Origin of the sequence: Bordetella sp. 02P26C-1, from assembly GCF_009763255.1 — a bacterium.
Taxonomy (GTDB): Bacteria; Pseudomonadota; Gammaproteobacteria; order Burkholderiales; family Burkholderiaceae_B; genus Bordetella_A.
Map to the genome: position 1 here is coordinate 1 of NZ_WSJB01000026.1, position 46,770 is coordinate 46,770.

Genomic DNA, 46,770 nt, shown 5'->3' on the forward strand with positions numbered 1-46,770 from the left:
GGTGTGGGCCGCGCCGGCAGAGGGTTCCCTGACGCAAACGCACGCCGGAACTGGTGATGGCGGCAGCGTCACGGTCGAAGTGGCGGGTAGCGTGCGCACACGAGGGGACAACTCGGCTGCCGTCTTTGCACAGAGTGTAGGCGGAGGCGGCGGTATCGCCGACGGCATCGCGGGCCGCGCCGGCCAGGATGGCAAGGGCAGCGGCGGCGCGGTGACGATAAAGATCAACGGGCTGGTCGAGGCCACGGGCAAAAACGCCCACGGCGTTTTCGCGCAAAGCGTGGGGGAGAATAACGGCAATATCCAAGTGACCTTATCCGGCACAGGCCTGGCTCAAGGCGGCTCTGGCGAGGCCGCGGGTATCCGCCTGTCGGGCGGCAAGGGTAACCAGATTCGGATCGGCGAACAGGCTCGCGTCGGGGCGCTGTCGGATATGGCGATCCGGACGGCGGGCGGCGACACGGAAATCACCAACGCTGGCAATATACGGGGGTCGGTATGGTTGCAACAGTCGAGCCCTGGCAAATTGACCAACAGCGGATCCTTGGCGGCAGGCAGCCGGCTGGATCTGGCGGGGGGCGATTTAATCAATAATGGCGTACTCACGATTGGCACCGGCGACGCCCTCGCCTCCAGCACGCTGTCCGGGAATCTGCGCCAAGGCGTGAGCGGCACTTATGCGCCGCGCGTGGATTTCGCGCTGGCGCGCGCCGACATGCTCGCCATCACCGGCGAAGCCCATCTGAACGGCAAGCTGGCGATCAACGGGATGAATCACCAACCCATGCAGCGGGACATCGAGGTCCTGTCCGCACAATCGGCCTATCGTGTGGATCCGGCGTTCCAAGTGGTGGATAACGCCGTGTTCCAGTACCCCACCGCATGGCGCGACAACCGCTTGCACGTGGGCATCAAGGCCGATTTCTCGGCCCATAACGACGTCCTTTCGGAAGACCAGGGGCAACTCAGCTCGTACCTGGGCCGTCGCTGGAAGGGCCTGGAACAACAGTTGGCGCAGAGCGACGCACCCGCCCAGGTAAGCGCGCCGGCCACGCAAACGGCGTCCAGTACGACAGGCTCACGCTCTTTGAGCACCCTCACCCGCGTCGCGCCCACGGCGGCCGCGACCCGGGCCGTCTCATTGGGGGTCGCCCCGCCAGAGGCCACCTCGCGAACCCCGACGGTGGCTGCATCCACGACCTCGGTATCGTCAGGCACTGCCGCGCCCTCTCCTATCGCTCGAGAGGCTGCAAAGTACACACCGGTTTTCGACACCATCGCGCAAGCCCCGGACGCCGAGGCCTACGCCGACGTGCTGGATCAGATCGCCAACGACGCGATACAAGCTCCGGTCACCGTCATGCCCCTGGCGCACCGCATGTTTCTGAATCGCAGCTTGTCGTGCCCGATGGCTGGCGGCGCGCAAGCAAAGCCGCTCGACAGCGCATGTATCTGGGGAGACATCGAAGGCAACTGGCTGGACCGGGGCGATCAGCATCACGACACGGGCTTCAGTTATGAGTCGGTGCGGTACATGCTAGGCGCGCAGCACCCGCTGGGGCGCGGCTGGGTCGTGGGCGGCGGCGTGTCGTATGAAGACGCGCGCAGCAAGACCGACGACAGCATCCTCAAAACGACAGGCCATAGCGTCAGTGGCATGGCGTTTCTGCGCAAGATCGACGGGCCATGGACGGTCACCGGCGCGCTCAGCGCGGGCTATGGCAGCTACGACACCCACCGGGCCATCTCGACCGTCTCTGGCGTACAAAGGCCGAATTCCGACTGGAACACGCATTTCGCCTCCGTTCGAGCGCAGGTCGCCTACACCCATCAGCGGGAAAGCTACTACCTCAAACCCGCCCTCGATGTGGATGTGATCTATCAGCGCGTGCCGGCTTATTCCGAGAAAGGCGGCGGTGCGTTCGATCTGGCATTCGACAGCGCGAGCGCCGTACGCACCATGATCAGCCCGTCAATGGAATTCGGCGGCACCCTGGAGGTCGCCCAGATCACCATGCGGCCATTCGTTAATGTCGGGCTCAACTGGATGCCGGATAACGACTGGAAGACCGATGCGCGGCTAAAGGCCGATCGCTCGGGCGACAGCTTCCGCTTATCCGGTAGCTTGCCGGACGTGTTCGCCGAATATCGCGTCGGCATGGAGCTGGAAACCCGCGAGGGCTTCGTGCTGCGTACCGAATGGCGACAACGGTTGGCTGACCGCTATAACGAGCGCTCGGCGCAGCTGCGGCTGGGCATGCGGTTCTGATTACGCGACACGCTCGTTATTGCCGTATTGGCGAGCGAGTCGCTCATCGGCCCAATGCGCATAAGGCGCCAGGCCCACGGCGTCTGCGACCATTCGCGCTTGTTGCCAGCACCCTTGCGCGCCAATCACATCGCCCTGCGCGGCAAGGCTGTCGCCGCGCAAGCAGAGGATCTCGGGCTGCAGGCTGCTGGATCCATGCGCCGCACCCAGCGCCTGCGCCTCGTCAAGCAGGTCCCGCGCGCGGTCGAGATCGCCCATCGCGATGTACGCGCGCGCCAGCAGACATAGATGGCCGTCAACGGATACGGGCATCCCGCTGCGGATAAGAGGCAGCGCGGCCTCCATGGCTTCAAGCGCCACCGCCGCATCCGCAGCTCGCAACACACGTCCCAACATGGCGTAGCCCGTCGCGATAGCGTGCCATGTCGTCAATTGGCTTTGGCCGCCCGTGCACGCCATCAGGTACTCGCCCGCTTGAACCGCTTGCTCCATATCACCGGCCAGATAGTGGATGCGCGCCTGCGCCAGCTGGCATAGCAATACCGCCACCCAGGCATTGCTGCGCATTGCCTCCGCTGTCGCCCGTTCGATCATGCTCAGAGCAGGCGCATACTTGCCTTGCAACCCGTACGCCATCGCCAACGAGGCCGGCACCAGCGCGGAAGTCTGAATGCCGAACGGCGAGGGCGCCGTGAGCGGCACCTCTCGCAACAACTGACCCGCCTCGCACAGCAAGGTTTCCGCTTCCCCCCCCAGGCCACGCCACAAATAATGCTGCGCGATCGCATACGCCGCCCACCCCTGCAGACTGGCATCCTGCAAGGACTTCGCTGTCTGCATCAGCTGCTGCGCCAGCCGCAAGGCCAGCGTATGGGCGCCCGTATTCTGCGCCGTGGTCCAGCGCGCCCACAGGGCGACGATCATGGTTTGCACATCGCCCGCGCGGCGCATCTCGGCGGCCATGCCATAGGATGACATCGCTTCGGGGTGCGCGGGTCCGGACAGCGCGGACACGACCGCGCCGCGCAGCAACTGGCACTCGAACACGAACTGCTCGCGCTCGGTTTCGTCCGCGATCGCATCCTTGGTGCGCAACGCGCGAGCCACCAGCTCCCCGGCCTCGTGCAACTGCCCCGTGTGCAGTGCATCCATGGCGGCGCCTCGCCACCACAGTGGTGCGCGTCTGTCGCCGGCGCGTTCCAAAAAGGGCGCCACGCGAATCTGCGGCTCGTCTTGCTCCAACAGATATTGCGCGATGCGCTGACTCAATTGCGCCGCTTGCGCCGGCGCCATCAGGCTCTCAATTGCGTGTTTGACCAGCACAGGACACACCAACGCATCGTCCAGATGGGGAAGCAGAATGCTGGCGGCGCGCAAGCCTGACGCGATGTCCGCCACGACTTTCCGATCATAGTGCACCAGCTGCGCTGCCAATTCAATGGGCAACGGTGCATCGTACAGCGCGCAGAGATAGGCAATCTGACGCGCCTGGGCGTCCACATCCCACAGTTGCGCGCAGACGATATCGCGCATGGCCGGCGGGCGCTCGATATCATCCTGGCCAGCAGCCTGATCTAGCATCAACGCAGCCAGGCGAGGATTGCCGTGCGCCTGGCGGCCAATCGCCTCATGCAGATCGCGGCCCAGCTTGGTGGCGCGCGCATGATGGCTCAACAGGTTGGCCACATCGCGGGCATCGAGAGGCGCAAGGTCCAAGCGCGCGTTCGCGGCGATGGCGGCGCCATCCGGTCGACGCACCACCAAGACCATCATGGGACACGCCAGCTGCATATCGGCGGCCACGCGCATCCAGCTCTGTGTAATGGAGTCCGCCCAATGCGCGTCGTCCAGCACGATCAACAACGCTCCCGGGTCGCGCGTGATACTCATCATGGCCATGCTCGCCAACCGTGGAATGTCCGCGGCCAGCGCCGCGCCCGCGATATCGGGCTCGCACAGCAGCCAGGAACGCAAAATACGCGCGTTATGCACAGGCCAGTTCAGCACCGCGGCCAGATCCTCGTCGGACGCTTCGTCCATTACCTCGGGCAGATGCTCCAGCAACCATAAGCGCAACGGATGTAGCGGCTGTTCTTGCAGGTCTTGGAAGCATCGCAACCAGATCACGCGTGCCCGCGCCTGTCCCGCCTGCGCTGCTAGCGCCGCGGCCAATAAGGATTTACCGTAGCCCGCCACGCCGCACAGGGTCAGGGTAAGCGTGCGCCTGTCTGTCAGGCAGCTGCGCCATGCCGAAACCAAGGCCGTGAACTCGCGCGTGCGGCCGACCATGCGCGATACCGATTCCAGCCGCGGCTGCCCCAATACCCGGCACAATACCCCCTCGCGCTGGACGTCATGGATGTCATAGCCGGGCAAGCGTCGTTGCGCCTGCGCACTGATGATTACCTCGCCCGGCTGCGCCTGCGCCAAGACAGCCAGCGCGGTCTGCGCCAGTAAATAACCATTATCGGGGCGCATGCCACCTGGGCTGCATAAACCCAGGTCGGCATGCAAGCCTATACGCATCCTCATGCCGGCGGGCAGCTCCCGGCGCAGCAATGCCCGTGCCAGCTCCGCGGCGCGCATTGCGGGCACTGCCGACACACCCGGGTACCCCAGATAGGCGATGAACTGATTCGCGCCGCTGGGAGCCATCCATCCACCATGCTGCTGCACGCGGCGTCGAATGGCGGCACAGGCGCGATCCAGTCTTTGCAGCGCATCGCTATCGGCCAGTAGCCCCGCATCCTCGAATTGCCAGTCCAATGCGATGGCCAGCACGGCCAGCGGCCGGAAACGGGGTGGCGTGCCGTCACTATCGACCTCCGCATGCAAGGCATGCGATAGCGGCAGGTTCGCAATCAGCGCCTCTAGCGCCGGGTCCGGCGACGTGGCCAAATCGGCCGCCAAGGTCGCGCGGCATTGGCCATATACCTTGCGCGCCTCCTCGTAGCGGCCAGTACGCACCAGCACTTCGATCAGGATGCGATAGCAACTTTCTTCCCGCGGCCACACCTGCACCCAATGCCGCGCATGACGCAAGGCATCGCGCAACTGGTTGCTGGCCAGCCAACCGCTCACCAGCCGCGCGCGGCACTGATCCATGCGCGCGCTCAAGGCCTGACGCCAGGGCTCGAACCATTCGTCCAGTGGACCGACGATGCGAGCCCGTAAATCGTCCAGCAACTCGCCTCTGAATAGCGCCAGGCACAGTTCATCATCGATCGCGCCCGGCCCATCGTCCAGCATAAGCGCAATATCGACCTGCACGCCAGGCATGTGCAAGGCAAGCCGGTCGCTGTGGACAACCAGCAGGTCGGCGCAAGGCGCGAGCGCCTGACGCAGCACGTGCAGGGCATGCCGCATGCGCGCCTTGCCCTGCGTCTCGGAAAGCTCTGGCCAGAGCAATTCGACGAGCTTGCCGCGTGCAATCGGATTGCCGCCCGCCAACGCCAGCATCGCCAGCAACAGACGCGGCTTATCGTAAGTCAGCAGATGCGTGCGGGCTTGTCGTTGCACTTTGACTTCAAATTGGCCCAGCACCTGCAACTGAATTGGCGGAACGGGTAGATGCACCGCACTCGCTGTCTCTTGCTTCCCTACCATGACGTCCCGCCGTTTCTTATGAGATCTCAGGTTGCAGTTTTACCATTTGAAACTTTTTATGCCTACCTGGAATTGTTGCGGCGTAAAGGCTGCGCTTTTCTGTGGGCCCTAGATTTTTATCGTCTTCCAGCGTAGTGTTAGGCCTACCTCCACGGTCACGTTTCGGGGTTTGGCTATGCCGTCTTTCTCCAGGCTGGGCGGATTGCTGTTGTGCGTGCTGGCGCCCTTTTTATTGGCTGGCTGCGATGCCGTGCTGCTATCGCCATCGGGCGACATCGCGCTGCAACAACGCAATCTCATCATCATCTCGACGGTACTGATGCTGCTGATCATCGTGCCGGTGATCACGCTGACCTTGCTGTTCGCATGGCGTTATCGCGAATCCAACACGTCAGCCAAATACGATCCGGAATGGCATCATTCCACCGTACTGGAATTGCTAATCTGGTCTGCTCCGCTACTTATCATCATCGCACTGGGCGCAATCACTTGGGTCAGCACGCATCTGCTCGATCCGTATCGCCCCCTGGCGCGCATCGACTCGCAACGCGCAATTGCCGCTGACACCAAACCTTTGGTCGTCGAAGTCGTCGCCATGGATTGGAAATGGCTGTTCATCTATCCCGAACAAGGCATTGCCACGGTCAACGAGATGGCCGCCCCGGTAGATCGTCCGATTCACTTCAAGATCACCGCAACTTCCGTTATGAACACATTTTTCGTGCCCGCCATGGCTGGCATGATTTATGCCATGCCAGGCATGCAGACGACCTTGCATGCAGTGATTAACCGCCCGGGCGAGTATGAGGGATTTTCCGCGAACTACAGTGGCGAGGGGTTCTCGGACATGCGCTTTCGCTTTTATGGCGTCGATGATGCCGGCTTCGAGAAATGGGTGTCCGACGTACGCGCCGCTGACGATACGCTCAGCCGTCAGGTCTATTTGAAACTTGAGCAGCCCAGCGAACGCAATCCCGTGCAGCGGTTCAGCAGTGCGGCGCCTGGTTTGTTTGAAGCCATCGTCAACCGTTGTGTCGAGCCGAATCGTATGTGCATACGCGATGTCATGGCCATCGACGCCCAGGGCGGGCTGGGCAGATTGGGCCTGTACAACGTGACCACACTGGACCCGACCGTCCGAGAACGGCTGGGCCTGACTACCCCGCCACGAAAGTATGTGGGTGCCATGTGCACATCTCCGGACGAGCTGCTGTTATAGCGGCCAGTCATGTGGGATAGACAGGGAATTGCGAAACCGATGGTCTTTAGCCTGAGATCGAGATGACGGATCAAACTGACTTAACCAAACTGATCTTCGGACGCCTGACCTGGGAGGCCATTCCCTATCACGAGCCTATCCTCATTGCCACCTTTATTGTCGTGGCGCTCGGCGGCATAGCGGTCCTGGGCGCCATCACGTATTTCGGCAAATGGGGATATCTCTGGCGCGAGTGGTTCACCAGTATCGACCATAAAAAGATCGGGATCATGTACATGGTCTTGGGCATCATCATGCTGCTGCGCGGCTTTGCGGACGCCATCATGATGCGTATCCAACAAGCCATCGCGTTTGGCGATTCGGCAGGCTATCTGCCACCGCATCATTACGATCAAATCTTCACGGCGCACGGCGTGATCATGATTTTCTTTGTCGCCATGCCGCTGGTGACAGGGCTGATGAACTATATCGTGCCCCTGCAGATCGGCGCGCGCGATGTGGCGTTTCCGTTTCTCAATAACTTCAGCTTTTGGATGACCACGGGTGGCGTGGTCCTCGTGATGCTGTCGCTATTTATTGGAGAGTTCGCGCGGACCGGGTGGCTTGCATATCCGCCTTTGTCGGGCATCATCAGCAGTCCCGACGTGGGCGTGGACTATTACATATGGGCGCTACAGATCGCGGGCGTCGGGACATTGCTATCGGGCGTGAATCTGCTCGTCACAATCGTCAAGATGCGCGCCCCCGGCATGACGCTGATGCGCATGCCGATTTTCACCTGGACGTCCTTGTGCACGAACGTGCTGATTGTCGCGGCGTTCCCGGTGTTGACGGCGGTGCTGGCCATGTTGACCATGGACCGTTATCTGGGCACGAACTTCTTCACCGCGGATTTTGGCGGCAACGCCATGATGTATGTAAATCTCATCTGGATCTGGGGACATCCGGAGGTATATATCCTGATACTGCCGGCCTTCGGTATTTTCTCTGAAGTCGTCGCCACCTATTGCCGCAAGCGCCTGTTCGGCTACGCATCGATGGTCTATGCCACCGTGGTGATTACGGTGTTGTCGTATCTCGTATGGCTACACCACTTCTTTACGATGGGATCGGGTGCGAGCGTGAACTCGTTCTTTGGCATCACGACCATGATCATCTCGATTCCGACCGGGGCCAAGGTCTTTAACTGGCTCTTCACGATGTATCGCGGGCGTATCCGGTTTGAAGTGCCCATGTTGTGGACCGTAGGGTTCATGGTCACGTTTGTGATCGGTGGGATGACAGGCGTGCTGCTCGCCGTGCCGCCGGCTGACTTTGTGCTGCACAACAGCTTGTTTCTCATCGCGCACTTCCATAACGTCATCATCGGCGGTGTGTTGTTTGGCCTGATGGCGGGCATCACGTATTGGTTCCCTAAAGCCTTTGGCTATAAGCTCGATCCGTTCTGGGGCAAGTGTTCGTTCTGGTTCTGGCTGGTGGGCTTTTGGGTGGCGTTCGCCCCCGTCTATGTTTTGGGGCTGATGGGCGTCACGCGCCGCGTGAATCACTTTGACGACATGTCGTTGCAGATCTGGTTTCAGATCGCCGCGGTGGGCGCGTTCCTGATTGCCATTGGCATCGCGTGTTTCTTGATTCAACTGGTGGTGAGCTACCGTCGGCGCGAGTCGCTGCGTGACGTGACGGGCGACCCCTGGAATGGCCGCACGCTCGAATGGTCGACCTCCTCGCCGCCACCGCCGTACAACTTTGCCTTCACGCCACGCGTGCATGACCAGGACCCCTGGTGGCAGATGAAGCAATATGGATATGAACGGCCGACCGACGGATTCCTGCCGATACATATGCCGCGCAATACGTGGGCAGGCATTGTGCTGGCCGGACTCAGTGTGGTGCTGGGCTTTGCGCTGATTTGGTACATGTGGCCCCTGGCGATCATTTCATTCGTGACGTTGATCGCGGTGGCCATCTTCCATACCTTCAACTACAACCGTGAGTACTACGTGCCTGCCGAAGAGGTCGAGCGCACCGAAGCCACGCGCACAAGGTTGCTGGAGCAACATGTCTGATACTCTGAATCCCACCGTTCCCGACCGCGGATCGCCCGTCGAGGCGCCCATGTTCTACGTGCGCGGTGAATACCACCCGCAAAATGGCACACTGCTCGGGTTCTGGATGTACCTGATGAGCGACTGCTTGATCTTTGCGTGCCTGTTCGCCACGTATGGCGTACTGGGCCGCAACTATGCAGCGGGTCCGTCCGGGGCCGATCTGTTCGATTTGCCGCTGATCGCCGCCAACACCTCCTTGTTGTTGCTGTCGTCGATCACGTATGGCTTCGCCATGCTCGAAATGCGCAACCGGCGCACCGGTGTCATGCAAGCCTGGCTCGGCATCACGGGGATTCTCGGCCTGGGCTTTTTATCGCTGGAAATCTACGAGTTCTGGCATTTGATCTCCATCGGCGCCGGGCCGCAGCGCAGCGCATTTCTGACGGCGTTTTTCACCCTCGTTGGCACCCACGGCCTGCATGTGACGTTCGGCGTGATTTGGCTCGTCACCATGATGGTGCAGGTACACAAACATGGACTCATCCCGGAGAACCGGCGCCGGCTGATCTGCTTGTCCATGTTCTGGCATTTCCTGGATCTGATCTGGATCGGTGTCTTTACCTTTGTCTATCTCATGGGAGTGCTGCCATGACTTCGCATGCTCCTCACCCCACGCAAAGCGCTATCCCCCACGAGCTCGACCATCACGACGAAGACGAGTATGTCGTGCACGGCACGGTGCGCAGCTATCTGACCGGATTCGTGCTGGCGGCGATTCTGACTGTCATTCCATTCTGGATCGTGATGGGAGACGTGATCCAGACGTCGCGCACAGCGGGTCTGGTGCTGATGGGCCTGGCCATCGTGCAAATCGTGGTGCATGTCGAGTTTTTCCTGCATCTGGATACCAAGGGCGAGAGCGGCTGGAACATGCTGGCCTTTCTCTTTACGCTCATCCTCGTTGTCATCACGCTTAGCGGCTCGATCTGGATCATGTACCACCTGGATTCGAATATGATGCCCATGTCTCCCCATGACATGCGTAAGATGCCTTGATGACCCCCGCTACTCACCACACGACTACCCCACCTGCCCGCCCTCGCAGCACCCTCACGTTAGTCCTGTTGGGACTGATCGCATTTATCGTTTTTGCCACCACCTGCGCGCTGGGCGTGTGGCAGGTTCAGCGACTGGCCTGGAAGACGGATCTGATCGAGCGCATCGAGTCGCGGGTTCATCAGCCTGCCGCACCCGCCCCGCTCGCACCCCAATGGCCTGCCCTCACGGCGGACAATGCCGAATATCGGCATGTCACCGTCACGGGCGAGTATCAATACGATCGTCAGACCCTGGTCCAAGCCGTGAGCGACCTGGGCGGCGGCTACTGGGTCATGACCCCATTACGCTTGCGTGATGGCAGCACCATCCTGGTCAATCGTGGTTTCGTGCTACCGCAATGGCGCAAAACCGCCGACACGTCATCCGGTCCCGCAGGCCCCGTCAAGGTCACGGGATTGCTGCGCATGGGCGAACCCAGCGTCATGTTCCTGCGCGACAACGATCCGGCCGCGGACCGCTGGTACACACGCGACCTGCCCGCTATTGCGGCCAAGCGCGGGCTGGGGGAAGTAGCGCCCTACTTTATCGATGCCGATGCCGAAAGCGCGGGCAATAACCGCGATCCCGCCATCGCGCCGGTGGGAGGACTGACGGTAATCAGCTTTCCGAATAACCATCTGGGCTATGCCCTTACGTGGTTCGCCCTGGCCGCAATGGTATTGATCGCTGTCGTAATCGTCACACGCGAGGAAAAGCGCCGGCGTCGCCAGAATACATGACGGTGCCGCGCACACTGGCATGCAGCGCCATCCAATGCGCACTGTCTTTGTGAGCTCAAGGAACAAAACACACGGGAGCGGGAGACGCGAGCGGCAGCGCGGCCGCCGTTCCCCGACCCGCTCGCGACGCTCGTGTCAGGTCAGCGGCTTCAGCGCCCACGTCACGGCCAACCACACCGCTGACAACAGCGCCGCGCCGATGAACACCGCATTCGCGCTCATGCTGCTGGCCAGCCACCCGCCCAGCGCGCCGCCACAGAATAGCCCCGCCGCCTGCGCCGTGTTGTAAAAGCCCAGCGCCAGCCCTTTGTACTGCGCCGGCGCCACACGCGACACCAGCGAGGGTTGCAGCGCTTCCAGCACGTTGAACATCACAAAGAAAGCGGTCATCACAACCGCTAGCGGGTAAAAGCTCAGACTGGCCAACGGCAGCAGCGCACAGACCATCACCAGTCCCGCCACTGCCCCACGCAGAGCGCCGCGATGCGCGCGGTGACGCTCGGCCACGAAGATCACCGGCACCATCAACACGAACGACACCAGGATGATAGGCAGATAAACTTTCCACAATGACTCGGTGCTCAATCCGCCGCTCTGCGCCAACAGGGTAGGCACAACGACAAACAGCGCCACCTGAATGCAGTGCAGGACAAAGACACCGAAATTCAAGCGCAGCAGGTCTTTGTGAGCTAAGACCTCGCCCGGCCGCGCTTCCTTCATGCTGCGCGCCGCCGTGCGCGGCACTACCGGCACAATATAGGCGGCCACCGCCAGACTCGCCACGCCCAGACAAGCAATCGTCCAGAAAAGCCCAGCCAGCCCCCACCATCCCACCAATAACGGGGCGAGCACCAATGACAGCGCAAACGACAATCCGATCGAAGCACCCACCATGGCCATGGCGCGCGTACGCACTTCATCGCGCGTCGCATCGGCCAACCATGCCGTCACTGCCGCTGATATCGCGCCTGCGCCCTGTATGGCTCGCCCGATCGTGATCCAAAACACATCATCGGCCAGCGCACACACCACACTGCCGCCGACAAACAGCAACAACCCCGCGATCACCACCGGCCGCCGCCCATAACGGTCGGACGCCAGGCCAAACGGAATCTGCATAAAGGCCTGTGTCAGCCCGTATATGCCCAAGGCCAACCCCACCCGCATGGGATCGTCGCCCCCCGGCAGGCCACGCGCCGCGATGGCGAACACCGGCAGCAGCAAAAACAGGCCCAGCATCCGACAGGCAAATAGCCCCGCCAACGCCACGCTCGCGCGACGCTCGGATGGAGTCAACTTCAGTTTAGGTTCAGCCGGCATGCCTCGGAACAGGGGAAAAAGGCTCAGCGCGCTATAGTACCAAGTTGGCCTTCAAAACTGCTGAATCTGCCTGATGAACGCGATACGCATCCGGGGTGCTCGCACCCACAATCTCAAAAACGTCTCGCTGGACCTGCCGCGCCACAAACTGGTGGTGGTCACCGGTTTGTCCGGCTCAGGCAAATCGTCCCTGGCGTTTGACACTCTGTATGCCGAGGGCCAGCGTCGCTACGTCGAAAGTCTCTCTGCCTATGCCCGGCAGTTTCTGCAGTTGATGGACAAGCCCGATGTGGATCTGATCGAGGGCCTATCGCCCGCGATTTCCATCGAGCAGAAAGCCGCCGGCCACAATCCGCGCTCGACCGTGGGCACCATCACCGAGATCCACGACTATCTGCGCCTGCTCTACGCCCGCGTCGGGACCCCCTACTGCCCGGTGCATGGTTTGCCGCTACAGGCCCAAAGCGTCAGTCAAATGGTCGATGCCGTCTTGGCCTGGCCCGCCGAAACCAAGCTGGCCGTGCTCGCCCCCATTGCGCGCGCACGCAAGGGCAGCTTTGAAGACGAATGCGCGAGCCTGCAAGCGCAAGGGTACGTTCGCCTGCGCGTAGACGGCCAGATGCAGGAAATCAGCCACATGGCGCCGCTGAAGAAAACCGAAAAGCACGACATCGACGTGGTCATCGACCGCCTGCGCATCCGCCCGGAAAGCAAACAGCGCCTGGCCGAAAGCTTCGAGACCGCGATGCAGCTGGCCGATGGCCGCACCGTGGCATTGGATATGGATAGCGGGCGCGAGCAAGTGTTCTCCAGCCGCTATGCCTGCCCGGTCTGCAGCCACAGCTTGCCCGAGCTCGAGCCACGCTTGTTTAGCTTTAACAATCCCATGGGCGCGTGTCCCTCCTGTGATGGCATCGGCCAAGTGGGCTTTTTCGATCCCAAGCGCGTGGTCGCGTTTCCGGAGCTGAGCCTGGCTGCCGGTGCCGTGCGTGGCTGGGATCGCCGCAACGCATTTACCCATTCTCTGTTAACGAGTCTGGCCGCGCATTACGAGTTCGACATTGAAACGCCATTCGAGGAACTCCCCGAGGACGTTCGCGAGAAAGTGCTGTACGGATCCGGCGAGGAAGACATCGCCTTTCTCTATCTGAACGAAAAAGGCCGTAGCACCGTCAAGCGCCATCCCTTCGAGGGCATCATCCCCAATCTCGAACGTCGTTGGCGCGAAACCGATTCGCCCACCGTGCGCGAGGAGCTGGGTAAATATCGCAATATCAAGACCTGCCCCGATTGCGGCGGCTCGCGCCTGCGCCCCGAGGCTCGCCACGTCCTCATTGGTAATGATGTGCGCGAAGGCGAACGCCGTGGCCAGGCGATATACGAAGTCGAGGCCATGCCCTTGTCGCTTTGCCTGGACTGGTTCCGGGCGTTGACGCTGACCGGCGCCAAGCAGGAAATCGCACAGCGCATCGTACGCGAAATCGAGGCACGCCTGAGCTTTCTGAATAACGTCGGCCTGAATTATTTGTCCCTGGACCGCAGCGCCGACACTATCTCGGGCGGCGAGGCGCAGCGCATACGACTGGCCAGTCAGATCGGGTCCGGCCTGACGGGGGTCATGTATGTGCTGGACGAGCCTTCCATCGGCCTGCATCAGCGCGATAACGACCGGCTCATTGGCACCCTGCAGCACCTGCGCGACCTGGGCAATAGCGTCATCGTCGTCGAACACGACGAGGACATGATCCGTCTAGCCGACTGGGTCGTGGACATGGGCCCGGGCGCGGGCGAACACGGTGGCGAGGTCGTAGCGCAAGGCACCCCGGAAGAAGTACAGCAAGATCCCGCCTCGCTCACCGGCCAGTACCTCAGCGGCAAGCGCGCCATCGAAATCCCCAAACGTCGTCCCATCAACGACGAACTGCCCTGGCTGGTCCTGGAAGGCGCCAGCGGCAATAACCTCAAGCACGTCGATCTGCGCATCCCCGCCGGCCGCCTCGTTTGCGTGACCGGCGTGTCTGGCTCGGGCAAGTCCACGTTGGTCAACGATACGCTGGCTGTCGCCGTCTCGCGTCAGCTGCACAACGCACAAAGCGAACCCGCGCCGTACGTCAGCCTGAATGGTCTAGAACATTTCGACAAGATCATCAGCGTGGACCAAAGCGCCATCGGTCGCACGCCGCGCAGTAACCCGGCGACCTATACCGGCCTCTTCACTCCCATCCGTGAACTGTTCGCGGGCGTACCCGAGGCACGTGCACGCGGTTACGACCCGGGACGGTTCAGCTTTAACGTCAAGGGCGGCCGTTGCGAGGCTTGCCAAGGCGATGGCGTGGTCAAGGTGGAAATGCACTTTCTCCCCGACATGTACGTGCCTTGCGATGTCTGTCACGGCAAACGATACAACCGCGAGACGCTGGAAATCCGCTATCGCGGCCGCAATATCAGCGAGGTGCTGGACCTGACCGTGGCGCAGGCACTGGAGTATTTCGAATCCGTGCCCGCCATCGCGCGCAAACTGCAGACTTTGATGGAAGTCGGTCTGTCGTATATCCGTCTGGGGCAAAGCGCGACCACGCTCTCGGGCGGCGAAGCGCAACGCGTCAAGCTATCGTTGGAACTCTCGCGCCGCAGTACCGGCCGCACGCTCTACATCCTGGACGAGCCCACCACAGGCCTGCATTTCCGTGACATCGAAATGCTGCTGCAGGTGCTGAATCAGCTCGTCGATAGCGGCAATACCGTGCTTATCATCGAGCACAATCTCGATGTCATCAAAACCGCCGACTGGCTCATCGATATGGGGCCCGAGGGCGGCGATGGCGGTGGCCGCGTGGTGGCCATCGGCACGCCCGAAGACGTGGCGGCAAATCCTGAGAGTCATACCGGTCACTATCTCGCGCGTGTACTCGAACGCACACGCGACGCAGACACTCCGCAATGACACACGCTACGCCGCGCGATCAATACGAGCGCGGCCGTAGCGACAGCACGTCCCTTGCCGTATCAACAGTACGGATCTGCTGTTTCAAATACCCGAGCTAAGCCCGTTCCCTATGCCAGCGCGGCGGCTTAGCTCATGTCGAACAGACGGCGATGTTCGCGGATCGCGTAGCGATCCGTCATACCGGCGATATAGTCGGAAATCGCCCGGGCCTGCTCGGGCTCATCGCGCCGATGATCCGGCGGCAGCAAGCGCGGCTCGTCCAAGAAGGCCTGAAACAGCTCGCGTACGATGCGGCGTGCCTTGTTCGTCATCCGCATCACGCGGTAATGACGATAGAGATTGTCGAACAAGAACTTCTTCAACTCATCGGCCTCGCGCCGCACCGACGCCGAAAAGCCCGCTAACGGCGGCGCCTGGCGCACCGCATCGCTATCGCGCGGCGCCACCTCGGCCAGCCGCGCCAATGTGGTTTCAGTCAGATCCACGATCAAGGTATTGATCATGCGACGCACGGTCTCGGCAATGGCGCGACGCTGAGCCAGCTGCGGATACCGTTGGCTCACCTCATGATAATGACGCGCGAACAGGGTCACGTCCTGCAGTTGATCGATGGTGATCAAGCCCGATCGCAAGCCATCATCGATATCGTGATTGTTATAGGCAATCTCGTCGGCGAGATTCGCCAACTGCGCCTCCAGCGAGGGCTGCGTGCGATTCAAAAAGCGTTCGCCCACATCGCCCAACTGACGCGCATGCACCACCGAACAATGCTTAAGAATGCCCTCGCGCGTTTCAAAACAGAGATTCAGCCCGGCGAACTCGGCATAGCGTTCTTCCAGCTCATCGACCACGCGCAGGCTTTGCAGATTGTGCTCAAAGCCGCCTGCATGCGGCGCTAGTTCGCGCATGCAAGCATTCAATTCGTCCTGCCCCGCATGACCGAACGGCGTGTGTCCCAGATCATGCGCCAGCGCAATGGCTTCGGTCAGATCCTCGGACAATCGCAGGCTGCGCGCCAGCGTGCGCGCGATCTGCGCGACCTCCAGACTATGCGTCAGACGCGTGCGAAACAGATCGCCTTCGTGGTTAACAAAGACCTGGGTTTTGTATTCGAGGCGTCGAAACGCCGTGCAATGAATAATCCGATCCCGGTCGCGCTGGAACTCGGATCGGTTCTGCGGCGGCGGTTCAGAATACCGCCGCCCGCGGGTTGCTGAGGGATGAGATGCAAAACAAGCCAATTCGGTCATTCAGGCATCCTCCCTGCGGATCACTGTGTGGTGCGCGCCAAGACGCGGTGTACGGCCTCTGTCGGGGCGGAGCGGGTGACCGCCTCCCCAATACGCGGCATGAGCACAAACCGGATCTCGCCGCCTTCAGTCTTTTTATCGACCTGCATCAAGGACAGCCAGCGCTGCGCCCCCAGATCGGGCGCCACGACGGGGCAACCTATTGCCTCGACCAACGCCCGCACGCGCGCGACATCGCCCTGCGCAAAACCCAGCACTTCGACAGACAGCTCGGCCGCCTGCACCATGCCGCAACCGACAGCCTCGCCGTGCAGCCACTCCCCATACCCCAGCCCGGACTCGATCGCGTGCCCAAAGGTATGACCCAGATTCAAAATCGCGCGCAAACCCGATTCGCGCTCGTCCTTGCCGACCACCTCGGCCTTGAGCTCGCACGAACGGCGAATCGCGTAGGTCAATGCCTCGGGCTCCAGCGCGCTCAACGCGGCCGCGTTGTCCTCGCACCAGCGCCAGAAATCCGCGTCCAGGATCAAGCCATACTTGATCACTTCGGCCAGACCCGCCGACACTTCGCGCGCGGGCAGCGTCTTTAACACATCGGTGTCGATCTCCACCGCGATCGGCTGATAGAACGCGCCGATCATGTTCTTGCCCAGCGGATGATTCACTGCGGTCTTGCCACCTACCGACGAATCCACCTGCGCCAGCAGCGTGGTGGGCACCTGCACGAAGCGGATACCCCGCATATACACCGCGGCCGCGAAACCGGTCATATCGCCGATCACGCCCCCGCCCAGCGCCACCAGCACGGCGCGACGATCCAGGCGGTGCGTCAGCAGCGCATCGAAAATCTGATTCAGCGTCTGCCAGTCCTTGTGCGCCTCGCCATCGGGCAGCTCAATACGCAACACCCGACGCCCCGTGCGCGCCAGCGCCGCCTCGACGCGGTCGCCATACAACGCCGCCACCGTCGGGTTCGTCACCACCGCGATCGCGGTCGCGTCGGCGGGAATGGCCTGATCCAACGCATCCAGCCGGCCAGATCCTATATGGATGGGATAACGTCCGCCCGGGGTATCGACATCTACAACCGTCATATCGTTTTCTCGTAAGCTTGCAGCAAAGGCAAAATCGATTTCACAAGGTGCGGTACAGGCGTCGTGCCCGTATCGATCACCAGATCGGCCACTTCTTCGTAAAGCGGCGTGCGCTTGACCATCAGATCGCGCAGCGTGCCGCGCGGGTCCGGGTTCGCCAAGAGCGGCCGGTTACGGTCGCGGCTGGTGCGACGAAACAGCTCGTCCAGGCTGGCGCGCAGATAGATCACGATGCCCCGCTCGCGCAGCAGGCGCCGATTTTCCGGCGCCAGGATAGCGCCCCCGCCCGTGGCCAGCACCACGCCGGGTTTGCGCGTGCACTCGTCCAGACAGGTCGCCTCGCGCCGGCGAAAACCCGCCTCGCCTTCGATTTCGAAAATCACCGGCACCCGCACGCCACAGCGCGCCTCCAGCTCATGATCCAGATCGATGAATTCACGTCCCAGCGCCCGGGCAATGCCTCGGCCGATAGTGGTTTTGCCCGCGCCCATCATGCCGACCAAAAAAATCGGCAGATCATGCGGCAGGCTCACGCAGCACCCCGCCTCCTGGGCGGTACAAGGGGTCTGGGCAGGCTCCGTACTGGGAGCAGATGCTATATTGGCGGGAACGTTCATCCCGGCATTATCCCATTGCCAGAGGTTGCCCGCTTACCACAGTGAACGAATTTGTTACCGAAACTGCGCATCGACTAACAAGCGGGTAGGCTCTTACCCGTAAAATCGCCGCGATGAGCAAGTCGCATACCCCTTCCAAAAAGTCTCCTCCGTCACAAAGCGGGTCCTCCATCTTGCGGTTTTTCGTCAAGATGGGCATTTTCTGTGGCGGTCTCGTACTGTGCGGCCTGCTCCTGGCGGGCATGGCGTTGGCGCTGGCCTGGCCGAATCTGCCTGATCTGCACGCCATGACCGATTACCGGCCACGTGTGCCCTTGCGCGTCTACACCGCCGACAACGTACTGATCGGCGAATTCGGCGAAGAACGCCGCAACGTGCTGCGTTTTGACGAAATCCCGGACGTGATGAAATCGGCGGTGCTCGCCGCCGAGGACGACCGCTTCTACGAGCATGGCGGCATCGACTGGATGGGCGTGGCGCGCGCGGGCCTGACCAACTTGGTCAGCATGTCCAAGTCGCAGGGCGCCAGCACCATCACGATGCAGGTCGCGCGAAACTTCTACCTGTCGTCGGAAAAGACCTATTCACGCAAGTTCTACGAACTGCTGCTGACCTTCAAGATCGAATCCGAGCTCACCAAGAATCAGATTCTTGAGCTCTATATGAATCAGATCTATCTGGGCCATCGCGCGTACGGCTTTGCCGCCGCGTCGCGGACCTATTTCGGCAAGCCGCTATCGGAGGTCACCGCCGCCGAAGCTGCCATGCTGGCAGGTATTCCCAAAGCGCCATCGCGCTATAACCCCATCGCGAACTACAAGCGCGCCGAGATCCGCCAGCACTACATCTTGGGGCGCATGCAGTCGCTCGGCTATTTGACCCACGCCGAGTACGAACAGGCCATGGCTCAGAAAATTGTCATGAAGCCCGCCGAGGGGACTCCGGCAGGCGGCTATGCGATTCATGGCGAGTATGTGGCCGAACTGGCGCGTCAGCTGCTCTACGGTATCTACCAGGACGAGCTGTACTCGCGCGGCATCAACATCTACACCACAGTGCTGTCCAAAGACCAGGAAGTCGCCTACGACGCCGTGCGCGATGCCGTATTGCAATACACGCGCCGCGCCGTCTACCCGGGCCCCGAGGCGCAGTTGGATATGCCGGAAGGCATCGAGAACAATCCGGAGGCGCTGGACGAATTCCTCGATGCCGCCTTCGAGAAATACACGGATAGCGACGATCTGCTGACCGCCGTGGTGCTCTCGGCCACGCCGAATGAAATAAAAGTCATGCGTAGCGCCAGCGAGGTCATTTCCATCACCGACAAGAAAGTCCTGAACGTGGTGGCCCGCTCGCTGAATCCGAAAGCCGCCGAGGACAAACGCCTTAAGCGCGGCTCGGTCGTCCATATCCGCAAGTTCGGTGACGGCTGGGAAGTCATCAACATGCCCGCCGTGCAAGCGGCGTTCGTGGCCTTGTCCCCGCAAGACGGCGCCATCCGCGCCATGGTGGGCGGTTTCGATTTCTATCGCGGCAAGTTCAACCGCGTGACCCAGGCGTGGCGCCAACCAGGCTCGAACATCAAGCCCTTTGTCTATGCCGCTTCGCTGGAGCGTGGTCTCACCCCGGCGACGCAGATCTCGGATCAGCCCTTCCAGCTGACCGCGGCGCAAACCGGGTCCAAGCCGTGGAGCCCGAAAAACTATGGCAACACCTACGAGCCCATGCTGACCATGCGTCAGGCTTTGTATAAATCCAAGAACATGGTGTCGATTCGTATTCTGCAGGCCATCGGCCCGCAATACGCGCAGGAATATCTGACGCGCTTTGGCTTTGACAAGGCACGCCAACCCGCCGTGTTGCCCCTGGCCCTGGGTGCGGGTTCCGTCACGCCTTTGCAGCTGGCCGGCGCTTACGCCGTCTTCGCCAATGGCGGCTATCGTGTCGCCCCGTATCTGATCGACCGTGTGACCGATAGCAGCGGCAAGGTACTGATGCAGTCCAAGCCGGTGGTGGCGGGCGACGAGGCCGCGCGCGCCATCGATCCGCGCACCGCCTTTGTGATGGACGACATGCTACGCGGCGTCGCCACCAGCGGCACGGCAGCGCGTGCGCGCGCCATCCTCAAGCGCTCTGATCTCGCGGGTAAAACGGGCACGACCAACGAATCGGTGGATGCCTGGTTCTCGGGTTACACCCCGTCCTTGGTCGCCACGGCATGGATGGGCTTCGATCAGCCCAAATCCCTGGGTTCGCGGGAAACCGGTGGCGGCGTTGCGATGCCAATCTGGGTGGAATACATGAGCCACGCGCTCAAGGGTGTGCCCGAGCAGAAACAGCGCCCCCGTCCCGAGGGCCTGATAGTCGATCGCGGCGAATACTATTTCTCGGAATTCCCGCCGGGTCAGGCGGTCGCCCGCCTCGGCCTGTCAGCGCCAGCGCCGGCCGAAACCGATCAATTGGGTGACTTCCTGAACGATCTGGTGGGCGGCTCGGACAAGAGTATCCGAGTTTCGCCGAATGTGGGCGCGAGTCAGCAAGCACCCTGGACGCAGCAAATTCCGTTTTGATGAGACGATAGGCGCCCGACACTCGGGCGCCTGGTCGTTACAGCCGTACCGTCACCGGCACGCCGGCGGCCTCGGAGCAGATTTGCGACAAGGTATCAGCTAAGTCCGGGCCGCCGCGGGTGTTGACCCAGCGCCCGCCCTCGTGGCGGAAATGAAAGCCCCCGCTACGCGCTGCGACCCAGATTTCCTGCATCGGGGCCTGGCTGTTGACGACAACGTGGGTGCCATCTTCGAAAACCAGCGTCAGCACATTACCGCTGCGGCTGGCCTCGACATCGACATCCAGCGATGCCATCCAGTCGTCGGCCTGACTTTCGATGCTGTCGAGTATTTGGTCAACCAACGCAAGGAATTCGGTTTCGGTCATAATCGAGCCTGCAAGAATTACGGAGTTTCGAGGTCCACATGGCACATCGCCGCATGGTTTTACGCATTGTAGCCACGCTTGCCACGTTCAGCCTGATCGCGGCCTGCGGCTATAAGGGCCCACTATACTTGCCCCCTCAGGAGCCGGCTCCGAACGCGTCCGCCCAATCCGAGCCGCCCCCATCCCCTTCTGTTTCGCAGCATCCATGAACTCCCTCAACGAGCCGTCCGCCTTAGTCGGACATCCGCACTTTCACTATAAAGACGGCGTACTGCACGCCGAGAATGTCGCTCTCGACCGTTTGACCACGCAGCTGGGTACGCCGCTCTACGTGTACTCGCGCGCTGCACTGGCCCAGGCCTGGGCGAGATACCGCGATGCCATCGGAGAGCGTCCGGTTTTGGTCTGCTTTGGCATGAAAGCCAATTCCAACCTGGCCGTGCTCAAAGAGTTTGCGCGCCTGGGCGCGGGCTTTGACATTGTGTCGGGCGGCGAACTGCACCGCGTACTCACCGTGGGCGGAGACCCGGCCAAGATCGTGTTTTCCGGTGTGGGCAAGCAAGTCTGGGAAATCCGCGCGGCACTCGAAGCCGACGTGAAGTGCTTTAACGTCGAATCACAGGCCGAATTGCAACGTATCTCGGATGTGGCCCACGCCATGGGCCGCCGCGCTCGGGTGTCGCTGCGCGTCAATCCCGATGTCGATGCGCAAACGCACCCCTACATCTCCACAGGGCTAAAGGAAAACAAGTTCGGCATCGCCATCGAGTCGGCCCTGGACGCGTATCGCACCGCTGCCGCGCTGCCCGGTCTAGAGATCGTCGGCGTAGACTGCCACATCGGTTCGCAGCTGACCGATATCAGCCCGTATTTCGATGCGTTGGAAAAGCTGCTGGACCTGATCGATCAGCTGGCTCAAAACGGCATCACCATCCGGCATCTGGATCTGGGCGGTGGCCTGGGCATCCGTTATACCGACGAAGTCCCGCCCTCGCCCAAGGCGCTGCTGGATCAGGTATTCGAGCGCCTGCAGGCGCGTGGCCTGGACCATCTGCATCTGGTCCTGGAGCCGGGCCGTTCGCTGGTGGGTAACGCCGGTGTCCTGCTCACGACGGTGCAATACCTCAAACACGCCGAGGCCCGCAATTTCGCCATCGTGGATGCCGCGATGAATGACTTGATGCGCCCGGCGCTGTACGACGCCTATCATGGCGTGCAGCCGGTCGTGCCGCGCAAAGGCGTTGCGGAACAATACGATATCGTCGGCCCCGTGTGCGAAAGCGCAGACTGGCTGGCGCGCAATCGTAGCTTGTCGGTGCAAGCCGGTGACGTCCTGGCGCTGGAATCCGCGGGTGCCTACGCCATGACCATGGCCAGCAACTACAACACGCGTGCCCGCGCAGCCGAAGTCATGGTCGACGGCGATAAGCACTACGTCGTGCGGCAACGCGAAACGCTGGACGACCTGCTGCGCGGCGAATCCATGCTGCCCTGATCCGCGCGTCGCACAGAGCAACGAAAACCCGGTGGCATGTCGTGCATGTCACCGGGTTTTTTATGCGCGTATCAAGCTTGGTAGCGCGAGTCTGCGGACGGCTAGCCAGAGGGTGGATGGTGGCACCACGCAGCTGCTACAGAAGCGGATAGTGACATCACACTGCCGCCATCAAAGCTCGCCATAAGAATGCAGCCCCGACAGGAACATATTCACACCCAGAAACGCAAAGCCCGTGATCAGCAACCCGACCAGCGCCCAATACGCCGCCAGATGCCCTCGCAGGCCCTTGATCAACCGCATGTGCAGCCACGCCGCATAATTCAGCCACACGATCAGCGCCCAGGTCTCTTTGGGATCCCACTGCCAGTAAGCGCCCCACGCATCGGCCGCCCATAGCGCGCCCAGGATCGTGGCCACCGTAAAGAACGCAAAGCCCACCGCGATGGCCCGATACATGATGTCGTCGAGCACCTCCAGCGACGGCAATGCCTGCGCAATGCGCCGACGCCCCAGCAAGATCGCACCTACCACCACCGCGCCCACTCCAAAATAAACCATCCACGTCGCCGACAATCCATCGGTACGAAACACCATGGGCTCCGCACACAACAGCACCCCCAGGATGAACAAAGGCGCGAGCTTCACCCACGAGGTTGTGGTGCCATGTTGTTTGATCAGATAGGCAAAGCCCACCATGGCCGCGAGCGAGAACGTGCCATAACCAATAAAGTTCGCCGGCACATGCAGCTTCATCCACCAGCTCTTCAGTGCCGGCACCAGCGGCTGGATCTGACCCGCATCCCGCGTAAACGCATACCAGAGCAGAAACACAATCGCCGACGAAATCACGAGCAGGACGAATCCACCCAGCGCGCGCGTCGCATATTTGCGTTCGTAATACAGATAAAACAGCGCCGTCACCAACGCGAACAGCACAAAGACTTCGTACAGATTGCTGACCGGGATATGCCCGAGATCGGGGCCCATCAAATGGCCTTCACGCCACCGCACCAACAATCCCGTCACCCCGGCGAACACCGCCCCCCAGGTCAACGCCGTCCCGAGCCATGCCGCCGTCGCACTAACAATACCGGCCCAATAGCAGATCGTCGCCAAGATGAACAAGGCACACATCCACAGAATCGCCGATTGCGACGAGAACAGATACTTGAGAAAAAACACCTGCTCGGCGCGCGCCAGATCCGCCTGGTAGAGCCATAGCGCCAAGCCCGTGGCCAACGCACACGCAATCATCAGACGGCGCAGCGGCCGCCATAACCAGCCTAGCCACGTCATCGCGAAGACCGTGCCACCCAGGATGACTTTTTCATAGCCATCCATGGCGTGGCCATACCGGTTCAGCGCGAACCCCGCCCCCATCGCCAACAACAGAAAAAAGACGATATCGGTCCAGTCGGGCCTGCCACGCTCGGCGCGTGCATCGCCTGTCGCTGACAGCGGGGGCTGCCACATCGCGTTATGGGACGTCGTGGTTGTACTGACGGACATACTCACCTCATGGCCGGTTCCGGCGCGTCAACGCCTCTTTAAAGCGCTCGAATTCCTGCTGGAAGTCCAGTGTACGCTTCTGCGACGTCATGGCCGCATACACCTCGCTGCCGGCGCCGCCAGCGGCGGGTTTCACCCACGCCCATACCCGTCGATCACGAATATAAAACATCGAGAACACGCCCAGCACGAGCAGCAGACAGCCGATATACACCGCCGTCTTGCCCGGCGTGCGGCTGACCTGGAAAACACTGGCCTGCACGTGCTTGAAATCGCTCAGACTCAAAAACACCGGGGCGGGATACACGTTCAGATCCGACAGCGCCGCGACCGCCAGCCGCGACCATTGCGCCGCCTGTTCGGCCTCGGGCCCCGTCTCGGCGATCGCCGGCATGCCGGCCCGATCGCGCGCCACCCCGCGCAGCTCGTTCATCGATGCGCCCAACAGACGAATCACCACATCGGCCGCCCGTTCCAGCTCCGCTGGCGGCGTATTGGTCTGCAGAAAATTCGCGATGGCCTGCAAGCCGCCGGTGGAAAACGTATCCAGCGCGCGTTCCGCGGCCGTCTGTAGCGAGGACTGTTCCGCGCTGGACGGACTGTTACGCTCGGCAAAGCGACGCGCGGCCTCGCGGCGTTGCTCGGGGTCGGCCAGTGCGGCGCGCAGCCGCATGAACTCCGCCGGCGACCCGTCGGCATCGGCCGGGATACGCAGATAGCGATAGTTTTCGCCCGCGTTATTGCGCACGCCCGCCAGGAACACCGATGCACCGTCGAGCTCCACGGGCAACATATAGTTCATGAATTCGTGCGCCTGACCGGCCTGGTCGATCAGGCGGTACTCGATACTCGGACCGACATTACGCAGATGGTCGTTCTTCTTGCCCGCCGCGCTGCCGGCCACGGATGCCACATGGTCGCCGAAGCTCATCGGATTGCCGCCAGGCGCGCCGCCTTGCAGATCCTCCACGTTAATGGGCCGCAGCGCCGTGATCTCCACCCGCAGATCGCGCGGTGCGCCATCGCTGCCATGTGCCGTGATCTCGGCGGGCTTACCCACCTCGCCGTCGACCGTAAACGGTGCGCTACCGTGACCCACCAACGGATAGCCTTTCAGGCTGACCGTGCTGCCGCCATCGTCAAAGCTCGACTGATAGACCGTCACGCCTTTGAAGTGCAGCGGTTCGTTGACCTCGATCGTGGCGTCGAATGTCTTGCCGGTTTCCGGATCGGTGACTTCCACTTCGCTGGCGAATCGACTCGGCATGCCGGTGGAGTAATAGTCGACCAGGAATTTCTTGAGCTTTAACGCAAACGGCAACGGCTGCACCAGCGCACCATCGCCCACCATCACGATGGCCGTGCTTGCCTGCCCGCCCTCGGGGACGAGCACGCTGCCGCGGAAGCTGGGATTCGAGATCGACAGGCGGCCAGTGGGCGGCACCTGCGAGATCAACATGTTTTCCACAATCGGGTGCTTGCCGCCCAGCAGTACTTGCAATCGCACCATCAGCTCGCTATCGAGCAAGCCACCGATGCAGATAATGACCATCGCCGCATGGGCGCAGATATAGCCCAAACGATTGGCGCTGCCCTTCTTCGCTGCAACCATGATGCCATCGCCATCGACGCGCTCACGCACCGCATAGCCTTGACGCACGAGCAGGGCTTTAACGGCCTGCGCCGCCTCCGGCACGGGTGCCGCATCCTGCATTTCCACACGATGCGGGAACGCGCGCAAACTGCTGGCGCGCACATGCTCGCGAAACGAGCGCGCCTCGCGCAGCATCTTGGGCGTATTGCGGATCAGGCACACCGAGGTCGAGACGACCAAAAACCCCATGATGGCCAGAAACCACCAGCTGTTATACACATGCCAGATCGAGAACTTGTCGAACACCTCGAACCAGAACGGGCCGAACTGATCGATATACGTATTCGACGGCCGGTTCTGCGCCAGCACCGTGCCAATCAAGCTGGCGATACAGATAAACATCAACAGGCTGACCGCAAAGCGCATCGAGCCGATCAGCTCGAATACATCGCGCGGCAGATTGCTTAATGGGTAACGAGTCGTCTGTTGAGTATTTGAAGTCATGAACAAAGGGGCCGCGTTACAAACCGGCCCCTACAAGAGCGGCGGCGCTGGAAATCATTCCAGCGCGCCATAACGCTGCGCGCGTCTCGCGCAGATCGAGGCCAACGCGTAGCTTAGCGCAGGCCTGCGGCGTAGTCCGATACCGCCTTAATATCGGCATCCGACATACGGTCCGCGATCTCGTGCATGATGGGACTGTTGGCGCGGTCATTGCTACGGAAGAGTTTCAACTGCTCTTCGATGTAGCTGGGGAACTGACCCGACAAACGCGGATATTGGCCGGGCAAGCCCGCGCCGTTGGGCGAATGGCAGGCCGCGCAAGCGGGCACGTTGCGATCCGGCAGCCCACCGCGCCAGATCTGACGACCGCGCTCGACCAGGTTTTCATAGCCTGCCGTCGCCGGCTGCGTCAAAGGCTGTTGCGCCAGATACAGCGCGACGTTCTGGATATCCTCGGGCGTGAGGTTCTGCGCCATGGGCGTCATCGGCGTGGGATTGCCACCCGGGCCATTACGCAAAGGCTTTTCCGCACCCTCTTTGATCTTGAAATCAACGAGCTGCTTGGCGATATATTCGTGGGGATTCGCGGCGAGATTGGGGTTGGCGGGAATGGAGCTATTGCCCCCTACGCCGTGACAGGAAGCACAGGCAATAATGCCGCGAGAGGCATCGCCTTGTTCGTAGAGTTGAGCGCCTTTAGTGGCGTCCGGCTTGGCCGGCCCGGCCGCGTTTTCCGCGGCTACGCTTGGACAGACGACAAATACACCGAGCATCAGCCCGCTAGCTAGCAACATCCGGGACAGCACACGCATCATTGATTACCTCGACGATCGGACTGCGATCAAGACGTCAAAATACTAACGTCTCATCCTGCCCCATGCTGTGCCGAACCAACTGCCTCCGCCGTGGAGTTCGAGCTTTTTAACAGGCGGAAAGACCCGGCAAACGCAGGGGTACCACTGCTGCAAACGCTGGATTATACAATAGGGTCTTCTGGGATCGCGGCCAAGGCTGCGCTCCCGTCCCCGCGCGTGATGCAGACGTGTTGAACACGTGCTTTAAACAGCATGCCCGGGGTGCTCACCATCAACCGAAACGGACTTGCCAAGTGTCCCTCCTCCATCGCGCCTCCTTTTATGTCTCGGCAGCCCGCCTCGATCAGCTGCCCGCCCCGGGCGCACCCGAGGTCGCGTTTGTCGGCCGTTCGAATGCCGGGAAATCGTCCGCCATCAATGTGCTGTGCAACCAGCGGCGGCTGGCGTTTTCCAGTAAAACCCCCGGGCGCACGCGCCTGATCAACCTGTTCGGCCTGCCCGATCCGCTCGCGCCCGATGCGCCCCTGGGCTTTCTCGTTGACTTGCCTGGCTATGGGTACGCCTCCGTCGCGCAAAAAGAAAAAGAAAAATGGTCGGACATCCTGGGCGGCTATCTGCGCGACCGGCCGTCCTTGGCCGGCATTGTGCTGCTCATCGATATCCGCCGAGGCGTGACCGAACTGGACCGCCGGCTGGCGGACTTCATCGCGCCCACCGGACGCCCGGTGCTGGCGCTGCTGACCAAGGCCGACAAACTGCCGTATGGTCAGCGCCAACGCGCGGTATTCGCCGTACGCAAAGAGCTCGCCGATATCGGCGCGCTCAACACGGTGCCGTTCTCTGCCACCGAACGCATCGGCCTCGTTGAAGCCGGTCAACAAGTCGAGAACTGGATCTCTCCGAAGGTAGTGCCATGAATCCGAACATCATCACGCCCGCATTCCCGACCTCACGTCCTCGCCGCCTGCGTCGCGACGACTTCACGCGCCGTCTGGTGCGTGAAAACGCGCTCACGGTCGATGACCTGATCTATCCGGTGTTCGTCGCCGAAGGCACGGGTCTGCGTCAACCGGTGCCTTCCCTGCCCGGCGTGATGCGTTATTCGCCAGACACCTTGCTCGAAGTCGCCGCGGAATGCGTCGAACTCGGCATCCCAGTGCTGTCGCTCTTTCCCGCTATCGATCCCGCGCTGAAAACGCCCGACGGCATCGAGGCCACCAATCCCGACGGCCTGATTCCCCGCGTCGTGCGCGCCTTGAAAGAACGCTTTCCCGAACTCGGCGTGCTGACCGATGTGGCGCTAGACCCCTATACCAGCCACGGCCAGGATGGCGTCATCGACGAAGACGGCTACGTCATCAACGAGCCCACCGTCGAACTGCTGATCCGTCAGGCCTTGGTGCAGGCCGATGCGGGCGTCGATATCGTCGCCCCCAGCGACATGATGGATGGCCGTATCGGCGCCATCCGTCAGGCCTTGGAAGACAAACAGCACATCCACACGCGCATCATGGCCTACTCGGCCAAGTATGCGAGCGCCTTTTATGGTCCCTTCCGCGATGCCGTGGGATCGGCCAGCAATCTGGGCAAGTCCAACAAAATGGCCTACCAGATGGACCCGGGCAACCTCGACGAGGCCCTGCGCGAAGTCGCCGCCGACCTGCAAGAAGGCGCCGACATGGTGATGGTCAAGCCCGGCATGCCCTATCTGGATGTCGTGCGCCGCGTGAAAGACACCTTCCGCGTGCCGACCTTCGCCTATCAAGTCAGCGGCGAATACGCCATGATCAAGGCGGCCTCCGCCAACGGCTGGCTGGATCACGACAAAGTCATGATGGAAGCCTTGCTGGGCTTTAAGCGTGCCGGAGCCGATGGGATTCTGACGTACTTCGCGATTGAGGCGGCGAAGCTGTTAAAGGCGCGTTAGCACAATAAGCCGCCCTGCGGCGGCAGCGTTATGAGGTGCCCGCGCGATCCAGACCGGCGCGCGGGCACGTAAAAGCTAGCGTCGACGCGGTTTAGAACGCGTATTTCAGTCCGCTGCTCGCAATGAACGTCGAACTGCTGATACCCCAACCGTCGGGAGCGCTTAACGACGGGCCGTAAGCAGGCCCACATGGTGAGCCCGGCACACTGTGCTGCGCTTATCTGTCTTGCAGCACCTTATCCAGCACCGCTCCAAACCGCGCCGCGTCTTGAAACCCCACCACCCGCGCATCCGCGACGATTGTGCCGCCCGGCTCAAAAAACACGATGCCCGGCGGCCCGAACAGGCGAAAGCGTTTTAGCAGTTCACGGTCATCGGCGTTGTTCTGCGTAACGTCGGCCTGCAACAACGTCATCTGGGCGAGCTTACTGGCCACCTCGGGATTGGAGAACGTAAAGCGCTCCATTTCCTTGCACGAGACACACCAATCAGCATAGAAATCCAACATCACCGGACGCGTGCTTTGCGCCAACACCGCATCCAACTCGGCACTGTTGCGCACACGCGTGAACGCGATGGGCTGCGCCGCTGCGATGGATTGTGGTTCGCTCGCCCGGGCCGCCAGATGCGACAACGGCTGCAGCACATCCCGTCCGCCGCTGACTGCCCCGACCAGCCATGCAGCCGCTGCCAGCGCCAGCAGAATGCCGATGCCTTTGCCAAACATGCGTGGCGCGCCCGAGCCTGCGGGTAGTGCATCGAAAGCCCGCAGCATCACCGCACCGACCATCGCCAGCAAGGCCCAGCCCACCATCTGCAACCAAGTGGGCGTAATCGGCATCAGCATCCACCACGCAGTGGCCAGCAACAACATGCCGAACAAGCGGCGAACTCCGTCCATCCAAGGCCCAGCCTTGGGCAGTAACGCACCCGACGAGGCACCGACCAGCAATAGCGGCACTCCCATCCCCCAGGCCAAGGCGAACAAGGCCGCTGCGCCCAACCAAACATCACCGGTCTGCGAGATATACAGCAGAGCCCCCGCCAGTGGCGCGGCCACGCAAGGGCCGACGATCAAGGCCGAGATAGCGCCCATTGCGAGCGCACCGGTAATACGTCCGCCCGGAATCCGCGACGAACGCGCGCTTAGCCAGCTCTGTATGCCGCCCGGCATCTGCAAATCAAAAGCGCCAAACGTTGCCACGGCAAGCACCACCAACAGCGCCGCGAACAATGTCAACAGCCAAGGCGTCTGCAACCACGCGGCCAAACCCGCCCCGCTCAAGCCTGCGGCCACGCCGAGCGCGGTATAGACCACCGACATCCCCAGCACATACGCCGCCGCCAAACCGAGGCCACGCGCGCGCGTCGGCCGCGCTTCGCGCGAGCCTCCGACCACGATGGACGACAAGATGGGAATCATCGGCAGCACGCAAGGCGTCAATGCCAACAACAGGCCTAGCAAAAAGAAAACACCCGCCGTCTTCAACCATCCCAGCCCACTGATGGCGTCAGCCAACCCGGTATCTCCCGCCGAAAGCAGTGCGCCCAGACCGCTTGAGGATTCTGGTCGCTTGGCACCCGGGACTGTTTGGACTCCTTGTTGTAAAGCGCCGCTCTGCGCATCCGATTGCCCGGCAGTTCGCCCCGCTTGATCCGTGGATGCCGTCAACCAGCCGGGCGAGCGTGTTTGCGAGGCACCGTCCTGGACGACATAACCATCGGGCACAGGCTCCAGGGACACACGATGGGTTTGTGGCGGGTAGCAAAGCCCCGCATCCGCGCATCCCTGACTCGTGATATCCAGCGCGACGGCCTGCGTTCCCGACAGCGGTACGGATACCGTGACTTCACCCGTGTAGGTCTCCATGTCCTTTTCGAACGTCGGGTCGTACTTCACTTTGCCCGGCGGGTAGACGGGGTCACCCAGGGCTACAGCCTGAGGCGGATCGGCGGCGATCTCGAACCGCTCGCGATACATGTAATAGCCAGGAGCGATGCGGTATTTCAGTTCGAGCGTGTTCGGGGCAGCCACGGCGGCGCTAAAGACGAAGGCCTGCTCCGGCGGCAGAAAATCTTCTTCCGACAGGGCCTGCGCAGGACGGCATACGAGCAACAGGCTCCATGCCGCAAACAGGACGAGCCAAACCCATCCTGACCGTCTACAAGCAAGCCCACCCACGTTCAACCGATGCATCAGACCCTCTTGTCCTCTTTATCCAGTGGCTTGCCCGCCGCCTCTTGTCGCACCCAATCCAGATACGCGGCATGGCCGCCTAGTACCGGCACCACCAGGATTTCCGGCACGTCGTAGGGGTGCAGCTTACCCAACGCCTCGATGACCGCCTCCTGACGCCCCGTGGTCGTTTTGATCCACATCGGGATCTCGTCGGCGCCCTCGATCTGGCCCTGCCAACGATAAACAGACAGCACTGGTGCGCCCAAGTTCACGCACGCGGCCAAGCCGTCCTCGACCAGCACGTGGGCGATGCGTTTCGCCAGCAACAGATCCGGGGCGTTACTGATCACCAATACGATATCGTCGTCACGCAGCATGGGCGTCTCCAGATTACAAACTGCCGTCCCTAGAACATAGGGATGAACAGAGGGTATCTTACTTGCAGCTCGCGGACCGCGCCGACGCGGCAGGACACGGTGATATCGGATTCAGTGTCATTGGCGGTTGTACCTGCGAAGACGCCCACGTGACTAGCATCGACTCGCGAGTGGCGACGGCGCGCGCCAAGCCGCGCACCAAAAACAAAGGCGAGCCCGAGGGCTCGCCTTTGCGCTTATTCACTGACCGGGTTATTCGGCAGCGTTTTCAGCCTCGGTTTCCTGAACTTCAGGACGATCAACCAGTTCCATGTAAGCCATGGGAGCGTTGTCGCCTTGACGGAAACCCATCTTCAGGATGCGGGTGTAGCCGCCGTTACGGGCCGCATAGCGGGGACCGATTTCGGCGAACAGCTTCACCACGGCAGCACGATCACGCAGACGGGCAAAAGCCAGACGCTTGTTCGCGAGGGTGGGTTCCTTGCCCAGGGTGATCAGGGGCTCTACGACGCGGCGCAGTTCTTTCGCCTTGGGCAGCGTGGTCTTGATCGCTTCGTGGGTCAACAACGAAACGGCCATGTTGCGAAACATGGCAAGACGGTGGCTGCTAGTACGATTGAGCTTACGCAAACCATTACCGTGACGCATGATAAGTTCCTTTTGAATCTAAGAGGCGACGTGACCGCCGCCGGGTTATCTGGATCTTCTATCGGCCGGTCACCCGGCCGCGGTCCAGTGGAAATCGGTACTACAGTGAATTACGGACGTTCCAGACCGAGCGGGGGCCAGTTCTCGAGCTTCATGCCCAAAGTCAGACCACGTGCAGCCAGAACTTCCTTGATTTCGTTGAGCGACTTGCGACCCAGGTTCGGGGTCTTGAGCAACTCGTTTTCGGTACGCTGGATCAGGTCGCCGATGTAGTAGATGTTTTCGGCCTTCAAGCAGTTGGCCGAACGCACCGTCAGCTCCAGATCGTCGACCGGGCGCAGCAGGACCGGATCGATTTGCGGCGTGCCGCGAACCGGGACTTCGTACGAATCGCCAGCGCCTTCCAGAGCGGCGAACACGGAGATCTGATCCATCAGGATGCGGGCCGATTGACGGACAGCTTCCTCGGGCGAGATCACGCCGTTGGTTTCGATGTCCAGCACCAGCTTGTCCAGGTCGGTACGCTGTTCCACACGGGCGCTTTCGACAGCATAGCTGACACGGCGCACGGGGCTGAACGAAGCGTCCAGAACGATCCGGCCGATGGTGTGGCTGCGGTCTTCCGACAGCGCGCGCACGTTACCCGGCACGTAACCACGACCCTTTTCGACCTTGATCTGCATTTCCACTTTACCGGAGTCGGTCAGGTTGCAGATCAGATGATCCGGGTTGATGATCTCGACGTCGTGCGGCAGTTCGATGTCGCCAGCGACGACGGCGCCCACGCCGTTCTTGCGCAGCACCAGGGTGACTTCGTCACGGTTGTGCAGCTTGAACACCACGCCTTTCAGGTTCAACAGGATGTCAACGACATCTTCGCGCACGCCCGGGATGGTCGAGTACTCATGCACCACGCCCGTCATTTGCACTTCGGTCGGGGCGTAGCCCGTCATCGACGACAGCAGAATGCGGCGCAACGCGTTACCCAGCGTATGACCATAGCCACGCTCGAACGGCTCCATCACGATCTTGGCGTGATGCGTGCCGACCGGCTGGACTTCAATGGAGCGCGGCTTCAGAAAACCTTGAGTGGACATTAACAGTATTCCTTTTCAATACCCTCGGCTCGTTACACCGATAAGGCTGATGGAAAGTAAAACAGGGACAAAAATCACCGTTCATAACGACCGCAAAGCCCGCTTGCACGGATGTGCACAAGCGGGCTGCTGCGGGACTTGCAATCTTACTGTAAGCACGGCGAACTTCACCGTGCCAGTCGCGATTAACGCGAGTACAGTTCGACGACCATCGATTCGTTGATGTCGCGAGCGACGTCAGCGCGATCGGGCACCGACTTGAAGGTACCGGTCATCTTGTTGGCGTCGACTTCCACCCATTGGGGCAGACCGATGCTCGCAGCCAGATCCAGCGATTCGCGGATACGGCCTTGCTTCTTGGCCTTTTCGCGGATGCTGATCACGTCGCCGGCCTTGACGATCATCGAGGCGATGTCGGCGGTGTGGCCGTTCAGTTCGACAGCGCGGTGGCTGACGAGCTGACGTGCTTCAGCGCGGGTCGAACCAAAACCCATGCGGTAGACGACGTTGTCCAGACGCGATTCCAACAGCTGGATCAGCGTTTCGCCGGTGTTGCCACGGCGACGCTCGGCTTCAGCGAAGTACTTGCGGAACTGCTTTTCCAGCACGCCGTACATGCGCTTGAGCTTTTGCTTTTCGCGCAGCTGCAGGCCGTAGTCAGAGGTACGGGCACCGGAGGTGCGGCCGTGTTGACCAGGCTTGGAGTCCAGCTTGCACTTGGAATCCAGCGAGCGACGGGCGCTCTTCAGGAACAGATCAGTACCCTCGCGGCGCGAGAGCTTGCATTTGGGTCCAATATAACGAGCCATGTGGATTCCCTTTAGATACGACGACGCTTCGGCGGACGGCAGCCGTTATGCGGCACGGGCGTGATATCGGCGATGCTCGAGATCTTGATGCCCAGCGCATTCAGCGCACGCACGGACGATTCGCGACCCGGGCCGGGGCCCTTGATACGCACTTCGAGCGTCTTGATGCCGTATTCCAGCGCCACGCGGCCTGCCGTCTCGGCTGCCACCTGTGCGGCGAACGGCGTCGATTTACGCGAGCCCTTGAAGCCCGCGCCACCCGAAGTCGCCCACGACAGGGCATTGCCCTGACGATCGGTGATGGTGATGATGGTGTTGTTAAACGACGCGTGAACGTGCGCAATGCCGTCCGAGACGTTCTTCTTAACCTTTTTGCGTACGCGCGAAGCGCCGCTGGTGGAAGCTTTCGCCATAATCTAATTCCTCGATTATTTCTTCAGGGACGCAGCAGCACGACGCGGTCCCTTACGGGTGCGAGCGTTGGTGCGAGTGCGCTGGCCGCGCACGGGCAAACCGCGCTTGTGACGCATACCACGGTAGGTGCCGAGGTCGATCAAACGCTTGATCGACAATTGCACTTCGCGGCGCAGGTCACCTTCGACCGTGAACAGACCAACGTGTTCACGAATGCGTTCCAATTCAGCGTCGGTCAGATCCTTGACCTTTTTGGAAAGGGGTACATTTGCAGCTTCGCAGATCTTGCGGGCGCGGGTACGACCGATGCCAAAAATGGCGGTCAGGCCGATCTCGGCGTGCTGTTGCGGCGGAATGTTAATGCCAGCAATACGGGCCATGACTGTTCCTTGAATAAATCCGTTGCGTGTCGCTAACCAGGGTTAGCCTTGACGCTGCTTGTGACGCGGGTCGGTGCAGATGACACGCACCACGCCGTGACGTTTGATAACTTTGCAGTTGCGGCAAATCCGCTTAACCGATGCCATTACTTTCATGGTTGACTCCTAATTTTCCGTAATCCGATTCTGCTCATTTTGAGCGGAAAACAATTCTTGCCCTCGTCAGGTCATAGGGCGTGAGCTCCACTGTGACCTTGTCGCCCGGCAGAATCCGGATGTAATGCATACGCATCTTGCCGGAAATATGGCCTAACACCACGTGGCCGTTTTCGAGCTTGACGCGAAAAGTCGCGTTAGGGAGGTTTTCGACAACCTCGCCTTGCATCTGGATGACGTCGTCCTTAGACATTCTCTTTGCTACCGCATCGGCAAACCTGAGGAGCCCTTGAAATTCGCTTTCTTGAGAAGCGACTCATATTGGTGAGACATCATGTAGGCCTGAACCTGCGCCATGAAATCCATCGTCACCACTACGATAATCAACAAGGACGTGCCACCAAAATAAAACGGTACATTCCAGCGCATCACCAAGAACTCTGGGAGCAGACACACGAGGGTGATGTACAGCGCACCCACCAGCGTCAAGCGCATCAGAATCTTGTCAATGTAACGCGCTGTCTGCTCGCCCGGGCGAATGCCAGGAACGAACGCACCGCTCTTCTTCAGGTTATCTGCCGTTTCGCGGCTGTTGAAAACCAATGCCGTGTAGAAAAAGCAGAAGAAAATGATCGCTGTCGCGTACAACGTGATGTAGAGCGGTTGGCGAGGCGCGAGCGCCGCAGCCAGATCACGCAACCACATCATGTTTTCGCCCGTCGAGAACCAGCTGGTAATCGTGGCCGGGAACAGAATGATCGACGATGCAAAGATCGGCGGAATCACCCCGGCCATGTTCAGCTTCAACGGCAAGTGCGAGCTTTGACCACCGTAGATCTTGTTGCCTACCTGACGCTTGGCGTAGTTAACCGTGATCTTGCGTTGTCCGCGTTCGACGAACACCACAAAAGCCGTCACCAACACTACCAAGGCCACGATGAACAGGGCCGAAACCACCGACATCGCATTGGTACGAACCAAATCCAGCAATCCAGCCAGCGCCGAGGGCAACCCGGCAACAATACCCGCGAAAATCAAGATCGAGATACCGTTACCCAGGCCACGCTCCGTGATTTGCTCTCCCAGCCACATGACGAACATGGTGCCAGTCAGCAACGTCACGACCGTTGTGAAGCGAAACAGCATGCCAGGATCAATGACCAGACCTGGCTGCGACTCCAACGCCACCGAAATACCCACCGCCTGCACCAGCGCCAGCACGACCGTGCCGTAGCGAGTGTATTGGGTGATCTTCCGACGGCCGGCCTCGCCCTCTTTCTTCAGGGCTTCCAGCGAGGGCATCACGACGGACATCAACTGCATGATGATCGATGCAGAGATGTACGGCATGATCCCCAAGGCGAAGATCGAAAAGCGCGACAACGCGCCGCCCGAAAACATGTTGAACAGGCCCAGGATACCGCCCTCGTTCTGGCGGAAAAGATCCGCCAGCGCATCCGGATTGATACCCGGGACGGGGATATGCGTCCCCAACCGGTAAACCACCAGGGCCAAAACCAGGAACACGAGACGGCGTTTTAAATCGCCGTATTTCGGTCCGGTCTTTCCCAGTGCCTGTGCATTAGCCACGTATTACCTCGCGATCAAGCTAACGAGCCGCCCGCGGCTTCGATGGCGGCGCGAGCGCCAGCCGTCGCGGTGATGCCCTTGAGCGTCACCTTGCGCGAGAGTTCGCCGGACTTGATGACCTTAGCGTAGCGGACCTGTTGGCCAACCACACCGGCAGCCTTCAGCGCTTGCACATCGATTTCGTCGATGGGCAGAGCCTGCAGCTCCGACAAACGAACTTCGGCGTACAGGTGCTGACCCAGCGGCGTAAAGCCACGCTTGGGCAGACGACGCTGCAGCGGCATCTGGCCGCCTTCGAAGCCAACCTTGTGGAAACCGCCCGAACGCGACTTTTGACCTTTGTGACCACGGCCGGCGGTTTTACCCAGACCCGAACCGATACCACGGCCAACGCGGCGCTTGGCGTGCTTAGCGCCCTCAGCGGGCTTCAGCGTATTGAGTTGAATATCCGACATCGTGATTCCTTAGGCTTCCGAGACGGACACGAGATAATCCACTTTACGGATCATGCCGCGCACCTCGGGCGTGTCCACCAGAACTCGGCTGCTGTTGAGACGGCGCAAGCCCAGACCGCGAACGGTGTCACGGTGGGATTGCTTGGTACCGATCACCGAGCGCACGAGGGTAACTTTGATCTGTTTCTGAGACATGATTTACCCCAGGATCTCTTCGACGGTCTTGCCGCGCTTGGCAGCGACTTCCGACGGCGTCATGGAAGCGCGCAAGCCGTTGAGCGTGGCACGGACCAAGTTATAGGGGTTGCTCGAGCCGAGGCTCTTGGCAACAACGTTACGCACACCCATCACTTCGAAGATCGCGCGCATCGGGCCGCCGGCGATGACGCCGGTACCTTCAGCTGCGGGCGAAATCAGAACGGTGGATGCACCGTGCTTGCCCACAACCGTGTGATGCAGCGTGCCGTTCTTCAGGGCAACCTTGAACAGACCGCGACGAGCCTGTTCCATGGCTTTCTGGACGGACACCGGCACTTCACGCGCCTTGCCCTTGCCCATGCCGATGCGGCCATCGCCATCGCCAACCACGGTCAGCGCGGCGAAGCTCATGGTGCGACCACCCTTGACCACCTTGCTGACGCGGTTAACCGCGATCATTTTTTCGCGCAGGCCGTCGTCGTTCTCTTTTTCCGCGGCGCCTTTGCCTTGTACTTTAGCCATTTGACAAATCCTCGCTTAGAACTTCAGACCGGCTTCACGCGCGGCATCGGCCAGCGCTTTCACGCGGCCATGATAACGAAAGCCCGAGCGATCGAAAGCGACCAATTCAATACCGGCAGCCTTGGCCTTTTCGGCTACGCGCTTGCCCACCAGCGTGGCAGCGGCGGTGTTGCCGCCCTGACCGGATTGACCAGCCAGTTGCGCACGCACTTCGGGTTCCAGCGTCGAAGCGCTGACCAGCACGCGATCGCCTTCGGGCGAAATAATGTTGGCGTAGATGTGCAGGTTCGAGCGGAAAATCGAGAGGCGATGTACGCGCAACTCGGAAATTTTCCGGCGGGTAGGAACCGCACGACGCAAACGGGAAACTTTTTTGTCCATGATTCGTCCTTGCGTGCGCCGTTATTTCTTCTTGGTTTCTTTAATGACGACGCGTTCGTCCGAGTAACGCACGCCCTTGCCCTTGTAGGGTTCGGGTTCGCGATAAGCGCGGATTTCAGCGGCCACTTGACCGACGACTTGCTTGTTGGCGCCCTTGATGACGATTTCCGTCTGAGTGGGGCACTCGGCCTTGACACCAGCGGGCAGCGGATGCACGACATCGTGCGAGAAGCCCAGCTGCAGCTTGATGGCATCGCCTTGAACTTGGGCACGGTAGCCCACGCCGACCAGGGTCAGCTTGCGCTCAAAGCCCTTGCTCACGCCCGTCACCATGTTGGCGACCAGCGCGCGCACGGTGCCCGACATCGCGTTCGCGTGACGGGAATCGTCAGCGGCGGCGAAAGTCAGCTTGCCGTTTTCTTCGGCAACCTTGACATGGCCGGTCAGCTCTTGGCTCAGGGTGCCCAGGGGACCCTTGACGGTGATCTGATCTGCCAGGATGTTGGCTTCAACACCCTTGGGCAGTTCTACCGGGTACTTAGCAATACGTGACATGTGTTTCTCCTTAAGCCACGTAGCACAGGACTTCGCCGCCGACGCCGTTTGCACGGGCCTTACGGTCGGTCATGACGCCGCGCGAGGTCGAAACGATAGCCACGCCCAAGCCGTTCATGACTTGAGGAATGCTGCTGCGGCCCTTGTAGATACGCAGACCAGGGCGCGAGACGCGTTCGATGCGCTCGATAACCGGACGGCCAGCGTAGTACTTCAGGGTGATTTCCAGCTCAGGCTTAGCCTGCGTGCCTTTGACTTCAAAGCCGTCGATGTAGCCTTCATCCTTCAGCACAGCGGCAATAGCCGCCTTCAGCTTCGAGGAGGGCATGCTCACCGTAACTTTGTCAACTTGCTGCGCATTGCGAATGCGAGTCAGCATATCGGCGATGGGATCGCTCATGCTCATATTTTTTCTCCTACCAGCTGGCCTTGGTGATGCCGGGGATTTCACCCTTCATCGCCATTTCACGCAGTTTGTGGCGGGTCAGCCCAAACTTGCGGAAGACGCCGCGCGGACGACCCGTGACGACGCAGCGCGCACGCTGGCGAGTCGGGTTGGCATTGCGCGGCAGTTGTTGCAGCTTCAGCCGAGCTTGGTAACGTTCTTCGTCGGTCTTCGACTGGTCGTCGATGATCGCTTTCAGTTCAGCGCGGCGAGCGGCGAACTTGTCAGCCAGCTTGGCGCGCTTGATGTCGCGATTGATGAGGGAAAGTTTAGCCACGTCATCAGCCCCTTAGTTGCGGAACGGGAAGCTGAAGGCGGTCAACAGTGCCTTGGCTTCATCGTCGGTCTTGGCGGTGGTGGTGATGCTGATGTTCAGCCCACGCAGCGCGTCGATCTTGTCGTACTCGATTTCGGGGAAAATGATTTGCTCTTTCACCCCGACGTTGTAATTGCCGCGACCGTCGAACGCACGACCGGAAATACCGCGGAAGTCGCGCACACGAGGCAACGCAACCGCCACCAGGCGATCCAGGAATTCGTACATACGTTGACCGCGCAGCGTCACCATGCAACCAATCGGGTAGTTTTCGCGGATCTTGAAACCAGCGATAGCTTTACGCGTCTTGGTCACGACCGGCTTTTGGCCGGCAATCTTGGTGAGGTCAGCAACAGCGTGCTCGATGACCTTCTTGTCGGCAACCGCTTCCGAGACACCCATGTTGAGAGTGATCTTGGTGATGCGCGGCACTTCCATCGGGCTCTTGTAGCCGAACTTAGCCGTCAACTCGGGAGCAACTTTGCTCTTGTACAGTTCTTGCAAACGAGACATGTCTGTCGCCCCTTACGCCTTGGCGCCGACTTCGGCACCATTGGAACGGAACACGCGGACCTTGCGGCCGTCGACGACTTTGACGCCGACGCGATCGCCCTTGCCGGTGGCCGGGTTGAACAGCGCCACGTTAGAGATATGGATCGGCAACGTCTTTTCGACGATACCGCCAGGATTGTTGGCCATCGGATTGGCCTTGACGTGCTTTTTGACAACGTTCACGCCTTCGACCAGTACGTGGTCGGCGTCAACGCGAGCCAGCACGGTGCCACGACGCTTTTTGTCGCGACCGGTCAGGACGATAACTTCGTCGCCTTTACGGATGTTGTTCATCGTGGGCTCCTTACAGCACTTCCGGGGCCAGCGACACAATCTTCATGAAACGCTCGGTACGCAGTTCACGCGTAACGGGTCCGAAGATGCGGGTGCCGATGGGCTCCAGCTTGGCATTGAGCAACACGGCGGCATTGCCACCGAAGCGGATCAGCGAACCGTCTTTACGGCGCACACCCTTGGCGGTACGAACCACCACGGCGTTGTAAATTTCGCCTTTTTTGACGCGCCCGCGCGGAGCCGCATCTTTGACGCTCACCTTGATGATGTCGCCGATACCGGCATAACGGCGCTTGGAGCCACCGAGCACCTTGATGCACATAACAGCGCGCGCACCGGTGTTGTCGGCCACGTCCAGCGTGGTCTGCATTTGGATCATGATTTTTCCTGTTCCAACTTAACTGGAATGACGATTTCCCGACCAGGGGATGCCGCGCTTCCAGCCAGTTTTGGTCCCGTCAGGTCCGCTGAAGGCTTCGAAGACTCTCTTCAAAACAATGCAGCGACCCTGGGTTGAAATCCTGCGGATACTTTCCCCCGATACCCTTATCAGCCTACCGCAGACATGGGCTGTAGCTGTGGCCGGTATAGGCAACTCGGGAAAGCTTGTCATTCTAGCCTGCCCCCAACCGGGATGCAAGCTTTTTGTGCAAAAAGTGTGCAGCACCGCAACATCGCCGCAATCGGCCATCTGACCGGACGCGTCGACGTCGTTGTACTGCCCACGTTCTACAACGAAAAACGGCAAGGACTGCTCCTCGCCGCTTTTCTGCCATCAGGCGACCCGAACCTGCGATCGCCTGGCGGCCGGGTTCACCATCAGATGATGCGAACCGCTTCGATCAGACGAACCACGCTCCAGGACTTCGAGCGCGAGATCGGACGACCTTCAGCGATTTCGACGGTGTCGCCTTCGTTGTATTGGTTCGACTCATCGTGCGCCTTGTACTTCGCGGAGCGCATGACGATCTTGCCATAGATGGGATGCTTGACGCGGCGCTCGACGAGCACAACGACAGTCTTGTCCATCTTGTTGCTGACGACCTTGCCAACCAGCGTACGCTGGCGCTTGGCCACTTGGGTGTTTTGAGTTTCGCTCATATTATTTCCCTGCCTTCTCGGTCAGCAAGGTGCGCACGCGCGCGATGTCACGGCGGACATTGCGCAGCTGGGTGGTATTGCCGAGCTGCTGCGTGGCTTTCTGCATGCGCAGACCGAATTGAGCCTTCAGCAGGCTCTCGAGCTCTTTACCGAGCTCGGCGGCGTCTTTCGAACGGAGTTCGCTAGCTTTCATGTGACTGACTCCTTAAGCACCGATATGACGCGCGACGAACGTGGTCGAGATCGGCAGCTTCGCAGCGGCCAGGCGGAACGCCTCGCGCGCCAGCTCTTCGCTGACCCCTTCCATTTCGTAGAGCACCTTGCCGGGCTGGATCTCGGCGACCCAGTACTCCGGGTTACCTTTACCATTACCCATCCGGACTTCGGCAGGCTTTTGCGAGATCGGCTTATCCGGGAAAATGCGAATCCAGATACGGCCGCCACGCTTGATGTGACGGTTGATAGCACGACGAGCGGCTTCGATCTGACGAGCGGTCAGACGACCACGGCCGGTGGCCTTCAGACCGAACTCGCCGAACGACACGTTGGTGCCGCGCGTAGCCAGACCGGTGTTGCGGCCCTTTTGCTCTTTGCGATACTTTCTGCGAGAGGGTTGCAGCATGGTTATTCTCCTTCAGGAGCCGGAGCCGCGTCCGCCTTACGGGGACCACGACCACGACCACCCGGACGGCCGGCACGATCGCCACTCGGACGATCGCCACGCGGCGCGCGACGCGGACGACGCTCTTCTTCACGCGGGGCAGCGGTTTCCGGCGGGAATTCGCCGTTGGCCAGCATGTCGCCCTTATAGACCCAGACCTTGATGCCGATCACACCGTAGGTGGTGTGGGCTTCCGAGGTGCCGTAGTCGATATTGGCTTTCAGCGTGTGAAGCGGCACGCGACCTTCGCGATACCACTCGGTGCGAGCGATTTCGATACCGTTCAGACGGCCCGAGCTCATGATCTTGATGCCTTGGGCACCCAGACGCATCGCGTTTTGCATGGCGCGCTTCATGGCGCGGCGGAACATGATCCGCTTTTCCAGCTGCTGCGAAATCGAGTCGGCGATCAGCTGAGCGTCGGTTTCCGGCTTGCGGATTTCCTCGATGTTGACGTGCACGGGCACGCCCATCAAACGCTGCAGATCGGCCTTCAGGCTTTCGATGTCCTCGCCGCGCTTGCCGATCACCACGCCCGGACGAGCCGAGTAAACGGTGATGCGGGCGTTCTTGGCGGGACGCTCGATAACGACGCGACCAACCGAAGCGCTCTTGAGCTTCTTCTTCAGGTACTCGCGAACGCGGATGTCTTCGGCCAGCATGCCGCCGAAAGCTTTGTCATCAGCGAACCAACGCGAGGACCAATTACGGGTGACCGCGAGACGGAACCCAGTGGGGTGAATTTTCTGACCCATCGTGACTCCTTAGGCTCCGACCTTGACCGTGATATGGCAGGTCTGCTTCTCGATGCGGTTGCCACGGCCCTTAGCACGAGCCGAAAAACGCTTCATCGATTGCGCCTTGTCGACGAAAATCGTGGTGACTTTCAGTTCGTCGATATCAGCGCCGTCGTTGTGCTCAGCATTGGCGATAGCGGACTCGACAGCCTTTTTCAAGATGCCTGCGGCCTTTTTCGGGGAAAAGGTCAGGATGTTCAGGGCCTGGGCGACCGATTTGCCGCGGATCAAGTCCGCAACCAAACGGGTCTTCTGGGCCGAGATGTGAACTCCACGGATAACGGCAGTAGTTTCCATCGCTTACCTCTTCGCCTTCTTGTCCGCAGCGTGACCCTTGAACGTACGGGTCAGCGCGAACTCGCCGAGCTTGTGACCGACCATGTTCTCGTTGATATAAACGGGAACGTGCTGGCGACCGTTGTGCACAGCGATCGTGAGACCGATGAACTCGGGCAGGATCGTGGAACGGCGCGACCAGGTCTTGATCGGCTTCTTGTCTTTGCCCGCGACAGCCTTGTCCACCTTGGAGATAAGGTGGGCGTCGACAAACGGGCCTTTCTTGATCGAACGTGACATAGTGTTCGCCTCTTACTTGCGCTTGCGCCGTTGGACGATCATATTGTTCGTCCGCTTGTTGCGACGGGTCTTGAAACCCTTCGAGGGCGTGCCCCACGGGCTGACCGGTTCGCGAGCTTCGCCGGTACGGCCTTCGCCGCCACCGTGCGGGTGATCCACCGGGTTCATGGCGACACCACGAACCGTCGGACGCACACCGCGCCAACGCATTGCACCGGCCTTGCCGATTTGGCGCAGGCTGTGTTCTTCGTTACCGACTTCACCGATGGTGGCACGGCATTCGATGTGAACGCGACGGACTTCGCCCGAACGCAGACGCACCTGAGCGTACGTACCTTCGCGAGCCAGCAGCACCGCGGATGCACCGGCCGAACGCGCCATTTGGGCGCCCTTGCCAGGGATCATTTCGATGCAGTGGATCGTCGTACCCACGGGGATGTTGCGGATCGGCAGCGTGTTGCCAGCGCGGATCGGGGCTTCGATACCCGAGACCAGCGTAGCACCCACTTCCAGACCGCGCGGCGCAATGATGTAGCGACGTTCGCCGTCGGCGTAGCACAGCAAAGCGATGTGCGCCGTACGGTTGGGGTCGTATTCCAGGCGTTCAACCTTGGCCGGAATGCCATCTTTGTTGCGACGGAAGTCGACGAGACGGTAGTGCTGCTTGTGACCGCCGCCACGGTGGCGGATCGTGATGTGACCGTTGTTGTTACGGCCAGAACCACGGGTCTTCTTTTCGAGCAGCGCAGCGTGCGGGGCGCCTTTGTGCAGGTTCGGGCTGACAACCTTCACCATGCCACGGCGGCCTGCCGAAGTCGGTTTTACTTTGACGAGGGCCATTTACTTCACCTCCGCAAAGTCGATTTCCTGGCCTTCCTTGAGCGCAACATAGGCCTTGCGCTCAGTGCGACGGCGACCCATGAAACGGCCAAAGCGCTTGACTTTGCCCTTACGGTTGAGGACCTGCACGGACTCGACCTGCACCTTGAACAGCAGTTCGACGGCAGCCTTGATTTCCGGCTTGGTAGCATCAGCCACGACACGGAAAGCGACTTGCTGATTCTTTTCGGCGACGAAGGTGGCCTTTTCGGTCACCACCGGCGCGAGAATGACTTGCATCAAGCGTTCGGCGTTCATCCCAGCATCTCCTCGAGTTGAGCGATGGCCGGCTTGGTGATCAGCACTTTCTTGTAGTGGATCAACGACAACGGATCGGCATAACGGGGCTCGACGACGGCAACGTGCGGCAGGTTGCGCGTAGCGAGGTAAATATTTTCATCAACGCTGTCGGTGATGATCAGAACCGAATCCAGACCCAGGGTCTTGAGCTTGGACACAGCCAGCTTGGTCTTGGGCGATTCGAGGCCGAACGTTTCGACAACGGCGATGCGGTCTTCGCGAGCCAACTGCGAGAGGATCGAACGGATACCCGCGCGATACATCTTCTTGTTGACCTTTTGGCTGAAGTTTTCTTCAGGCGAATTCGGGAAGGTGCGACCACCCCCACGCCACAGCGGCGACGAAGTCATACCAGCACGAGCGCGGCCGGTACCCTTTTGACGCCAGGGCTTCTTGGTGGTGTGCTTGACTTCAGCACGGTCTTTCTGAGCGCGGTTACCGCTACGTGCGTTGGCTTGATAAGCCACGACGACTTGGTGAACCAGGGCTTCGTTGAAATCACGACCGAAGATGGTGTCGGGCGCGCTGAACGTTGCGGCCTCACCTTGGTCATTCAGGAGCTTGAGATCCATGTTGCTTACGCCCCCTTCTTGGCCGGCGCCTTGATGGCCGGACGCACGACGACATCGCCGCCAGCGTGGCCCGGGACAGCGCCCTTGACCAACAGCAGACCGCGTTCGGCGTCAACACGCACGACGTCGAGGTTTTGAACGGTACGAGTAACAGCACCCAAGTGGCCAGCCATGCGCTTACCCGGGAAAATACGGCCCGGATCTTGTGCTTGACCGATAGAGCCCGGCACACGGTGCGAACGGGAGTTACCGTGCGATGCGCGCTGCGAACCGAAGTTGTGGCGCTTGATCGTACCGGCGAAACCCTTACCGATGGTGGTGCCCGTCACGTCGACTTGTTGACCGGCTTCGAAAACCGATTCCACAGCGATGACAGCGCCCGGGGTGAATTCGGCCAGACGGGCCGGATCCAGGCGGAACTCTTTGAGGTTGCTACCGGCTTCGGCGCCGGCTTTCGCGTAGTGCCCAGTGAGAGGCTGGGTAACACGCGAGGCACGACGGGTGCCGTAAGCCACTTGGACTGCGGCGTAGCCGTCAGCTTCCAGGGACTTGATCTGGGTCACGCGGTTGTTCGACACGTCCAGCACGGTCACCGGGATGGATTCACCTTCCTCGGTAAAAATGCGGGTCATGCCGACCTTGCGACCCACCAGACCCAGCCGGTGTGCGGCGGGCGTGGGCGTCGAATTCGACATTGTTTTCTCCATTCCCGACTGCGATTGGTCGGGGCTAATCAGGCAAAAGGTAAAGGCTTTCACCCTACAGGGTCAAGTAACCAAAACCGTGTGCGTACCGCCGTGCGAGGACTGCTGCACATGCATACGGCTGGGTTGCTATTGCCACAAAATGGCAAGCTTTGCATCTTAGCACGGTTTTTTCTGCTATGACAATAGCTTAGCGGCGATGGGTGTGTAACGAGGTGCCGGTTTTGTGGCGATTCAGCGGCATAAAAAAAGCCACATTCTGAGGAATGTGGCTTTTTTTGATCGCCGGCCGTCAAGGCTGGCGATTGTCCCTTGCGGGCACGGCTTACTGCAGAGCGATTTCCACGTCCACGCCAGCCGGCAGATCCAGACGCATCAGCGCGTCGACGGTCTTGTCGGTCGGGTCAACGATGTCCATCAGGCGCTGATGGGTACGGATTTCGAACTGGTCACGCGAGGTCTTGTTCACGTGCGGCGAACGCAGAACGTCATAACGACGGATACGCGTAGGCAGGGGTACCGGACCTCGGACCACGGCGCCGGTGCGCTTGGCGGTGTCGACGATCTCGGCGGCAGATTGATCGATCAGCTTGTAATCGAAGGCTTTCAAGCGGATGCGGATCTTCTGGTTTTTCATGGTGTTTCCTAAAGAACGAAAAGCGAAGGCGTCAGAGCGGACTCAGCCGCCTTCGCTGGTTTGGTGTGGTCGCCTTAAGCGATGATCTTAGCGACGACGCCGGCGCCGACGGTACGACCGCCTTCACGGATGGCGAAACGCAGACCTTCTTCCATGGCGATCGGAGCCAACAGCTTGACG

General features: G+C 60.7%; 52 protein-coding genes and 1 pseudogene. 12 read left to right on the forward strand and 41 right to left on the reverse strand.

Going from position 1 to position 46,770, the window contains the following annotated elements:
- A partial coding sequence (locus GOQ28_RS15555; RefSeq protein ID WP_160357125.1) for an autotransporter outer membrane beta-barrel domain-containing protein occupies positions 1-2,269 on the forward strand: 2,269 nt, incomplete at its 5' end.
- Here GOQ28_RS15555 and GOQ28_RS15560 read toward each other — a convergent pair.
- Entirely contained in the window at positions 2,270-5,875 is a 3,606-nt protein-coding gene (locus GOQ28_RS15560) for a BTAD domain-containing putative transcriptional regulator (RefSeq protein WP_160357126.1), read from the reverse strand.
- Positions 5,876-6,050: 175 nt separating this feature from the next.
- On the opposite strand from GOQ28_RS15560, the gene cyoA reads away from it, so the two are divergent.
- The 5 genes from cyoA to GOQ28_RS15585 all read left to right on the forward strand — a co-directional run bounded on the left by cyoA (position 6,051) and on the right by GOQ28_RS15585 (position 10,980).
- The gene (gene cyoA / locus GOQ28_RS15565) at positions 6,051-7,094 is read left to right on the forward strand and encodes a ubiquinol oxidase subunit II (protein ID WP_160357127.1); all 1,044 of its coding nucleotides are present in this window, start codon (positions 6,051-6,053) and stop codon (positions 7,092-7,094) included.
- Between the two features lie 62 nt (positions 7,095-7,156).
- On the forward strand, positions 7,157-9,160 hold the full coding sequence (gene cyoB / locus GOQ28_RS15570; protein WP_160357128.1) for a cytochrome o ubiquinol oxidase subunit I: 2,004 nt from the start codon (positions 7,157-7,159) through the stop codon (positions 9,158-9,160).
- A complete protein-coding gene (gene cyoC / locus GOQ28_RS15575) occupies positions 9,153-9,794 on the forward strand; it encodes a cytochrome o ubiquinol oxidase subunit III (protein WP_160357129.1) in 642 nt (213 codons plus the stop codon). Before cyoB ends, cyoC begins: the two co-directional genes overlap by 8 nt.
- Positions 9,791-10,198 carry a cytochrome o ubiquinol oxidase subunit IV gene (gene cyoD / locus GOQ28_RS15580; RefSeq protein ID WP_160357130.1) on the forward strand — a complete coding sequence of 136 codons (408 nt, stop codon included), beginning with the start codon at positions 9,791-9,793 and terminating at the stop codon, positions 10,196-10,198. The genes cyoC and cyoD overlap by 4 nt, the downstream gene beginning before the upstream one ends.
- Positions 10,198-10,980 (forward strand): SURF1 family protein, encoded by a 783-nt coding sequence (locus GOQ28_RS15585; protein ID WP_160357131.1) that lies wholly within the window; start codon positions 10,198-10,200, stop codon positions 10,978-10,980. Before cyoD ends, GOQ28_RS15585 begins: the two co-directional genes overlap by 1 nt.
- A 135-nt stretch (positions 10,981-11,115) precedes the next feature.
- Here GOQ28_RS15585 and GOQ28_RS15590 read toward each other — a convergent pair whose 3' ends face one another.
- Entirely contained in the window at positions 11,116-12,300 is a 1,185-nt protein-coding gene (locus GOQ28_RS15590) for an MFS transporter (RefSeq protein ID WP_160357132.1), read from the reverse strand.
- Between the two features lie 73 nt (positions 12,301-12,373).
- On the opposite strand from GOQ28_RS15590, the gene uvrA reads away from it, so the two are divergent.
- Positions 12,374-15,244 carry an excinuclease ABC subunit UvrA gene (gene uvrA / locus GOQ28_RS15595; RefSeq protein ID WP_160357133.1) on the forward strand — a complete coding sequence of 957 codons (2,871 nt, stop codon included), beginning with the start codon at positions 12,374-12,376 and terminating at the stop codon, positions 15,242-15,244.
- Between the two features lie 128 nt (positions 15,245-15,372).
- On the opposite strand, the gene GOQ28_RS15600 is transcribed toward uvrA, so the two are convergent.
- Genes GOQ28_RS15600 through GOQ28_RS15610 form a run of 3 tightly spaced genes read right to left on the reverse strand, consistent with a single transcriptional unit; the run spans position 15,373 to position 18,088 of the window.
- Positions 15,373-16,497, reverse strand: a complete 1,125-nt coding sequence (locus tag GOQ28_RS15600; protein WP_160349753.1) for a deoxyguanosinetriphosphate triphosphohydrolase — start codon at positions 16,495-16,497, stop codon at positions 15,373-15,375.
- Positions 16,498-16,517: 20 nt separating this feature from the next.
- A complete protein-coding gene (gene aroB, locus GOQ28_RS15605; RefSeq protein WP_160357134.1) occupies positions 16,518-17,594 on the reverse strand; it encodes a 3-dehydroquinate synthase in 1,077 nt (358 codons plus the stop codon).
- Positions 17,591-18,088, reverse strand: a complete 498-nt coding sequence (locus GOQ28_RS15610; RefSeq protein ID WP_442862110.1) for a shikimate kinase — start codon at positions 18,086-18,088, stop codon at positions 17,591-17,593. Before GOQ28_RS15610 ends, aroB begins: the two co-directional genes overlap by 4 nt.
- Positions 18,089-18,324: 236 nt before the next feature.
- Between GOQ28_RS15610 and GOQ28_RS15615 the strand changes: the two genes are divergently transcribed.
- Positions 18,325-20,781 (forward strand): penicillin-binding protein 1A, encoded by a 2,457-nt coding sequence (locus GOQ28_RS15615; protein WP_160357136.1) that lies wholly within the window; start codon positions 18,325-18,327, stop codon positions 20,779-20,781.
- A 37-nt stretch (positions 20,782-20,818) separates the two neighbouring features.
- Here GOQ28_RS15615 and cyaY read toward each other — a convergent pair whose 3' ends face one another.
- Complete coding sequence (gene cyaY / locus GOQ28_RS15620) at positions 20,819-21,148, reverse strand: iron donor protein CyaY (protein ID WP_160349757.1); 330 nt, start codon at positions 21,146-21,148, stop codon at positions 20,819-20,821.
- A gap of 53 nt (positions 21,149-21,201) precedes the next feature.
- Between cyaY and lptM the strand changes: the two genes are divergently transcribed.
- Both lptM and lysA read left to right on the forward strand, forming a co-directional pair.
- Positions 21,202-21,357: an LPS translocon maturation chaperone LptM gene (lptM, locus tag GOQ28_RS15625; RefSeq protein WP_236844388.1), complete on the forward strand. Its 156-nt coding sequence runs from the start codon at positions 21,202-21,204 to the stop codon at positions 21,355-21,357.
- Positions 21,354-22,643, forward strand: coding sequence for a diaminopimelate decarboxylase (gene lysA, locus GOQ28_RS15630; protein WP_160357137.1), 1,290 nt, complete (start codon positions 21,354-21,356; stop codon positions 22,641-22,643). The genes lptM and lysA overlap by 4 nt, the downstream gene beginning before the upstream one ends.
- 171 nt (positions 22,644-22,814) lie before the next feature.
- Here lysA and ccsB read toward each other — a convergent pair whose 3' ends face one another.
- From ccsB to GOQ28_RS15645, 3 genes are all read right to left on the reverse strand, one after another.
- Positions 22,815-24,155, reverse strand: coding sequence for a c-type cytochrome biogenesis protein CcsB (ccsB, locus tag GOQ28_RS15635; RefSeq protein WP_160357138.1), 1,341 nt, complete (start codon positions 24,153-24,155; stop codon positions 22,815-22,817).
- A 7-nt stretch (positions 24,156-24,162) separates the two neighbouring features.
- Positions 24,163-26,175 carry a cytochrome c biogenesis protein ResB gene (locus GOQ28_RS15640; protein WP_160357146.1) on the reverse strand — a complete coding sequence of 671 codons (2,013 nt, stop codon included), beginning with the start codon at positions 26,173-26,175 and terminating at the stop codon, positions 24,163-24,165.
- Between the two features lie 191 nt (positions 26,176-26,366).
- Positions 26,367-27,068: a c-type cytochrome gene (locus GOQ28_RS15645; RefSeq protein WP_202109754.1), complete on the reverse strand. Its 702-nt coding sequence runs from the start codon at positions 27,066-27,068 to the stop codon at positions 26,367-26,369.
- 293 nt (positions 27,069-27,361) lie between these two features.
- Here GOQ28_RS15645 and yihA point away from each other — a divergent pair, with 293 nt between their 5' ends.
- Complete coding sequence (yihA, locus tag GOQ28_RS15650; RefSeq protein WP_160349761.1) at positions 27,362-27,985, forward strand: ribosome biogenesis GTP-binding protein YihA/YsxC; 624 nt, start codon at positions 27,362-27,364, stop codon at positions 27,983-27,985.
- The gene (gene hemB / locus GOQ28_RS15655) at positions 27,982-28,995 is read left to right on the forward strand and encodes a porphobilinogen synthase (protein WP_160357139.1); all 1,014 of its coding nucleotides are present in this window, start codon (positions 27,982-27,984) and stop codon (positions 28,993-28,995) included. The genes yihA and hemB overlap by 4 nt, the downstream gene beginning before the upstream one ends.
- A gap of 217 nt (positions 28,996-29,212) precedes the next feature.
- Here hemB and dsbD read toward each other — a convergent pair whose 3' ends face one another.
- The 32 genes and pseudogenes from dsbD to GOQ28_RS15815 form a co-directional block, all read right to left on the reverse strand.
- Positions 29,213-31,192 carry a protein-disulfide reductase DsbD gene (gene dsbD, locus GOQ28_RS15660; protein ID WP_160357140.1) on the reverse strand — a complete coding sequence of 660 codons (1,980 nt, stop codon included), beginning with the start codon at positions 31,190-31,192 and terminating at the stop codon, positions 29,213-29,215.
- The gene (gene cutA / locus GOQ28_RS15665) at positions 31,192-31,551 is read right to left on the reverse strand and encodes a divalent-cation tolerance protein CutA (protein WP_160357141.1); all 360 of its coding nucleotides are present in this window, start codon (positions 31,549-31,551) and stop codon (positions 31,192-31,194) included. The genes dsbD and cutA overlap by 1 nt, the downstream gene beginning before the upstream one ends.
- A gap of 252 nt (positions 31,552-31,803) precedes the next feature.
- Positions 31,804-32,199, reverse strand: coding sequence for a 50S ribosomal protein L17 (gene rplQ, locus GOQ28_RS15670; protein ID WP_160351887.1), 396 nt, complete (start codon positions 32,197-32,199; stop codon positions 31,804-31,806).
- A 110-nt stretch (positions 32,200-32,309) separates the two neighbouring features.
- Positions 32,310-33,296, reverse strand: a complete 987-nt coding sequence (locus GOQ28_RS15675; RefSeq protein WP_160357142.1) for a DNA-directed RNA polymerase subunit alpha — start codon at positions 33,294-33,296, stop codon at positions 32,310-32,312.
- A gap of 185 nt (positions 33,297-33,481) precedes the next feature.
- Entirely contained in the window at positions 33,482-34,105 is a 624-nt protein-coding gene (gene rpsD, locus GOQ28_RS15680) for a 30S ribosomal protein S4 (protein ID WP_160351889.1), read from the reverse strand.
- Positions 34,106-34,116: 11 nt separating this feature from the next.
- Positions 34,117-34,518 (reverse strand): 30S ribosomal protein S11, encoded by a 402-nt coding sequence (rpsK, locus tag GOQ28_RS15685; protein WP_006216516.1) that lies wholly within the window; start codon positions 34,516-34,518, stop codon positions 34,117-34,119.
- A gap of 15 nt (positions 34,519-34,533) precedes the next feature.
- Positions 34,534-34,899, reverse strand: a complete 366-nt coding sequence (rpsM, locus tag GOQ28_RS15690) for a 30S ribosomal protein S13 (protein WP_160351890.1) — start codon at positions 34,897-34,899, stop codon at positions 34,534-34,536.
- A 42-nt stretch (positions 34,900-34,941) separates the two neighbouring features.
- Positions 34,942-35,055 (reverse strand): 50S ribosomal protein L36, encoded by a 114-nt coding sequence (rpmJ, locus tag GOQ28_RS15695; RefSeq protein ID WP_003806928.1) that lies wholly within the window; start codon positions 35,053-35,055, stop codon positions 34,942-34,944.
- A gap of 34 nt (positions 35,056-35,089) precedes the next feature.
- Positions 35,090-35,308 carry a translation initiation factor IF-1 gene (infA, locus tag GOQ28_RS15700; protein ID WP_160351891.1) on the reverse strand — a complete coding sequence of 73 codons (219 nt, stop codon included), beginning with the start codon at positions 35,306-35,308 and terminating at the stop codon, positions 35,090-35,092.
- 8 nt (positions 35,309-35,316) lie between these two features.
- Complete coding sequence (secY, locus tag GOQ28_RS15705; RefSeq protein ID WP_160351892.1) at positions 35,317-36,645, reverse strand: preprotein translocase subunit SecY; 1,329 nt, start codon at positions 36,643-36,645, stop codon at positions 35,317-35,319.
- 14 nt (positions 36,646-36,659) lie between these two features.
- Entirely contained in the window at positions 36,660-37,100 is a 441-nt protein-coding gene (gene rplO, locus GOQ28_RS15710; protein WP_160351893.1) for a 50S ribosomal protein L15, read from the reverse strand.
- A gap of 9 nt (positions 37,101-37,109) precedes the next feature.
- Entirely contained in the window at positions 37,110-37,295 is a 186-nt protein-coding gene (rpmD, locus tag GOQ28_RS15715) for a 50S ribosomal protein L30 (RefSeq protein WP_160351894.1), read from the reverse strand.
- A gap of 3 nt (positions 37,296-37,298) precedes the next feature.
- A complete protein-coding gene (gene rpsE / locus GOQ28_RS15720) occupies positions 37,299-37,820 on the reverse strand; it encodes a 30S ribosomal protein S5 (protein ID WP_160351895.1) in 522 nt (173 codons plus the stop codon).
- Between the two features lie 15 nt (positions 37,821-37,835).
- Complete coding sequence (rplR, locus tag GOQ28_RS15725) at positions 37,836-38,201, reverse strand: 50S ribosomal protein L18 (RefSeq protein WP_012251753.1); 366 nt, start codon at positions 38,199-38,201, stop codon at positions 37,836-37,838.
- A 21-nt stretch (positions 38,202-38,222) separates the two neighbouring features.
- Positions 38,223-38,756, reverse strand: coding sequence for a 50S ribosomal protein L6 (rplF, locus tag GOQ28_RS15730; protein WP_160351896.1), 534 nt, complete (start codon positions 38,754-38,756; stop codon positions 38,223-38,225).
- Between the two features lie 10 nt (positions 38,757-38,766).
- Positions 38,767-39,162, reverse strand: a complete 396-nt coding sequence (gene rpsH / locus GOQ28_RS15735) for a 30S ribosomal protein S8 (RefSeq protein ID WP_160351897.1) — start codon at positions 39,160-39,162, stop codon at positions 38,767-38,769.
- Positions 39,163-39,172: 10 nt separating this feature from the next.
- Positions 39,173-39,478 (reverse strand): 30S ribosomal protein S14, encoded by a 306-nt coding sequence (gene rpsN / locus GOQ28_RS15740; protein WP_160351898.1) that lies wholly within the window; start codon positions 39,476-39,478, stop codon positions 39,173-39,175.
- A 12-nt stretch (positions 39,479-39,490) separates the two neighbouring features.
- The gene (gene rplE, locus GOQ28_RS15745; protein WP_160351899.1) at positions 39,491-40,030 is read right to left on the reverse strand and encodes a 50S ribosomal protein L5; all 540 of its coding nucleotides are present in this window, start codon (positions 40,028-40,030) and stop codon (positions 39,491-39,493) included.
- Positions 40,031-40,042: 12 nt separating this feature from the next.
- The gene (rplX, locus tag GOQ28_RS15750) at positions 40,043-40,363 is read right to left on the reverse strand and encodes a 50S ribosomal protein L24 (protein ID WP_160357143.1); all 321 of its coding nucleotides are present in this window, start codon (positions 40,361-40,363) and stop codon (positions 40,043-40,045) included.
- 10 nt (positions 40,364-40,373) lie between these two features.
- On the reverse strand, positions 40,374-40,742 hold the full coding sequence (rplN, locus tag GOQ28_RS15755; protein ID WP_003806916.1) for a 50S ribosomal protein L14: 369 nt from the start codon (positions 40,740-40,742) through the stop codon (positions 40,374-40,376).
- 440 nt (positions 40,743-41,182) lie between these two features.
- A complete protein-coding gene (gene rpsQ, locus GOQ28_RS15760; protein WP_160351901.1) occupies positions 41,183-41,464 on the reverse strand; it encodes a 30S ribosomal protein S17 in 282 nt (93 codons plus the stop codon).
- Position 41,465: 1 nt separating this feature from the next.
- Positions 41,466-41,657 carry a 50S ribosomal protein L29 gene (gene rpmC, locus GOQ28_RS15765; RefSeq protein WP_160351902.1) on the reverse strand — a complete coding sequence of 64 codons (192 nt, stop codon included), beginning with the start codon at positions 41,655-41,657 and terminating at the stop codon, positions 41,466-41,468.
- Positions 41,658-41,669: 12 nt separating this feature from the next.
- On the reverse strand, positions 41,670-42,086 hold the full coding sequence (gene rplP, locus GOQ28_RS15770) for a 50S ribosomal protein L16 (protein WP_029579982.1): 417 nt from the start codon (positions 42,084-42,086) through the stop codon (positions 41,670-41,672).
- Positions 42,087-42,088: 2 nt separating this feature from the next.
- Positions 42,089-42,880, reverse strand: a complete 792-nt coding sequence (gene rpsC, locus GOQ28_RS15775) for a 30S ribosomal protein S3 (protein ID WP_160357144.1) — start codon at positions 42,878-42,880, stop codon at positions 42,089-42,091.
- Between the two features lie 9 nt (positions 42,881-42,889).
- Entirely contained in the window at positions 42,890-43,219 is a 330-nt protein-coding gene (gene rplV / locus GOQ28_RS15780) for a 50S ribosomal protein L22 (RefSeq protein ID WP_160351904.1), read from the reverse strand.
- 3 nt (positions 43,220-43,222) lie between these two features.
- The gene (rpsS, locus tag GOQ28_RS15785) at positions 43,223-43,498 is read right to left on the reverse strand and encodes a 30S ribosomal protein S19 (protein WP_160351905.1); all 276 of its coding nucleotides are present in this window, start codon (positions 43,496-43,498) and stop codon (positions 43,223-43,225) included.
- Between the two features lie 12 nt (positions 43,499-43,510).
- Positions 43,511-44,338 (reverse strand): 50S ribosomal protein L2, encoded by an 828-nt coding sequence (gene rplB / locus GOQ28_RS15790; protein WP_160351906.1) that lies wholly within the window; start codon positions 44,336-44,338, stop codon positions 43,511-43,513.
- Positions 44,339-44,635 carry a 50S ribosomal protein L23 gene (gene rplW / locus GOQ28_RS15795; protein WP_094823931.1) on the reverse strand — a complete coding sequence of 99 codons (297 nt, stop codon included), beginning with the start codon at positions 44,633-44,635 and terminating at the stop codon, positions 44,339-44,341.
- Entirely contained in the window at positions 44,632-45,249 is a 618-nt protein-coding gene (gene rplD / locus GOQ28_RS15800; RefSeq protein WP_160357145.1) for a 50S ribosomal protein L4, read from the reverse strand. The genes rplW and rplD overlap by 4 nt, the downstream gene beginning before the upstream one ends.
- A 5-nt stretch (positions 45,250-45,254) precedes the next feature.
- On the reverse strand, positions 45,255-45,944 hold the full coding sequence (rplC, locus tag GOQ28_RS15805; protein WP_160351908.1) for a 50S ribosomal protein L3: 690 nt from the start codon (positions 45,942-45,944) through the stop codon (positions 45,255-45,257).
- A 334-nt stretch (positions 45,945-46,278) separates the two neighbouring features.
- On the reverse strand, positions 46,279-46,590 hold the full coding sequence (rpsJ, locus tag GOQ28_RS15810; RefSeq protein ID WP_003806903.1) for a 30S ribosomal protein S10: 312 nt from the start codon (positions 46,588-46,590) through the stop codon (positions 46,279-46,281).
- 74 nt (positions 46,591-46,664) lie between these two features.
- A pseudogene (locus GOQ28_RS15815) lies at positions 46,665-46,770 on the reverse strand (elongation factor Tu); the annotation flags it as partial.

What these genes read in the sequence shown, in the direction of transcription:
- rplC (WP_160351908.1), bottom strand. Translation starts at nt 45,944, where the DNA reads ATGTCGAATTCGACGCCCACGCCCGCCGCACACCGGCTGGGTCTGGTG.
- GOQ28_RS15640 (WP_160357146.1), bottom strand. Translation starts at nt 26,175, where the DNA reads ATGCGCTTTGCGGTCAGCCTGTTGATGTTTATCTGTATCGCCAGCTTG.
- lptM (WP_236844388.1), top strand. Translation starts at nt 21,202, where the DNA reads ATGGTTTTACGCATTGTAGCCACGCTTGCCACGTTCAGCCTGATCGCG.
- rplX (WP_160357143.1), bottom strand. Translation starts at nt 40,363, where the DNA reads ATGAACAACATCCGTAAAGGCGACGAAGTTATCGTCCTGACCGGTCGC.
- rpsD (WP_160351889.1), bottom strand. Translation starts at nt 34,105, where the DNA reads ATGGCTCGTTATATTGGACCCAAATGCAAGCTCTCGCGCCGCGAGGGT.
- lysA (WP_160357137.1), top strand. Translation starts at nt 21,354, where the DNA reads ATGAACTCCCTCAACGAGCCGTCCGCCTTAGTCGGACATCCGCACTTT.
- rplB (WP_160351906.1), bottom strand. Translation starts at nt 44,338, where the DNA reads ATGGCCCTCGTCAAAGTAAAACCGACTTCGGCAGGCCGCCGTGGCATG.
- GOQ28_RS15675 (WP_160357142.1), bottom strand. Translation starts at nt 33,296, where the DNA reads ATGTCCACTCAAGGTTTTCTGAAGCCGCGCTCCATTGAAGTCCAGCCG.
- GOQ28_RS15645 (WP_202109754.1), bottom strand. Translation starts at nt 27,068, where the DNA reads ATGATGCGTGTGCTGTCCCGGATGTTGCTAGCTAGCGGGCTGATGCTC.
- dsbD (WP_160357140.1), bottom strand. Translation starts at nt 31,192, where the DNA reads ATGCATCGGTTGAACGTGGGTGGGCTTGCTTGTAGACGGTCAGGATGG.
- cyoD (WP_160357130.1), top strand. Translation starts at nt 9,791, where the DNA reads ATGACTTCGCATGCTCCTCACCCCACGCAAAGCGCTATCCCCCACGAG.
- infA (WP_160351891.1), bottom strand. Translation starts at nt 35,308, where the DNA reads ATGTCTAAGGACGACGTCATCCAGATGCAAGGCGAGGTTGTCGAAAAC.
- rpmJ (WP_003806928.1), bottom strand. Translation starts at nt 35,055, where the DNA reads ATGAAAGTAATGGCATCGGTTAAGCGGATTTGCCGCAACTGCAAAGTT.
- cyaY (WP_160349757.1), bottom strand. Translation starts at nt 21,148, where the DNA reads ATGACCGAAACCGAATTCCTTGCGTTGGTTGACCAAATACTCGACAGC.
- uvrA (WP_160357133.1), top strand. Translation starts at nt 12,374, where the DNA reads ATGAACGCGATACGCATCCGGGGTGCTCGCACCCACAATCTCAAAAAC.
- cyoB (WP_160357128.1), top strand. Translation starts at nt 7,157, where the DNA reads ATGACGGATCAAACTGACTTAACCAAACTGATCTTCGGACGCCTGACC.
- rplW (WP_094823931.1), bottom strand. Translation starts at nt 44,635, where the DNA reads ATGAACGCCGAACGCTTGATGCAAGTCATTCTCGCGCCGGTGGTGACC.
- rpsQ (WP_160351901.1), bottom strand. Translation starts at nt 41,464, where the DNA reads ATGAGCGAAACTCAAAACACCCAAGTGGCCAAGCGCCAGCGTACGCTG.
- cyoC (WP_160357129.1), top strand. Translation starts at nt 9,153, where the DNA reads ATGTCTGATACTCTGAATCCCACCGTTCCCGACCGCGGATCGCCCGTC.
- hemB (WP_160357139.1), top strand. Translation starts at nt 27,982, where the DNA reads ATGAATCCGAACATCATCACGCCCGCATTCCCGACCTCACGTCCTCGC.
- rpsH (WP_160351897.1), bottom strand. Translation starts at nt 39,162, where the DNA reads ATGAGCATGAGCGATCCCATCGCCGATATGCTGACTCGCATTCGCAAT.
- GOQ28_RS15590 (WP_160357132.1), bottom strand. Translation starts at nt 12,300, where the DNA reads ATGCCGGCTGAACCTAAACTGAAGTTGACTCCATCCGAGCGTCGCGCG.
- rplQ (WP_160351887.1), bottom strand. Translation starts at nt 32,199, where the DNA reads ATGCGTCACGGTAATGGTTTGCGTAAGCTCAATCGTACTAGCAGCCAC.
- rpsK (WP_006216516.1), bottom strand. Translation starts at nt 34,518, where the DNA reads ATGGCGAAAGCTTCCACCAGCGGCGCTTCGCGCGTACGCAAAAAGGTT.
- rplO (WP_160351893.1), bottom strand. Translation starts at nt 37,100, where the DNA reads ATGTCGGATATTCAACTCAATACGCTGAAGCCCGCTGAGGGCGCTAAG.
- cutA (WP_160357141.1), bottom strand. Translation starts at nt 31,551, where the DNA reads ATGCTGCGTGACGACGATATCGTATTGGTGATCAGTAACGCCCCGGAT.
- cyoA (WP_160357127.1), top strand. Translation starts at nt 6,051, where the DNA reads ATGCCGTCTTTCTCCAGGCTGGGCGGATTGCTGTTGTGCGTGCTGGCG.
- aroB (WP_160357134.1), bottom strand. Translation starts at nt 17,594, where the DNA reads ATGACGGTTGTAGATGTCGATACCCCGGGCGGACGTTATCCCATCCAT.
- GOQ28_RS15585 (WP_160357131.1), top strand. Translation starts at nt 10,198, where the DNA reads ATGACCCCCGCTACTCACCACACGACTACCCCACCTGCCCGCCCTCGC.
- rplE (WP_160351899.1), bottom strand. Translation starts at nt 40,030, where the DNA reads ATGTCTCGTTTGCAAGAACTGTACAAGAGCAAAGTTGCTCCCGAGTTG.
- rplP (WP_029579982.1), bottom strand. Translation starts at nt 42,086, where the DNA reads ATGCTGCAACCCTCTCGCAGAAAGTATCGCAAAGAGCAAAAGGGCCGC.
- rplF (WP_160351896.1), bottom strand. Translation starts at nt 38,756, where the DNA reads ATGTCACGTATTGCTAAGTACCCGGTAGAACTGCCCAAGGGTGTTGAA.
- GOQ28_RS15610 (WP_442862110.1), bottom strand. Translation starts at nt 18,088, where the DNA reads ATGATGGGCGCGGGCAAAACCACTATCGGCCGAGGCATTGCCCGGGCG.
- GOQ28_RS15615 (WP_160357136.1), top strand. Translation starts at nt 18,325, where the DNA reads ATGAGCAAGTCGCATACCCCTTCCAAAAAGTCTCCTCCGTCACAAAGC.
- rpsE (WP_160351895.1), bottom strand. Translation starts at nt 37,820, where the DNA reads ATGGCTAAAGTACAAGGCAAAGGCGCCGCGGAAAAAGAGAACGACGAC.
- rpmD (WP_160351894.1), bottom strand. Translation starts at nt 37,295, where the DNA reads ATGTCTCAGAAACAGATCAAAGTTACCCTCGTGCGCTCGGTGATCGGT.
- rplN (WP_003806916.1), bottom strand. Translation starts at nt 40,742, where the DNA reads ATGATCCAAATGCAGACCACGCTGGACGTGGCCGACAACACCGGTGCG.
- GOQ28_RS15560 (WP_160357126.1), bottom strand. Translation starts at nt 5,875, where the DNA reads ATGGTAGGGAAGCAAGAGACAGCGAGTGCGGTGCATCTACCCGTTCCG.
- rplD (WP_160357145.1), bottom strand. Translation starts at nt 45,249, where the DNA reads ATGGATCTCAAGCTCCTGAATGACCAAGGTGAGGCCGCAACGTTCAGC.
- rpsC (WP_160357144.1), bottom strand. Translation starts at nt 42,880, where the DNA reads ATGGGTCAGAAAATTCACCCCACTGGGTTCCGTCTCGCGGTCACCCGT.
- rpsJ (WP_003806903.1), bottom strand. Translation starts at nt 46,590, where the DNA reads ATGAAAAACCAGAAGATCCGCATCCGCTTGAAAGCCTTCGATTACAAG.
- rpsS (WP_160351905.1), bottom strand. Translation starts at nt 43,498, where the DNA reads ATGTCACGTTCGATCAAGAAAGGCCCGTTTGTCGACGCCCACCTTATC.
- rpsM (WP_160351890.1), bottom strand. Translation starts at nt 34,899, where the DNA reads ATGGCCCGTATTGCTGGCATTAACATTCCGCCGCAACAGCACGCCGAG.
- rplR (WP_012251753.1), bottom strand. Translation starts at nt 38,201, where the DNA reads ATGGACAAAAAAGTTTCCCGTTTGCGTCGTGCGGTTCCTACCCGCCGG.
- ccsB (WP_160357138.1), bottom strand. Translation starts at nt 24,155, where the DNA reads ATGTCCGTCAGTACAACCACGACGTCCCATAACGCGATGTGGCAGCCC.
- GOQ28_RS15600 (WP_160349753.1), bottom strand. Translation starts at nt 16,497, where the DNA reads ATGACCGAATTGGCTTGTTTTGCATCTCATCCCTCAGCAACCCGCGGG.
- rpmC (WP_160351902.1), bottom strand. Translation starts at nt 41,657, where the DNA reads ATGAAAGCTAGCGAACTCCGTTCGAAAGACGCCGCCGAGCTCGGTAAA.
- rplV (WP_160351904.1), bottom strand. Translation starts at nt 43,219, where the DNA reads ATGGAAACTACTGCCGTTATCCGTGGAGTTCACATCTCGGCCCAGAAG.